General features: G+C 35.1%; 50 protein-coding genes and 2 tRNA genes (1 of these 52 running past the window's edge). 17 read left to right on the top strand and 35 right to left on the bottom strand.

What is annotated here, in order from left to right:
• From RT250_RS11635 to RT250_RS11585, 11 genes are all read right to left on the bottom strand, one after another.
• A protein-coding gene (locus RT250_RS11635) for a glycosyltransferase family 2 protein (protein ID WP_313114912.1) crosses the window boundary here: on the bottom strand, positions 1-500 show its 5' portion. It extends 490 nt beyond the left edge of the window; 500 of the gene's 990 nt are visible here — the first part of the coding sequence; it begins with the start codon at positions 498-500; its stop codon lies beyond the left edge, outside the window.
• Between the two features lie 47 nt (positions 501-547).
• Entirely contained in the window at positions 548-1,516 is a 969-nt protein-coding gene (locus tag RT250_RS11630) for an EpsG family protein (RefSeq protein WP_313114911.1), read from the bottom strand.
• A gap of 147 nt (positions 1,517-1,663) precedes the next feature.
• Complete coding sequence (locus RT250_RS11625) at positions 1,664-2,764, bottom strand: glycosyltransferase family 4 protein (protein ID WP_313114910.1); 1,101 nt, start codon at positions 2,762-2,764, stop codon at positions 1,664-1,666.
• Entirely contained in the window at positions 2,761-3,858 is a 1,098-nt protein-coding gene (locus RT250_RS11620) for a glycosyltransferase family 4 protein (protein ID WP_313114909.1), read from the bottom strand. Before RT250_RS11620 ends, RT250_RS11625 begins: the two co-directional genes overlap by 4 nt.
• A gap of 206 nt (positions 3,859-4,064) precedes the next feature.
• The gene (locus RT250_RS11615; protein WP_313114908.1) at positions 4,065-4,727 is read right to left on the bottom strand and encodes a hypothetical protein; all 663 of its coding nucleotides are present in this window, start codon (positions 4,725-4,727) and stop codon (positions 4,065-4,067) included.
• Between the two features lie 139 nt (positions 4,728-4,866).
• Positions 4,867-6,123 carry a sulfate adenylyltransferase subunit 1 gene (locus RT250_RS11610; RefSeq protein WP_313114907.1) on the bottom strand — a complete coding sequence of 419 codons (1,257 nt, stop codon included), beginning with the start codon at positions 6,121-6,123 and terminating at the stop codon, positions 4,867-4,869.
• 266 nt (positions 6,124-6,389) lie between these two features.
• Complete coding sequence (gene cysD, locus RT250_RS11605; RefSeq protein ID WP_237608780.1) at positions 6,390-7,295, bottom strand: sulfate adenylyltransferase subunit CysD; 906 nt, start codon at positions 7,293-7,295, stop codon at positions 6,390-6,392.
• Between the two features lie 93 nt (positions 7,296-7,388).
• Positions 7,389-7,979, bottom strand: a complete 591-nt coding sequence (gene cysC, locus RT250_RS11600) for an adenylyl-sulfate kinase (protein ID WP_313114906.1) — start codon at positions 7,977-7,979, stop codon at positions 7,389-7,391.
• Positions 7,980-8,196: 217 nt separating this feature from the next.
• Positions 8,197-8,625, bottom strand: coding sequence for a DUF2061 domain-containing protein (locus RT250_RS11595; RefSeq protein WP_313114905.1), 429 nt, complete (start codon positions 8,623-8,625; stop codon positions 8,197-8,199).
• Entirely contained in the window at positions 8,625-9,413 is a 789-nt protein-coding gene (gene cysQ, locus RT250_RS11590; RefSeq protein WP_313114904.1) for a 3'(2'),5'-bisphosphate nucleotidase CysQ, read from the bottom strand. Before cysQ ends, RT250_RS11595 begins: the two co-directional genes overlap by 1 nt.
• 72 nt (positions 9,414-9,485) lie before the next feature.
• The gene (locus tag RT250_RS11585) at positions 9,486-10,685 is read right to left on the bottom strand and encodes an NAD(P)/FAD-dependent oxidoreductase (protein ID WP_313114902.1); all 1,200 of its coding nucleotides are present in this window, start codon (positions 10,683-10,685) and stop codon (positions 9,486-9,488) included.
• Positions 10,686-10,866: 181 nt separating this feature from the next.
• Here RT250_RS11585 and RT250_RS11580 point away from each other — a divergent pair, with 181 nt between their 5' ends.
• Positions 10,867-11,346 (top strand): ferritin-like domain-containing protein, encoded by a 480-nt coding sequence (locus tag RT250_RS11580; protein ID WP_139855635.1) that lies wholly within the window; start codon positions 10,867-10,869, stop codon positions 11,344-11,346.
• 77 nt (positions 11,347-11,423) lie between these two features.
• Here the strand turns inward: RT250_RS11580 and RT250_RS11575 are convergent, their stop codons facing one another.
• The gene (locus tag RT250_RS11575) at positions 11,424-12,809 is read right to left on the bottom strand and encodes an MBL fold metallo-hydrolase (RefSeq protein ID WP_313114901.1); all 1,386 of its coding nucleotides are present in this window, start codon (positions 12,807-12,809) and stop codon (positions 11,424-11,426) included.
• Between the two features lie 137 nt (positions 12,810-12,946).
• On the opposite strand from RT250_RS11575, the gene RT250_RS11570 reads away from it, so the two are divergent.
• Together RT250_RS11570 and RT250_RS11565 are read left to right on the top strand one after the other, a co-directional pair.
• Positions 12,947-13,282, top strand: a complete 336-nt coding sequence (locus RT250_RS11570) for a hypothetical protein (RefSeq protein WP_271393578.1) — start codon at positions 12,947-12,949, stop codon at positions 13,280-13,282.
• A gap of 18 nt (positions 13,283-13,300) precedes the next feature.
• Entirely contained in the window at positions 13,301-14,326 is a 1,026-nt protein-coding gene (locus RT250_RS11565) for a M28 family metallopeptidase (RefSeq protein WP_185099034.1), read from the top strand.
• A 408-nt stretch (positions 14,327-14,734) separates the two neighbouring features.
• Here the strand turns inward: RT250_RS11565 and RT250_RS11560 are convergent.
• From RT250_RS11560 to RT250_RS11550, 3 genes are all read right to left on the bottom strand, one after another.
• A tRNA-His gene (locus tag RT250_RS11560) sits at positions 14,735-14,810 on the bottom strand.
• Positions 14,811-14,921: 111 nt separating this feature from the next.
• The gene (gene bshB1, locus RT250_RS11555; protein WP_139855639.1) at positions 14,922-15,638 is read right to left on the bottom strand and encodes a bacillithiol biosynthesis deacetylase BshB1; all 717 of its coding nucleotides are present in this window, start codon (positions 15,636-15,638) and stop codon (positions 14,922-14,924) included.
• A gap of 5 nt (positions 15,639-15,643) precedes the next feature.
• The gene (locus RT250_RS11550) at positions 15,644-16,798 is read right to left on the bottom strand and encodes a trans-sulfuration enzyme family protein (RefSeq protein WP_313114900.1); all 1,155 of its coding nucleotides are present in this window, start codon (positions 16,796-16,798) and stop codon (positions 15,644-15,646) included.
• Between the two features lie 196 nt (positions 16,799-16,994).
• Between RT250_RS11550 and hutI the strand changes: the two genes are divergently transcribed.
• Together hutI and RT250_RS11540 are read left to right on the top strand one after the other, a co-directional pair.
• Complete coding sequence (gene hutI, locus RT250_RS11545; protein WP_313114899.1) at positions 16,995-18,233, top strand: imidazolonepropionase; 1,239 nt, start codon at positions 16,995-16,997, stop codon at positions 18,231-18,233.
• Positions 18,230-19,231 (top strand): formimidoylglutamase, encoded by a 1,002-nt coding sequence (locus RT250_RS11540; protein ID WP_313114897.1) that lies wholly within the window; start codon positions 18,230-18,232, stop codon positions 19,229-19,231. Before hutI ends, RT250_RS11540 begins: the two co-directional genes overlap by 4 nt.
• Before the next feature lie 86 nt (positions 19,232-19,317).
• On the opposite strand, the gene RT250_RS11535 is transcribed toward RT250_RS11540, so the two are convergent.
• From RT250_RS11535 to RT250_RS11485, 11 genes are all read right to left on the bottom strand, one after another.
• The gene (locus tag RT250_RS11535; RefSeq protein WP_313114896.1) at positions 19,318-19,692 is read right to left on the bottom strand and encodes a hypothetical protein; all 375 of its coding nucleotides are present in this window, start codon (positions 19,690-19,692) and stop codon (positions 19,318-19,320) included.
• A 72-nt stretch (positions 19,693-19,764) separates the two neighbouring features.
• Positions 19,765-21,456, bottom strand: a complete 1,692-nt coding sequence (gene ettA, locus RT250_RS11530; protein WP_313114895.1) for an energy-dependent translational throttle protein EttA — start codon at positions 21,454-21,456, stop codon at positions 19,765-19,767.
• Between the two features lie 125 nt (positions 21,457-21,581).
• Positions 21,582-22,058: a DinB family protein gene (locus tag RT250_RS11525; RefSeq protein ID WP_185098804.1), complete on the bottom strand. Its 477-nt coding sequence runs from the start codon at positions 22,056-22,058 to the stop codon at positions 21,582-21,584.
• A 67-nt stretch (positions 22,059-22,125) separates the two neighbouring features.
• On the bottom strand, positions 22,126-22,308 hold the full coding sequence (locus RT250_RS11520; protein WP_139855646.1) for a CAL67264 family membrane protein: 183 nt from the start codon (positions 22,306-22,308) through the stop codon (positions 22,126-22,128).
• A gap of 265 nt (positions 22,309-22,573) precedes the next feature.
• Positions 22,574-23,455, bottom strand: a complete 882-nt coding sequence (locus RT250_RS11515; protein WP_313114894.1) for a hypothetical protein — start codon at positions 23,453-23,455, stop codon at positions 22,574-22,576.
• A 54-nt stretch (positions 23,456-23,509) separates the two neighbouring features.
• Positions 23,510-24,382 carry a hypothetical protein gene (locus tag RT250_RS11510; RefSeq protein ID WP_313114893.1) on the bottom strand — a complete coding sequence of 291 codons (873 nt, stop codon included), beginning with the start codon at positions 24,380-24,382 and terminating at the stop codon, positions 23,510-23,512.
• 216 nt (positions 24,383-24,598) lie between these two features.
• The gene (locus RT250_RS11505; RefSeq protein ID WP_313114892.1) at positions 24,599-25,792 is read right to left on the bottom strand and encodes a DegT/DnrJ/EryC1/StrS family aminotransferase; all 1,194 of its coding nucleotides are present in this window, start codon (positions 25,790-25,792) and stop codon (positions 24,599-24,601) included.
• A gap of 137 nt (positions 25,793-25,929) precedes the next feature.
• Positions 25,930-26,568 (bottom strand): NAD(P)H-dependent oxidoreductase, encoded by a 639-nt coding sequence (locus tag RT250_RS11500; RefSeq protein WP_313114891.1) that lies wholly within the window; start codon positions 26,566-26,568, stop codon positions 25,930-25,932.
• A 169-nt stretch (positions 26,569-26,737) separates the two neighbouring features.
• On the bottom strand, positions 26,738-27,964 hold the full coding sequence (locus RT250_RS11495) for a hypothetical protein (RefSeq protein ID WP_313114890.1): 1,227 nt from the start codon (positions 27,962-27,964) through the stop codon (positions 26,738-26,740).
• 27 nt (positions 27,965-27,991) lie between these two features.
• Positions 27,992-28,129, bottom strand: a complete 138-nt coding sequence (locus RT250_RS11490) for a hypothetical protein (protein WP_313114889.1) — start codon at positions 28,127-28,129, stop codon at positions 27,992-27,994.
• A gap of 117 nt (positions 28,130-28,246) precedes the next feature.
• On the bottom strand, positions 28,247-32,134 hold the full coding sequence (locus RT250_RS11485; RefSeq protein WP_313114888.1) for a two-component regulator propeller domain-containing protein: 3,888 nt from the start codon (positions 32,132-32,134) through the stop codon (positions 28,247-28,249).
• 215 nt (positions 32,135-32,349) lie between these two features.
• Here RT250_RS11485 and RT250_RS11480 point away from each other — a divergent pair.
• Positions 32,350-32,434 (top strand) — tRNA-Ser (locus RT250_RS11480).
• A 250-nt stretch (positions 32,435-32,684) separates the two neighbouring features.
• Here the strand turns inward: RT250_RS11480 and RT250_RS11475 are convergent.
• The 9 genes from RT250_RS11475 to RT250_RS11435 all read right to left on the bottom strand — a co-directional run bounded on the left by RT250_RS11475 (position 32,685) and on the right by RT250_RS11435 (position 43,312).
• Entirely contained in the window at positions 32,685-34,424 is a 1,740-nt protein-coding gene (locus tag RT250_RS11475; protein WP_313114887.1) for an efflux RND transporter periplasmic adaptor subunit, read from the bottom strand.
• Positions 34,425-34,437: 13 nt separating this feature from the next.
• Positions 34,438-34,920 carry a DUF305 domain-containing protein gene (locus tag RT250_RS11470; protein ID WP_313114886.1) on the bottom strand — a complete coding sequence of 161 codons (483 nt, stop codon included), beginning with the start codon at positions 34,918-34,920 and terminating at the stop codon, positions 34,438-34,440.
• Positions 34,921-34,944: 24 nt separating this feature from the next.
• On the bottom strand, positions 34,945-36,213 hold the full coding sequence (locus tag RT250_RS11465; protein WP_313114885.1) for a TolC family protein: 1,269 nt from the start codon (positions 36,211-36,213) through the stop codon (positions 34,945-34,947).
• The gene (locus RT250_RS11460; RefSeq protein ID WP_313114884.1) at positions 36,206-36,571 is read right to left on the bottom strand and encodes a four helix bundle protein; all 366 of its coding nucleotides are present in this window, start codon (positions 36,569-36,571) and stop codon (positions 36,206-36,208) included. Before RT250_RS11460 ends, RT250_RS11465 begins: the two co-directional genes overlap by 8 nt.
• Before the next feature lie 90 nt (positions 36,572-36,661).
• Positions 36,662-40,474: an efflux RND transporter permease subunit gene (locus RT250_RS11455; RefSeq protein WP_313114883.1), complete on the bottom strand. Its 3,813-nt coding sequence runs from the start codon at positions 40,472-40,474 to the stop codon at positions 36,662-36,664.
• 147 nt (positions 40,475-40,621) lie between these two features.
• A complete protein-coding gene (locus RT250_RS11450; RefSeq protein WP_313114882.1) occupies positions 40,622-41,038 on the bottom strand; it encodes an HYC_CC_PP family protein in 417 nt (138 codons plus the stop codon).
• Between the two features lie 436 nt (positions 41,039-41,474).
• The gene (locus RT250_RS11445) at positions 41,475-41,816 is read right to left on the bottom strand and encodes a hypothetical protein (RefSeq protein ID WP_313114881.1); all 342 of its coding nucleotides are present in this window, start codon (positions 41,814-41,816) and stop codon (positions 41,475-41,477) included.
• Between the two features lie 35 nt (positions 41,817-41,851).
• Positions 41,852-42,127 (bottom strand): hypothetical protein, encoded by a 276-nt coding sequence (locus RT250_RS11440; protein WP_313114880.1) that lies wholly within the window; start codon positions 42,125-42,127, stop codon positions 41,852-41,854.
• A 111-nt stretch (positions 42,128-42,238) separates the two neighbouring features.
• The gene (locus RT250_RS11435) at positions 42,239-43,312 is read right to left on the bottom strand and encodes a saccharopine dehydrogenase C-terminal domain-containing protein (protein ID WP_313114879.1); all 1,074 of its coding nucleotides are present in this window, start codon (positions 43,310-43,312) and stop codon (positions 42,239-42,241) included.
• A gap of 321 nt (positions 43,313-43,633) precedes the next feature.
• Here RT250_RS11435 and RT250_RS11430 point away from each other — a divergent pair, with 321 nt between their 5' ends.
• The 11 genes from RT250_RS11430 to RT250_RS11380 all read left to right on the top strand — a co-directional run bounded on the left by RT250_RS11430 (position 43,634) and on the right by RT250_RS11380 (position 56,962).
• Entirely contained in the window at positions 43,634-44,266 is a 633-nt protein-coding gene (locus RT250_RS11430; RefSeq protein ID WP_313114877.1) for a Crp/Fnr family transcriptional regulator, read from the top strand.
• A 67-nt stretch (positions 44,267-44,333) separates the two neighbouring features.
• On the top strand, positions 44,334-45,143 hold the full coding sequence (locus RT250_RS11425) for a sulfite exporter TauE/SafE family protein (protein ID WP_313114875.1): 810 nt from the start codon (positions 44,334-44,336) through the stop codon (positions 45,141-45,143).
• A gap of 184 nt (positions 45,144-45,327) precedes the next feature.
• Positions 45,328-45,597: a heavy-metal-associated domain-containing protein gene (locus RT250_RS11420; RefSeq protein ID WP_313114873.1), complete on the top strand. Its 270-nt coding sequence runs from the start codon at positions 45,328-45,330 to the stop codon at positions 45,595-45,597.
• Positions 45,598-45,771: 174 nt separating this feature from the next.
• Entirely contained in the window at positions 45,772-46,434 is a 663-nt protein-coding gene (locus RT250_RS11415; protein WP_313114871.1) for a peroxiredoxin, read from the top strand.
• A 106-nt stretch (positions 46,435-46,540) separates the two neighbouring features.
• Complete coding sequence (locus RT250_RS11410; RefSeq protein WP_313114870.1) at positions 46,541-47,884, top strand: MBL fold metallo-hydrolase; 1,344 nt, start codon at positions 46,541-46,543, stop codon at positions 47,882-47,884.
• A 120-nt stretch (positions 47,885-48,004) separates the two neighbouring features.
• Positions 48,005-49,339, top strand: a complete 1,335-nt coding sequence (locus RT250_RS11405) for a cytochrome ubiquinol oxidase subunit I (RefSeq protein WP_313114868.1) — start codon at positions 48,005-48,007, stop codon at positions 49,337-49,339.
• A gap of 2 nt (positions 49,340-49,341) precedes the next feature.
• Positions 49,342-50,418 (top strand): cytochrome d ubiquinol oxidase subunit II, encoded by a 1,077-nt coding sequence (gene cydB, locus RT250_RS11400; protein ID WP_313114867.1) that lies wholly within the window; start codon positions 49,342-49,344, stop codon positions 50,416-50,418.
• A 22-nt stretch (positions 50,419-50,440) separates the two neighbouring features.
• On the top strand, positions 50,441-50,743 hold the full coding sequence (locus tag RT250_RS11395; protein ID WP_313114865.1) for a hypothetical protein: 303 nt from the start codon (positions 50,441-50,443) through the stop codon (positions 50,741-50,743).
• A 164-nt stretch (positions 50,744-50,907) separates the two neighbouring features.
• Entirely contained in the window at positions 50,908-51,306 is a 399-nt protein-coding gene (locus RT250_RS11390) for a hypothetical protein (RefSeq protein ID WP_313114863.1), read from the top strand.
• 146 nt (positions 51,307-51,452) lie between these two features.
• The gene (locus tag RT250_RS11385; RefSeq protein WP_313114862.1) at positions 51,453-55,784 is read left to right on the top strand and encodes a CusA/CzcA family heavy metal efflux RND transporter; all 4,332 of its coding nucleotides are present in this window, start codon (positions 51,453-51,455) and stop codon (positions 55,782-55,784) included.
• An 11-nt stretch (positions 55,785-55,795) separates the two neighbouring features.
• Entirely contained in the window at positions 55,796-56,962 is a 1,167-nt protein-coding gene (locus RT250_RS11380) for an efflux RND transporter periplasmic adaptor subunit (protein ID WP_313114861.1), read from the top strand.
• Positions 56,963-57,671 lie beyond the last annotated feature (709 nt).

Below are 57,671 nucleotides of genomic sequence, written 5' to 3'. Positions count from 1 at the left end.
TTTTTATTATAAACTTTATTACATGCGGAATTTATTGTCTTAACATTTAAAAAATATTCCATTCCGTTGAAAATTTTTTCAAGATGGTCTGGGACGAATTGAGTTTGTATTATATTTTCTTCTGTAACCAGATTACAGGCCATTTCAAATACATCTATATTATTAAATTTTTCATCTCTGATTTTTTTGTATATTTTCAAAAGACAATTTGGCTCTAAATAATCATCGGCATCTAAAAAAATTAAATATGTTCCCATGGATTTCTCTATTCCTGTATTTCTTGCTCCACCCAAACCCTTATTTTCCTGGGAATATATTTTAACATTTGTTTTTCCTTCAGTAATAGTCTCAGCAATTTTTGTACTGTTATCGGGTGAGCCATCATCAATAATTACAACCTCAAAAAGATTATCTTCGATATTCTGATTATAAACAGAATTTAGGCAACGCTCTATATATGAGGCAGCATTATACACAGGGATAATTATAGAAAAGACCATGGAGCTCAAAAATTGATTAAAGAATATGATATCATAAAGTACATATATTATAAATCTAATACAACGTTCATAAAAAAAGTGAATCCAAAATAAGTTGCTAGAATCAATCCAATTTTTTTATGTTGTTTTTCCAAAATGTATTGTTTTAGTAAGGGATATATAATAACCAAGCTAATCATAAACCATGATAAATAAGCAAAACGATTAGAAAAGTTGGCTCGGATAACCAATATCCAAAAGGCATTCGATAAAACATAAGTGTTAAATAGCCAAAAGTAAATTTTATCCTTATAGTTTCTTTTAAAGATGTAAAACCAACCAGCAAAAACAGCAGTAGCTGAATATAGCAAAAAGTCCCAACGAAATCCAGTGCTACTAAAATTATCGTTATTTACATTTCCTTCCGTAAGATAACTCAAGCGTTCATCTGCAAATCCTAAGCTTGCAAAAAAACCTTCAAAAAAGCCACCTCCCACTAAAGACAAGGGGATGCACAAGAGCCATATATAAATAAGTTTTTTAGGTTGATTATAAAAATTAGCCAAAATAAATGCCGCTGTTGGCAGTAACATCGTTTTATGAAAATTGATAGCCAAACAAATCCATACAATTTTCCAAAAAAGTTTTTTCCTAGATATGGCTAATAGAAAAAAAGATCCAGCAATTCCATTTCTTATCCCATTAGTGCCATAAGCCCAAAAAGAAAAAGAGGTTACAAGAAATAAGAAGCCATAAAACCAATATGTTTTAAACCATTTCCTCGATACTGCTATCATTGGCGCTAAATACAAAAAAGCACAAGTTAAAAAATAGGCGTTAGCAGTCATTATTTGGGAACAAAACTTTGTGAAAGTATGGAAAAAAATATCCTTCGTTGAAGTTATGGGAGCTCCATTTGAATATTGAATAAACAACCTATTATAGGTTCCCATATCATCAAAATACCGACCACTAATTGGCCTTAACCCCATATACAAAAGTAAAAAGATAAAATAAAACCCTCCTACAACCTTCATATAACTAAAATTCGTCTTACTATCAAGAGGTTGGCTTTGGGATTGTAAAAATGTTAATAGTACTAAGAACAACATTATATAATAATGTGTTTTCGTATATACATCTAAAGGTATCCAATCGAACATTTATTAAATTTATGTAAAATTTTATAGTTTTGAATTGATTAACTCATTCCAAAGCTTCATTATTGGTGCCCTGGCAAATTTAACACTATTTTTAATAGCCTGTTGACTCATTTTCTTCCTTATATCTGTATTCTCAATTAAATGAGATAACTGGCGTGCAAATTCCTCAATATTTTGATTTGACACGAGCTTACCATCAATTTCAGGATTGATAATATTTCGAGGACCATGAGGACAATCATAGGAAATAATAGGCAAACCAGCATTTTGAGCCTCTAATAAAACCATAGGAAAGCATTCAGTGGACGAGGTCATTGCATATAAGGAAGCTTTTTGCATTTCAGAATGAAGCTGAGCAGTAGGTCCCATCAATTGAATTCTTGGAATCTTATTTTTAACGATATTGTCCTTAAGATTTTTGGAAAGCTGATCATCGCCGTCACCGAATATTTTAACATCCCATTCGGGAAATTTATCCGCAATTAAACTCCAAGCTTTAATTAGATGGTCAAATTGTTTTACAGGAGCAATGCGACCTGCCGCTATAATTGTTTTATTCCTATTAAATTCAAACTCGTTTTCTTTGACCTCAATAAAATTAGGAATTACACTAACATTTTTAAATGGATAGTATTTAACCTCATCTTTATTTAAGACGACTAAATTATCGTATTTAGCAAACAGATTAAAAAGAAATTCTTTAAATCTACCCGAAAGATTTTGTGAATTTTTAAATGTAGCTCCGGATGAATGAAATTCTTTTATTTTAGGTATATGCGTTTCTAAAAATGGAAGAAAATATTGTTCGGGCGTGAAATTCACGGAAACTACAATATCGGGCTGCTCTATCTTTAATAATTGCTTTAATTTCCTAAAGTGCTTTATAGATTTTATTAAGTTTTTTGGATGAAAGTAACTGTTATTGCGATTATAGTTAATTCCTAAATCGATATGCTTTGTATTTTTGTTTAGTGGATAAACAAAATCTTTATTATAATGTTCACTAGTACACAATATTACCTCATAACCATATTCCTCAATAAAATAATTAATTTTTTGACTCAACATTTTTTCAATTCCTCCGTGAAGATAGAATTGATTATTTAGGTAAAGTATTTTCAACGCACTAATTCTTTAAACAATTCATCCCATTTTTTAACAACTACTTCTACGGAATAACGTTTTACACTTTCCTTAGCTCTATTCCCCATTTTAATTCTAAGAGATTCTTCATCAATTAATTTTTTAATTTTTGTTGCTAAATCACGGATGTTACCGTTTTCAATCAGGAATCCATCCACCCCATCTTCAATAATATCGGCAGGACCATTTGGACAGTCAAAACTTACACAAGGAACTCCACACGCCATTGCTTCTATTAGCACCATCCCAAATCCTTCAGAACGTGAAGGAAGCACCATAATTGAGGATTCTAAATACTTATTCTTAATATCCTGTACAGGACTGAAAAAATTAACACTGCATTTTAATCCTATTTCCTCGGCTTGTTTCACAAAAGTTCGGTTGTCGTCTATCTTACCAAAAATATTTAATCTCCAATTAGGATGGGTATTCACCACTAGTTTCCAAGCCATTAATAATAAATCGTAACCCTTATTATAACCGTGGCTACCAACAACAATTACATCCTTATTCCGAAGGGTCGATTTTTTTTCAGGATAAAAAGAAAGTGGATTAGGTATTACTTGTAGGTTACCAGCTTTCCACTCCTTTAAATTCCCATTTGTCAACACCACAAACTTATCAAATTTAGTGGCAGCCCAACGCATTAAAAAGAATGTAAACTTATTTTTTAACTTTTGAAAAAAACCTTTATTTGCCGTATTAAAGTTTAGAGAGACAGATGCGTGCCTTTCATATATAATTGGAGTTTTTACTCTCAATATTTGCGGTAATAAAAAACCCTTTAATCCATCGTCGCAAACAGAAATTATGTCTGGCTTTTTATTCTTAACAACCTCTTTTATCCCTCGCTTATATTTTAAAAAATATGTGAATGGATTACCAGCCACTTCTATACTCACAAATTTTATTTTTGATGAGAATTGATAAAAAGGTTCCTTTAAACCATTTAAAGAAAGTATTGTTATATCGTAATTATAGTGTTCAGCCAAATATGAAGCCTTTATAGACAACACACGCTCCAACCCCCCAGAACCATGAATACCATTAGTTATGTAAAGCAATTTTACCATAGTTGGGGTAGAAATATGTTAAATAAAATATTCATATTAAAAATTTAACATTGAAAATAAGGCAAATACGTACGAAACTAATTAAAAAACAATTAAATCATACCATAAAAAAATGGTCTTTTTTGAGTTTCAAAAAAGACCATTTTAATTCATATTTTATATAAGATTGAGGCTATGCAATTAGATTTTAGAAGATAAATCACACATTAGTAATACCAGTCTGCGTGCTCTTCTCTATTTCCAAAGCTGACACTTAGACCTAAACTTAAATTCACTAAACCACCTGTTTCGTGCTTATAACCAAGGTCGAAAAGCTCACCTCCATAAGAGTAATGCTGCTTAATGTTAGCCATATAAGATACATCAGCAAATAAAGCAAAGTTATCGGTAATTCTAAATTGAGGCGTAAATCCAACAATAATATTTCCTATGTGATCTGTTCCGGTAACAGTACTCGGGTTAGCAAAAGTAACTCCAGCACCTAAATGAAATAAAAGACCGATATTTTCTTTAAATTCACCTTCAACTTTAGCAACTTTCCACACATTAGCAACACCTTCAAGGGCTACTCTATTATATTTCACCCCACCACCTTGTACTTCAGGGTTTTCAAAATTTAAGAATGAATAATGTGCTCTTACACCATATGTATCTGTTATCATATAACGCACACCAGCTTGAAATTGCTTAAATGCCCCGTCATAATCTCCTAATTCTACAAATTTATTTGGAGCTAAAGGAACGTGATATCCTGTTTGGGCTTCTATAGACCAATTGTTGTATTGTCTATCACCTTTTTGTGCTGTTGCTGTTATGCCAATCAATAAGAATGCGGCAATTGAAAGAAACTTGATATTCACTAACTTCATGTTGATTAGTTTAAAAGTATTATAATTTTATTTTATAAATATTCGAATTATTAAGTGGCAAAAATAGGATAAATTTTATTGAATACTAATCTTATTAACACTAAATTATATTCTATTTTTTTGATTATAAAAGCTCAGGCTAAACAATCATCCCCGCTGCCACCGTCTCATGTGTTGAATCTTCAATTAAGATAAAACTTCCTGTAATTCGGTTGTCGCGGTATTCGTCTACCATTAAAGGGCGTGTAGTGCGGATAGTAATTCGGGCAATATCATTCATGTTTAAGGTATTATCCTTCTCTTGACGGGCATAGGTGTTGACATCTATTTTGTAAATTACATCTTTTATCATTGCCTTTTGTTCGTTTGAAGTATGAACTATAGTGTATTTCGCTCTAGGTTTGGCTGCAGAAGTATTAAACCAACACAGCATGGCGTCAAATTCCTGCAAGGCTTTAGGTTGGTTGTTTTGCTTCACAATCATATCACCACGACTAATATCGATATCATCCTCTAAAGTAATAGAAACACTCATAGGTGCAAATACTTCATCCATAGCCCCTTCCATAGTATCGATGCTCTTAATTTTCGAACTAAACCCAGATGGCATAACAACTACTTCATCTCCCTTTCTAAAAATTCCACTAGCAACTCTACCTGCATATCCTCTATAATCTATAAAACCTTTTCGTTGCGGACGTAAAACCGTTTGCACCGGAAAACGAGCGTCAATTTTATTGATATCACTCCCAATATGCATAGTTTCTAAGGCATGTAATAAAGGTGGGCCTTGATACCAATCCATATTTGTTGAACGATTTACTACATTATCACCATTTAATGCACTTATAGGAAGAAATTGAATGTCCTTAACAATAAGTTTCGAAGAAAACCCTTCAAACTGACTAACGATATTCTCATAAACCTCCTCTGAATAATCCACTAAATCCATTTTATTGATACAAACAATAATGTGAGGGATATGCAGAAGTGAAGCTATAAATGCGTGACGTTTAGTTTGTTCTATTACCCCGTGTCGCGCATCAATTAAAATTAATGCAGCATTTGCTGTGGAAGCTCCCGTAACCATATTTCGGGTGTATTGTATGTGCCCTGGAGTATCGGCAATGATAAACTTACGCTTGGGAGTTGTAAAATATCTGTAAGCAACATCTATAGTAATCCCCTGCTCACGCTCATCGCGTAAACCATCTGTAAACAATGCAAGATCAATTCCTTCGTGTCCTTTTTTACGGCTTGTATTTTCTACCGATTCCAACTGATCTTCAAAAATAGCTTTGCTATCGTACAGTAGTCTTCCTATTAAAGTACTCTTCCCATCATCTACACTCCCCGCAGTCGTGAATCTCAATAACTGATTCTTATCTATTTCCATTATAAATGCTTATCACAGTTTATATTATATTGAATATTTTCTAATAGTGTTCTTCTCCCAAAACCCTTCATTAATCATAAGCAAGATTCAAAAAACAAGACGAAAGAAGCAAAACTTTTGTCTCATGAATTTGAAACTACCATCCAAGATCCTGTATCACGATTTCGTCCGAACTCATAACTCACAACTCCGAACTCATAACTCTTAACTCTTAACTTTTAATTTCAGGAAAGTAAATTCATAATTCTGAATTCTTAATTCTTAATTTAAAAATACCCCTCTCTTTTCCTGTCCTCCATTGCTGTATCGCTCCTTTTATCATCGGTACGATTGCCCCGTTCAGTTTGTTTCATAGCTGCTACTTCTAGAACAATCTTATCTAAGGTATCAGCATCCGATTCAATGCCACCTGTAATAGTGATATCACCAAGGGTTCTAAAACGAACTTTCTTAGTGTGAATCTTTTCGTTTTCCTCTAGTTTTAAGTATTCAGAAACTGGAATCCAAGAATCACTTCGCCATACTACTTCACGATTATGGGCTTTATATAAGGAAGGGATTTCAATTTGCTCTCTTTTGATGTAATTCCAAACATCCATCTCGGTCCAATTGCTTATTGGGAAGGCACGAAAATGTTCCCCTTCAAAATGTTTTCCATTAAGAATATTCCAAAGCTCTGGACGTTGGTTTTTTGGGTCCCATTGTCCAAAATCGTCTCTGTGTGAAAAAAAACGTTCTTTTGCTCGAGCTTTTTCTTCATCGCGTCTGCCGCCACCAATAGCACAATCAATTTTATTGCTTTCAATAGCGTCCAATAAAGTTGTTATTTGCAAGGCATTACGAGTAGCGTGCTTTCCTCTCTCTTCAGCAACACGCCCAGCATCAATAGATTCCTGTACAGAACCTACTAACAACTGTACTCCTAAATTCTTCACTAAATTATCTCTAAACTGAATGGTTTCAGGGAAGTTATGCCCCGTATCGATATGCAGTAAAGGGAAAGGTATCTTACAAGGGTAAAATGCTTTTTTTGCTAAATGGGTTACAAGAATAGAATCTTTTCCTCCAGAAAACAGTATTACAGGATTCTGAAACTGCGCATAAACCTCCCGAAGAATATAAATAGCTTCAGATTCTAATTCATCTAAATAATTTAAATAATATTTACTCATTTGCATTTTATTTATCCGAGGCATACCTCTTTACTCTCTGTTCTCTTTTCTCTGCTCTATTTTCTATATTCCCTGCTCTCTTTTATCCCCCCTTTACTTTGCTCTATCATCAATTTCATTCAAAATTAATGAAACCGCATCTTCCACCGAAATCTGAGAAGTGTCTATTTCAATATCTGCTGCCATAGGGGGCTCGTAAGGTGCATCTACACCGGTAAAGTTTTTAATTTCTCCTGCTCGAGCTTTAGCGTATAAACCCTTAACATCTCTGCTTTCACATATCTCAATTGGAGTGTTTACATATACTTCTATAAAGTTTTTATACCCTACAATTCGCTTTACCATTTCTCGATCCTCTCTATAAGGCGAAATAAATGAAGCCAAAACTATCAAACCCGCATCCAGCATTAAATTGGCTACTTCGGCTATACGTCTGATATTTTCCGTTCTATCCTCAGGTGAAAATGTCAAGTTGTTATTTAACCCACCTCTAACGTTATCACCATCTAAAAGATAGGTGTGCATATTGCGTTGAAAAAGAGCGCGCTCCAAAGCATCTGCAACGGTAGACTTTCCAGACCCCGATAGCCCTGTAAACCAAAGCAAGATTGGCTTCTGCTCTTTTAAATCACTCCTTTCATTTTGAGAAACACTAAAATTATGTGGAATAATATTTTCTTTCATTATTAAAACAGATATTTCGTTTATTCTTTTTTCAACTTAACCAATAGCTGTATTTTTTTACAACTAAAATCTCCTCTACCCTTTTTCCTATCTAATGCCATTAATCTATATATAAAGAAGATTCATAATTCATAATTCTACATTCTGAATTCATAATTATCTCAAATCTCAGGAATAACGTCTCAAGTCTCACGTCTCAAGACTCACATCTCAAACCTCACATCTCCACTCTATCAACCAAACCATAATCGATTCTATACCAAATTCGTTCGTGAATATAGTATAAAATCATTTTGGTTAAAAGTTCAGCTAGACCTATTTTAACTCCAGTTAAAGGGTTACCGGTTAAAAGCCAAGCTAAAACCATAGTATCTGCTGTTCCTACCATTCGCCAAGTAACGGTTTTTGCAAGATGTCGCATTTTGTTTTCGCGAACCAATCCACTTTTAGAAAGATTGATATTAAACCAAACTCGTTCGTGTAAGTAATACAGTACCATTTTCGTTATTACCTCGGCGAAACCTATTTTTAACCCCGTCATAGGGTTTCCTGTAATTAACCATGATAGAAACACGGTATCTACAGACCCAACTATTCTCCAGGTTAAGGCTTTTGCAATATGTCGTTTTCTAGAAGGATCCTTCATCAAACTTCTGCAACAAAATAGTTGTTTAATAAATTAGGCTTGTTATAAATCATTTCGTTGCCAGTTGTTTGGTCAATAACACTTATACCAACTGCTTTGCAAATTGCATGACCTGCGGCTGTATCCCATTCCATAGTAGGGGCATATCGCGGATATAGATGCGCCAAACCTTCAGCTAACAAACAAAATTTTAATGAACTTCCCTTAGAAACTATTTCAACCTTATGTTTCTTTTTTACTTCGGAAATAAAGTCTTCTGTCTCCTTATTTAAATGCGATCGACTTCCAACTATTTTTACTTCTGAAGTTATAGCCGAAGGTTTTATCGCTTCTGCTTTTGCGAAAATTTCTTCAACCGAATCATCTTCAGAAGAAATAATTACTTTTTTTGACTCCTTTCCTGTTTCCGACGTATAATAAAGCTCTTTTGAAACTGGAACGTAAATCACACCTAAGTTAGGAGCGCCATTTTCAACTAATGCAATATTTACAGTGAATTCACCGTTTCGTTTTATAAATTCTTTTGTACCATCTAGCGGATCTACAATCCAACAACGTTTCCAGTCTTTTCGTTCTTCATAATCTAACTGACGGTTTTCTTCGCTTATAATTGGAATATCAGTATTGAGCAAATACTTCATTATAGCAGTATTTGCATTTTTATCGGCCTGAGTTAAAGGGGACGCGTCATCTTTAGTTTCAACATTAAAATCGGTTTCGTAAATTTTTAAAATTTCAACACCTGCAACTAAGGCTGCTTTAATTGCTATTGTTAAAAGTGATTTCATACTCCCTTTGTTTAGGGGCTACAAAATACAATTTAATGAATAACAACAAAAAGTTATTAGCATCAACAATTATCACCTATCGAACTTGTAATATTCTAAATAAGGATGCGGGGTTTTGTTGATAGAATTAATCACAGCGTCCATTCCCATTACACTAAATGTTATCCCATTGCCACCAAACCCCAATACATAATGTTCGTTTTTATTAGAATCTGTTTTTCCAAAATAAGGCAAACTATCTTTTGTTTCTCCAAAAGTTCCTGCCCAAGCGTAATCTGCAATAAATGGAATTTCAGGAAAACACTTTTTAAAACTCTTAGTTAAGGCTTTTTCTTTTTTTGAAAGCAATGCATCCCGTTTCGCTGCATTTTTAAAGTCTCTGTCACCACCACCCATTACTATTCGTCCGTCATCAGTGCTTCTAAAGTATAAATAGGGTTCATCGGTATTCCAATAAATTCTATCTTTAAATGCTTTTGGAACGGTTTTAAATGCTTCAGACGCTAGAGCATATGTACTTTTTAAATCAACTATTTCCTCCTTTACAGTTTCTACACTTTCATATCCTGTACAGTGAACTATGTCATTTACTTCAATAGTAAAATCATGATTTACTGTAGCAATAATCTTTTCATCTTTAAATTTCACATTATTCAACGCTGTTTTATCATAAATTTGCAACCCTTTTTTGGTGCAATACTTCAACAAATCGTGGGCAAATCGATAAACATCCATCACCGCGCCCGCTTCCGACTCGATGGCAGCATAAGCATTTAATCCTAATTCACTTAATTCTTCTTTTGACAACCACTTCACCTTAAACCCGTGTTGTTGACGGGCTTCAAATTCTTCTTTAAGAAAAGTAACATCCTTTTTAGTGGAAGTAAAATAGACGCTCTTCTTTTTCGTAAACCCACATTTACTTTTAATTTTTTTCACAATTAGTTCGAGGTCCGAAATAGATTTTTCACAATTTTGATAGCTTGATACCGCAATGGTGACCCCCACAAGGTCGATTAATTTATGTAGCGGTTCATCGATTTCATATTGCAACATCGAAGTACTAGCAGCTGTGCTTCCGTTACAAATATCACGTTTGTCCACCATGACCACTTTTTTACCTTCTTCTAAAAGTTTATAGGCAACTAGTGCTCCTGTTATCCCTGCTCCAACTATTAGAATTTCTGAAGAGATAGATTCCCGAAGTGATGGATAACTCTGAGGGAATTCATTTTTTATTAACCAAAAAGGCTCGTTTGATTTTAAGTCCATAGTTTTTAATTGAAAGATAGAAAATTAACTTGAATCCATATTTAAACGTAAAAACAATATTCTTAAAATATGAATTGCATAAATCTTAACAACATTTGTTAAACACTTCTCAATTAAGAAAACTGTAAGATACTCAAGTAGATACTTCAAGTATCTTTATATCAACCAAAAAAAGAAAACTATGAAAACTACAAATGAAAAAGCAAGAGAAGACAACCACGATAACTTGGTTAACAATTTACAAGAGCTTCTAGAAAAGAATTACGATGCTGAAAAAGGGTTTACAAAAGCAATGACTGATGCAAAAACGCCTCAATTAAAATCATTTTTAAAACAACAAGCCGTTCAAAGAAGTCGTTTTGCAACCGAGCTTACTAATGAAATTATCAATTTAAATGAAGAACCTAAGGAAAAGGGAAGTTTTGCTGGAGATCTTCACCGAACTTGGATAGATGTTAAAAGTGCATTTACAGGGCACGACGATGAAGCAATCTTAGAAGAATGTATAAGAGGTGAAAAAGCGAGTTGGGATGAATACGAAGACAAACTAAAGCACGAAAATTTTCCACCTAAAATTGCTGAAGTAGTTCAAAAACAGGCTACCGAAATTTACGGTACATTAAAGAAAGTGAGAACGCTTGAAGATATTGCCGACCATTAGAATGTTGCATAAATAAATAGAAAACCCCGAGTCAAAAACGATTCGGGGTTTTCTATTTAAATCTTAATAGTATTAAATTAAGCTTCCACTGGAATTCCAGCTTCTTTAATAGCTTTAAATCCTCCAGCAACATCTACTACATTATGAATTCCTCGACTTTTTAAAATAGAGGCTGCAATTACTGAACGATATCCGCCTGCACAGTGCAAGTAAAAAGTTTCATTTTCTGGCAAACCATCTAAATAATCGTTTAAGAAACCAAGAGGAGCATGTTGGGCTTGTGGAATATGAGCCGTATTATATTCACCATCATTACGAACATCCACAATAGGAACATTAGATTGCATTTTTTCTTTTAACGTTTCCGCTGAAACTGAAGTTAAAGTGTCGATTTCCTTACCTGCTTTTTCCCAAGCAGCTACGCCACCTTCTAAGTAACCTAAAGTTTTATCGAAACCAACTCTAGATAAACGTGTAACAGCTTCTTCTTCTCTACCCGGAGCAACTACTAACAGTATTTTTTGTTCTACATCGGCAAGCAAAGCGCCCACCCAAGGAGCAAATCCACCATCTAACCCTATAAATATAGAACGTGGAATATGACCTGAAATAAAGTCATTTTGATGACGAACGTCCAATACTATCGCATTTGTTTCATTAGCAATTCTTTCAAAAGTTTCTGGATCTAATGCTTTCGTTCCTTCAGCAAGTACTTCATTAAAGTCTGAATAACCTTCGCGATTCATCTTTACGTTCATCGGGAAATACAAAGGAGGCGGAGCTAAACCGTCGGTAACTTCTTTTATAAACTCTTTACGCGTCATATCTGCACGTAAAGCGTAGTTCATTTGTTTTTGATTTCCTAAAGTGTCAACCGTTTCTTTCATCATATTTTTCCCGCACGCAGAACCAGCCCCGTGAGCAGGGTAAACAATAACATCATCGGCTAAAGGCATAATTTTGTTTCGAAGACTATCAAACAATATTCCGGCTAAGTCTTCTTGAGTAACTTCATTGGCTTTCTGTGCAAGATCTGGACGTCCTACATCACCTAAAAACAAAGTATCTCCACTAAAAATAGCGTAATCTTTTCCATTTTCGTCTTTCAGCAAATACGTTGTGCTTTCCATAGTGTGTCCTGGAGTATGGATTGCAGTTATAGTTACATCACCTAATTTAAATACCTCATTGTCTTTTGCCACAATTGCTTCAAAAGTAGGATTGGCTAATGGGCCATATACAATTGGCGCTCCTGTTTGCTGCGAAAGCGTTATATGCCCACTAACAAAATCGGCGTGGAAATGAGTTTCAAAAATATATTTGATTTTAGCGTTGTCTTTTTCAGCACGCTCAAGATATGGCTTTGTTTCTCTTAATGGGTCGATAATTGCTACTTCACCCTGACTTTCAATATAGTATGCTCCTTGTGAAAGGCAGCCTGTATATATTTGTTCTACTTTCATAATTACAAAATTTCTGCAAATATAAGAAATGCTACTACTATAAGTCGTTTCTAAAGTTTTGTCTGGTCTTTTTCACAAAACTTTTACATTAAGACTTACAACTTATTTTATCTTTACCAATTAACCTAAAATGTAAAATGATGAAAAAACTTGCATTTATCTTATTATCGTTAATAATAGTATCCTGTGCTACTGAAAGCGACAGAAAAGCTGTTATTCGTGAATTGGCAAAAAAAGATGCCATTGAAAAACTAGATTTACCTGAAGGAACAAAATTCAATAATGAAAATATTGAAGTCACAGAAACCGACGTTGAAGACGGGACAATTGGAGTGAATTATTTGGTAAAAATCACAATCAAATCACAAGATCGCGATGGTAACGAAATAGTAAAAGTCCACACTTTTAAATACAACAAAGCTGATGGTGATGGTAGTTCACCAAACCATTACGAACTTATTTCCCACGAATAAATTAAATTAATACAACCTATGAAACTATTACTTCTGACAGTTTTTTCTTCGTTAATTCTATCATGCAACGCTACTCAGAAACAAACTAAAACCGATTCTACAGAAAACAACTTAAAATACGCAAATACAATAACCGCTAAAGAACTAAAAGAACACCTATACATTTATGCTAGCGACGAAATGGAAGGTAGAATGACAGGTTCTAAGGGGCAAAAAATGGCTTCGGAATACATTCGCGATTTTTATGTTAAACACGGAATAAAGTCTCCTATTGAGAAAGACAATTATTACCAAGTTGTTCCTGCTAGTTATTTTCAAGGAAGAGGCGACGCAAAAGCTTCTGAAAATGTTATAGCATATATAAAAGGTTCAGAAAAACCAGAAGAAGTAATTGTTATCTCAGCCCACTTAGATCACGTAGGGATGGATAAAGAAGGAAATGTATTTAACGGTGCCGATGATGATGGTAGTGGAACTGTAGCAATAATGATGATTGCAAAGGCTTTTCAACAAGCAGTAAAAGATGGATACAGACCTAAGCGCTCTGTGGTTTTCCTTCATGTTACCGGAGAAGAAATTGGACTTTATGGCTCTCGCTACTATTCCGAAAATCCAATTTTCCCATTAGAAAACACTGTGAGCAATCTGAATATTGATATGATTGGAAGAATAGATCCTGATAAAAAAGACAACCCTGATTATCTTTATTTAATAGGAAGTAATAAACTTAGTCAAGAATTACAAGATGTTTCTGAAGAGGTAAATGAAAAGTATATCAACATGGAACTGGACTATAAATATGACGATCCTAACGACCCTAATCGCTTTTACTACCGAAGCGACCACTACAACTTTGCAAAAAATAATGTTCCAGTAATATTTTACTTTAACGGAGTTCACGAAGATTATCACAAAATATCTGACACTCCTGACAAAATTGAATACGACTTGTTAGAAAGACGCACCAAACTTATCTTCTTAACAGCTTGGGAACTTGCAAATAGAGAAGAAAGAATTAAGCTAAACGACACTAGTAAGTCGTAAATTACAGATAAACAATCAATTACAAAAGCCCTCCTTGAATTTTTGGAGGGTTTTTATTTACTCTAAAATTTACCACTACAGTAATACTTTGAAAGCCATAGCACGCGATAAAATCGCGCGGCAGCGATACAGATGTCCGTTCGAGCGCAGTCGAGAACTTTAAGTGACTGACTTAAATTAGGTCTCGACTGCACTTCCACTCCGCTCAGGGTAAACTTCTCAACCTAAATCGTACCCACAAAAACTCTTAAAACAAAAAAAGTCCTCCTTTTAAGGAAGACTTTGTCTTTTGGGTGGAAGACCGGTTTCCCTTCGACTTCGCTCAGGGTAAACTTCTCAACCTAAATCATACCCACAAAAACTCTTAAAACAAAAAAAGTCTTCCCGTTAAGGAAGACTTTGTCTTTTGGGTGGAAGACCGGTTTCGAACCGGCGACCTCTTGAACCACAATCAAGCGCTCTAACCAGCTGAGCTACAACCACCATTTTATGTGCTTTAAAACACAACGCCGTTAAGCGGATGCAAATATAAATCAATTCTTGTTGTTGTACAACATCAAAACATAAAAATTTGAAATCTTCTTTAAATAAAAGATTAAATCAAATCAAAAATAGAATCAACAGCGGGAAATCTTTCTACCGTAAAGCCCTCAGCGTGCTCAGTTCCAATAAGTCGCCCTAAATCTTGAGCTCTGTAGGTTATACTATCCCTAAAATTTGTAGAAGTTATTGGGGTTTCAGGTTCGTTAGCACCTTCTTGGTGAAACTGACTTTTGTAAGCAAAAACTGTTTCTAGTTTCTTATCCAAGAATCCAGTTACATCTACTACAAAATCAGGTTCAATATTTTTCCATTGAATGTAGTGATAAACAAACTTTGGTCGCCAAGCTTTTTGAACCTGCCCTTCATAAATAGTTTCGATTTTCTGTAAACCACTTAAAAAGCATGCATCACTAGCCAACTTACTACCCTTTCCGTGATCTATATGTCTATCGTCAATTGCATTACACAAAACCACTTCTGGTTGATACTTCCTAATTATTTTTATAATCTCCAACTGTGATGCCTTATCATTTACAAAAAAACCATCAGCAAGTCCTAAGTTATGCCTAAACTCCGCTCCTAAAATTTTGGCAGCATCTGCAGCCTCTTGATCCCGAATTTCTGCCGTTCCACGAGTTCCTAATTCGCCTCGTGTTAAATCTAACAAACCTACCTTTTTCCCTTTGTGTATTTCTTTAGCCAAGGTCGCCGAGCACCCCAATTCTACATCATCAGGATGTGCGCCTATAGCAAGGATATCAATCTTCATATAAATTAATTTTTAATTTTATTAAAAGCACTTTCTATATCGTTTTTTAAATCTGCTACTTCCTCTATTCCTACCGAGAAACGCAGTAAACCATCACTTATCCCCTGCTTTTTTCTAGCTTCAGGAGACAACAAACCGTGTGAAGTTTTAGCTGGCGAAAGAATTGTAGATTCCACTCCTGCTAGACTCATAGATGGTTTTATTAACCTTAAACTCTTTAAAAACTCATTTACATTTAAAGATTCATTAATTTCAAAAGAAAGCATACCAGTATAACCTCTCATCTGCTTTTTAGCAAGCGTATAATCTGGATGCGTTTTTAGACCTGGATAATAAACTTTATCAACTAGAGGGTGTTTCTCAAGCCACTTAGCCATTTTTTTAGCGTTTTTATTTTGCGCTTTTACGCGTAATCCCATGGTTTTCATACTGCGCTCCAAAAGCCAAACAGTATAATCGCTAAGGCTACCACCTAAGTTTTTACCGAGATTCCAAATTACTTTTATATGCTCTTCGCTTGCTGCTACTGCACCGGCACATATATCACTGTGACCACCCATATATTTTGTGGCACTGTGTATCATAATGTCAATTCCGAAATCGGCTGGAGTTTGATTTACTGGGGAAGCAAAAGTGTTGTCTATCATAGAAATAATTCCGTGCTTTTTAGCTAGTTTCGAAATCATTTCTAAATCGGTTATCCGCATCAATGGGTTGGATGGCGTTTCAACAAATATCACTTTTGTATTCATCTGAATTTTCTCTGAAAAATCCTTTTCCGAAAACCCTTCAGTAAATGAATATTCTATTCCAAATTTATGAAACTCTTCAACTACAAAATTATAAGTCCCTCCATATAAAGTTTGAGGTAGCACTACATGGTCGCCTTTGTGAAGAAACGCCAACATTGTTGTGCTAACTGCTGCCATTCCACTTCCGAAGATAAGGGCTGCTTCACATTTTTCCAACATCGCAATTTTCTTGCAAAGCGCCTCTTGATTAGGTGTATTAAAATATCGCGGATATCGCTTTACCTCAACGTCTTCAAAAGCATAGCTACTCGACATGTACAGTGGCGAAATAGCTCCTTTAAACTGTTTATCCTCTAATTCACCTACATGCGTACAAATGGAGTTGAGCCCTAGTTTTTTAGATTTCATAGTTTAGTAATTCAGAAGCTTTAAAGATATAAATTACAAAGAAGAAATTTCAGAATATCAAAACCTATTTCCAAGGCTCGATATATTCTTAAATATCATTTCTGCTCGGTTAACTTCAATTTATATATTTGCCTCTTCTCTTATAGAATTTACTTTCTTTATCTTTATAAAAAATTACAAGAATTAATAAAAGACAATGAAATTACTACTCACTAACATAAAAGAATTACTCCAAGTACGTGAAAACTCTCCTTTAAAATTAAGTGGAAAAGAGATGAAAGATCTCCCTACACTTAAAAATGCTTGGGTGTTTTTAAACAATGGGAAGATTGAAGACTACGGTACTATGGACAATCTGAAAGAATATGAAGGTTTTAAACCCCTAGACTGTTCAGGTAAAATGGTGCTTCCGGCTTGGTGCGACAGTCATAGCCATTTGGTTTATGCTGGAAATAGAGAACAAGAATTTGTAGATAGAATAAACGGTCTTACGTATCAAGAAATAGCCGAAAAAGGAGGTGGGATTGTAAATAGTGCGAAAAAACTTCAAGAAACTTCTGAAGAAGAATTATACAATCAATCGGCAACTCGTTTAGAGGAAATAATGAGTTTAGGTACTGGCGCTTTAGAAATTAAAAGTGGGTACGGACTTACTACAGAAGCTGAAATGAAAATGCTTCGTGTAGCTAAAAAACTTTCTGAGAATTATCCAATAACTATCAAAACTACATTCTTAGGTGCGCATGCAATTCCTACAGAATACAAGGGAAACAAAGATGGATATATGGATTTATTGTGTAACGAAATGCTTCCAAAAGTAGCTGAAAAAGGTCTTGCCGAATATGTAGATATCTTTTGTGAGGAAGGTTATTTCTCAGTTGCAGATATGGAGCGTTTACTCGAAGAAGGAAAAAAATACAACCTAATTCCAAAAGTACACGTTAATCAATTTAATAGTATTGGCGGAATTGAATCGGCAGTAAAACACAAAGCATTAAGTGTAGATCATTTAGAAGTAATGACGGATGAAGATATAGACGCTTTAAAAAACAGTGATACCATGCCAGTGGCGCTTCCTTCTTGTTCATATTTTTTAAGTATCCCGTATGCACCTGGAAGAAAAATGATTGACGCAGGGCTTCCTTTAGCGCTTGCAACCGATTACAACCCTGGTTCTACGCCAAGTGGAAACATGAATTTTGTGGTGGCAACCGCTTGTATTAAAATGCGACTAACTCCAGAGGAAGCTATTAATGCTGCTACTATCAATGGAGCATATGCAATGGGCTTAAGTGATACTCATGGAAGTATTACAAAAGGAAAAGCGGCAAACCTCATCATTACAAAGCCAATTCCATCGTATGGTTATTTGCCTTATGCATTCGGAAGCAATATGATTGATGCTGTTATAATTAATGGTAAGGAAGTAAAATGAATTTAATTAAAATTTACTCCGAAAAAGATGCCGCTCCTTATATCAATAAGCGCGCTGGTGAAACTAAATTTGGTGAAAAAGTTGGTTTCGTTGATTCTCTTGAAAGCTTAAAGAATCATTCGTCTAATTACGTTTTACTAGGTATCCCTGAGGATATTGGCGTTCGTGCAAATTATGGGAATCCAGGAACTTCAAAGGCTTGGAACACTGCATTAGGGAGTATTTTAAATATTCAGCACAATCACTTAACAAATGCTGAGAATGTTATTCTTTTAGGGGAAATAGACTGCGACACTCAGATGAAGCAGGTAGAAAATATTTCAAAAGCAGATAAACATTATGCCGAAAAACTTGGTGAACTTGTATTTCAAATAGACCATAAAGTAGCCGAAGTTATAAAAGCAATAGTTGCAGCTGGAAAATTCCCGATAATTATAGGTGGAGGCCACAATAATAGTTACGGAAATATAAAAGGAACTTCTGAAGGATTAAAAAAACCTATAAACTGTATAAATTTTGATGCACATACAGATTTTCGTGCCTTAGAACACCGCCACAGTGGCAACGGATTTTCTTATGCTTTTGAAGAAGGGTTTTTAAGCAAGTATTTTATATTCGGGCTTCATAGAAACTACACTTCTGAAGTCGTATTTGCTTCGATGAAAAACAATCCTGAGAAAGTGAAATTTAATCTTTTTGAGGATATAGCAATTAATCAAAACAAAAGCTTTTCTGAAGCATTAGCCGAAAGTGAAAGCTTTTGTAGTAAGGATAACTTTGGGATTGAATTGGATATGGATGCTATTGAAATAATGGGAAGTAGTGCAATTACACCAAGTGGTTTTTCAGTAACGCAAGCGCGACAATTCGTCTCCTATTTCGCTAAAAACAAAAACGCGAGCTATGTTCATCTTTGCGAAGGTGCTCCTTCTGCTGGGGTTGCACCAAACCAAGTTGGAAAGGCTATCGCTTATTTAGTAAGCGATGTGATTTCTTAATCCGTTTTAAAAGATAATACAATAAAAAAGTCTGTTAGAACGAATACTTTGCAAATGCTTGTATTTTAGTTCTAACAGACAATAATTTATTTTTTCTCACAAACTACACCCCAAATTGGCAAGGCGGGTTTTGAGGAGTTTATCTTTACTTTATCGTTGCTTATTACGGTAAAGTGTGAAGCATCACCGTACTGAGCGTCAAAAATTGCAGCTAGCGAAAACTTTGGTTTTACAAAATTTAAAGTCTTCCAACTTCCATCAGATGTGTAAGTTCCTTTTTCAGAAATTACCACAGGTTTGTCGTTTGAACCAGGCTGCGGAATACTTTTAAAGTCGAATAAAAAGGTGTTGTTCTCATAGAGTTTTAAAGATACTGAAGCCACGCCGTTACCTAAACTTTTGTAAGATACAACTTCACTTTTCCCTAATACAATTTCCTTAGCGGCCTTAGACGATTTCATAGCGGTATTTTTAGATCCACAGGATGAAATCGTTACTATTAAACCAAGCGCAATAAAATATTTCCACATAATTTATCTAATTAGTTTTTTGTATTTAATACGTTTCGGCATCAAGTCGCCGCCTAAGCGTTTCTTTTTATTCTCTTCATATTCACTAAAGCCTCCTTCGAAATAATACACTTCACTATTACCTTCAAAAGCTAAAATGTGAGTACAAATTCTATCTAAAAACCAACGGTCGTGGCTAATTACTACAGCACAGCCAGCAAAGTTTTCTAAACCTTCCTCTAACGCTCGTAAGGTGTTAACATCTAAGTCGTTTGTTGGCTCATCAAGCAGGAGAACGTTTCCTTCTTCTTTTAACGTCATAGCTAAATGAAGTCGGTTTCTTTCTCCACCAGAAAGCATAGATACTTTTTTGTTTTGCTCGCTACCACTGAAGTTAAAACGACTTAAATAAGCTCTAGAGTTTACTTGTCGGCCACCCATCATAATAAGCTCTTGACCATCGCTGAAGTTCTCCCAAATGGTTTTTTCAGGATCTATATTAGAGTGTGTTTGATCTACGTAAGCAATTTTAGCAGTTTCACCCACTTCAAAAGTTCCTTTGTCTGGGGTTTCTTCCCCCATAATCATCTTAAAAATGGTTGTTTTACCTGCTCCGTTAGGACCGATAATACCTACAATACCTGCCTGTGGTAATTTAAAGTTTAAGTTTTCATAAAGCAGCTTATCGCCAAATGCCTTGGAAACATCATTCGCTTCAATAACATTTGTTCCCAGTCTTGGTCCATTAGGGATGTAGATTTCTAACTTCTCATCCAATTGCTTTTGATCTTGACTTAAAAGCTTGTCGTAATTCTGTAAACGTGCCTTTTGTTTTGTTTGGCGACCTTTAGCTCCTTGACGAACCCACTCCAACTCACGTTCAAGCGTTTTTTGACGTTTTCCAGCTTGCTTTTGCTCTAGTGCTAATCGCTTCGATTTTTGATCTAACCAAGATGAGTAATTTCCTTTCCAAGGAATACCTTCACCTCTATCTAGTTCTAAAATCCAACCAGCAACGTTATCTAGGAAGTAACGGTCGTGAGTAACGGCAATTACAGTTCCTTTATATTCTGCTAAATGATGCTCTAACCAATGAACACTCTCTGCATCCAAGTGGTTGGTAGGCTCATCCAGCAATAGTACATCTGGTTCTCTAAGAAGCAACCTACACAATGCTACACGACGTCTTTCACCTCCTGATAGTACACTAATAAGCTTATCTGGCTCTGGAGTACGAAGCGCATCCATTGCTATTTCTAATTTGGTATCGAGTTCCCAAGCGTTAGTCGCGTCAATTTTATCCTGAAGCTTTGCTTGTTTATTCATCAACTCCTCCATCTTATCAGGATTCTCATACACTTCAGGAAGCCCGAACATGTCGTTAATCTTATTGTACTCATCAAGCACGTCAACAACTTCTTGCACTCCTTCCTTTACAACTTCAAGCACAGTTTTAGATTCGTCTAGTTTTGGCTCTTGTTCTAAGTACCCTACTGTATATCCAGGAGCGAAAACCACATCGCCTTGGTAGTTTTTTTCTTCTCCTGCAATAATGCGAAGCAATGTAGATTTACCACTTCCGTTTAAACCAAGAATACCAATTTTGGCACCGTAGAAGAAACTTAGATATATATTTTTAAGTACAGGAGTCTGGGCACTTTGATAGGTTTTTGTTAACCCAGACATCGAGAAGATTACTTTTTTATCGTCAGACATAATTATTGATTGTAATTTATTATTTATTGTTGAGATTACTCTCTATTATTTTTTGTCGCAAGCGTTATAAATGTGATTTTTAAGCACTGAAATTGATTCATTTTAAACTAGAAACTAATAACCATTTAATGAAGATTAAGAAGTCTTAATACAATTAGCATTTGTCCAGTGTGATACGCAGTGTGTTCAATTACGAGGAGCAATTCGCGTAGCAGTGTTTGTTCTCCTTTTCCATTTTTGACTGCTTTGGTTAGTTGATTTTTCTCATCTAAAAGGAAGTTTTTTAAACGTTCGCGGTCTGTAATATATTCAGCTTTTAGGGTTTCCCATTCTTCAGCATTCTTACATATTTTTTCTTTGGGCCAATAAAAATCTGGCCATTTTGGTGTGATGTAGTCATCAGAACAGGTGAACTTTACAATGTCTTTTTGAGTAAAAACAATATGAAAAAACAATTCATAAAAAGAGTAAGGCAAATTGGCTGGACGAGTATTGATATCTTCAAAAGAAATTTTATCCAACATTTCCATCACGGGCATAAAGGCCTCTCCACCGTAAAGATGCTTTGAAAGTCTTTCTCGTATTAGTTTTTCTTCAGACATAATATTAAACCGAAAACAATAAAAAATTTATATAAATTAAACTTTTTACTGATTACAAATTGCTTTTTTAAACTCTCCCTTTTAATGCGTTAAAAACCCAAGCAATAGCAAAAAAGCCAATACCTACTGAAGCGAAGCCCCAACCAGCAATATCATCGTACCGAAAGGCACCTAAGCCAATAAGAACTAAACCTACTACAATCATTATAAATGTTGCCCATGCCAATACAGTGTTTTTGTTCATTCCCATAGTTTGTTAATTAGAGTTTTTAAATTTTGGGTAAAAACAAATATCGGGAATATTCCATAGATAATCGTTAACAAAATGTTGTAAGTTGAATAGAGAAAATTGAGAAGTTTACATTCCTCCCCTATTTTGAAGTATTAGAAGCTGAAAATCTACGAGTTAATACGAGTTAATACGAGTTAAAGCGTATCAATAATTTGGAGTTTTTATCCGCACCTTGCAATGCTGTACAACTGAAGATGTTATATTCAATAAAAACAGAATTTAATTAATATGAATTTTTTCTGAAGAAATATTCGGCTTCTAGAGGTTTATTAGGGATTGTAGTATGTTCGTGTTTTTTGAACCAAGATACATCCAAGCCTCTTTCGTGTTCTAGATTGTATCTACCCATTACTTCAGTTTTTACATAATTCCAACCTGGTTTAAAATTTAAATTGTAAACAACAGTTGTTTCTGCATCAATAGTATTTGTACCATCTCTTCTCGCTTTTACAGTAGTAGTTTCATTTCCTTTCATCGCAGCTTTTTCATCAACATAAACCAAGTAAACAAGGTATCCCTCATCCCCTTGTGTTAAATTGCTTTGATTCGTTAGATTATAAGTAGTTCGCACCGAATTACCCATAGTTAAATTACCTATAGCATTGCCATTCTTGAGAACCTGAAATGATGTATTTGAGAAATAACCAGTATTTCCATTTTCATAATTAAAATTTGAAATATCAGTAATGTCGAAAAAAACAAGGTTTCCCAGATTATCTAATTTTCGTTCTGTTTTTAATTCTGAGGGTAAATTAATATTAACTTCTCCTGAAGCATTGATAGTCCCCACTTTTATGGTTCTAGGATGCATATCATTTCCTTTGATTTTGAATAACATAACTAATTCTACCGCTCCTTCTTGCCAATTATTGAAGGAGTTGTTTTTACTCATAATAGTATTTTTCCAATACCAATCTTCTTGAGATTCTTTAATTTTCGAATCCCTTTTATTTTCGTTATCCTGAGTTTTATTGTTACTGTTTATTGCTTTCTCAGTGTTTGTATGGGTATCGTGATTTACACTTGTATTAATATCAGAACTTTTACTGTCTTTACAGCTAGTGAGATATATTAAAGCGAGAAATATTATTGCGATTGATTTCATAATATTAATTTCAATGATTAACTATTTGTCCTGATTTTAACTTTACAAGTTGTTTTACAATCCGCGATATTCGTTTCTATTAATAGTAAATTGATGTTTTTCTATAGCAGTACACAGTAAATGTATATCATCTCTGTTTTTTGAGTTTGAAGTAAACTCCATCTCCATAATCGTTGAGTTCTCATCAAATGGAATGTCTATAGTATTTTTGTCGTCACCTATGGCATTAACACTAGCTAGCATTCCTAAAAAACCAATTGGAGCTTCATTTGTAATATAAATCTTACTTGTACCCTCCTCCTGTTTTACCAAATATCCTTTACATTTATACCCTAAAAGGGTCTTGCCTTCAATTGGGATATACTTCATGCCATCAACTCTACTATTACTGCCTTTTTGATTAATCATTTCTTGCATTTCTTCTTGTAAGGGCATATTCATCTTCATTGCCATTTTTTGTCCATTACTATTCATAAAAGTTATCATAGCTTGATTTTCTATATCGTAAACAATAACACTATTGTTTTGACCTGCTACTCCAGTTCCGAAATAACTCGCATTAGGTGCAGCAAAATATTTTAAATTAGAAGTATTTCCGTCTGAGGTTATTTTCATATCTAATGAATACTGAAAGTTATAACTATCAGGAATTCCATCCATATTACCTCCGATTATATTCGGATTTCTGGTTTTCTTTTTAGTTTTGGATTTCTTAGGAGTCTTCTTCGTATTTTTTTCTTTATCACCTTCAATTACCCCATCAATGGTTTTATTTGTTTGTTTTGAAACCTCTCTATCTGTTCTATTTAGCACCGTTCGCTCTACACTGCGTTCAGCCCTTTTAGTTATTTTATCTAATATTTGAGCTTGAATATTGGTTCCTATTAAAAGGAAGACAAATGCTATAAGTATGTTTTTAGTTTTCATAAGTAATGTTTAAATCATTCTACATCACTAAGCTAAAGACGTACATGTTAAGTCATTATCACACATGTTTCAAAAGTTGAAAGAAATGTTTCATTTTCCGAAAACACCTGAAGTAAAAGCAAATTGTGGCTTTCTCAATGGTAATTAGAAGTATTTAAAAACAAAAAGGTCGTCTAAAACAACATTAGACGACTTTTAATAAATAGTGACGAAAATCTATAAAACTGAGATAATCGCTTGTTTCATTGCTTCGGCTCTTTTTTGAACCTCTTTTTCAGTCCAGCCAATTTTAATTAATGAAGAAATTGTACGGCTCATCACTGCATGACTTTTGGAAAAATCGGTATTGTTTAAGTCTTGCATTTGGTTTTTCACTTCCGAAGAAAGGTTGCCTAAGCTCTTTTGATTTCTTAGGTGTTCCCAACCATTTATGTAATGCCAATTATTGGTATACCAATAAAAACAAGCATCGACACCAGCATCAGAAAGTGCTTTATGGGCTTTTTTCGTTAAATCTTCGTTTGGCAGGAAAAAACTCAAAAAAGAATAATTTTCTTCTCCACCCTCAGGCACTTTTCTAAAAGTCACGCCTTCAATAGACTCTAAAGCTTCGCGAAGTATTGTGTAGTTTTCCTTCTGAGTATTTAATATTCCATCTAATTTTTCGAGCTGTGCCAAACCGACTGCGGCATTCAATTCGGATATTCTAAAATTGTATCCTAGAAAGGGATGCGATTCTGCTCCGCGATCGTTTCCAACATGATCGTGTCCGTGATCTTGATAGTGATCTGCGTTTTTTGCGTATTCTTTATTATTTGTAATAATGGCACCGCCTTCCCCACAGGTAATCGTTTTTACATAATCGAAAGAAAAGCATCCTAAGTCGCCATAGCTACCTAGGGGTTTTCCTTCATACGTACCACCTAAAGCTTGGCAGGCATCTTCGAGGAGAATTAAATTGTGTTTATCGCAAATCGCTTTTAAGGTTCTTAAGTCTGCCATAGAACCGCACATATGCACAGGCATAACGCACTTTGTTTTTTCAGTAATTGCAGCCTCTACAGCTTTGGGATCAAGCGTTAAAGTTTCATCGATATCTACCAAAATAGGAACAGCGCCCAGCGCTAAAATAGATTCAAAACTTGCTACAAAAGTAAATGTTGGCATGATAACCTCATCCCCAGCCCCAATTCCAGCAGAGGCTAAGGCTAGAGTTAAAGCTGCTGTACCACTAGAAACTAATTGGCAGTATTCCGCGTCCATTCTTTTAGCGAAAAGCGATTCAAATTCTTTGGCTTTCCAATGATTGTTTCGCATTCCGTCAAAACCATAGCGCATTAAAACACCTGTTTCCAACACATCATTTACTTGTTTGCGCTCTTCAGCGCCAAAAATTTCAAATCCTGGCATGTTTTATATTTATAATAATTAATATTTTTTGAAAAGGTTTAAAGGGATAATTGACTTAGTATTTCAACTATAAACTTACACTTCATATTCTATTTCGTCATAGTTTCCCGAACCCTTTGACTTTATTCAAGCTAAATTTATTTGAACTCTATGGTTAATTCATCAACTCCACGACGTACTTTTTTAAGATTTATAAAAAAATCTGACTCATCGCGATATCCAACTGGCAATACAATAACAGATTCTAATCCTTTTTTGTCAAGACCAAGTAAAGCATCGTATTTTTTCGGTTCAAATCCTTCCATTGGGCAGGCGTCTATTTTCTCGACAGCACACACCGTTAGAAGTGCTCCAAGGGTTAAATAGAGTTGGTTAATCATCCAATCTTTTATTTCTGAACTATCTTTTTCTGTAAACGAATCGATTAGATTTTTTTCAAAAGGTTCCAGAATAGTTCGTGGAGTCTTTCGCAAGCCTTCTACTCTTTTAAAATGGTCTATAATAAATTCTTCATTGATACTTTTTTCAATGCATAAAATTAAAACGTGAGACGCATCTCGTACTTGAGGCTGATTATACGTAATCGGCATTAACTGCTGTTTAATTTCGGAGTTACTAACAACTACTAACTTTAAAGGTTGCAAGCCAAAAGAAGTTGCTGTGAGGTTAAATGCTTCTTTTAAAACATTTAACTTTTCCGATGAAAGCTTCTTAGAAGGATCAAATTTTTTTGTTGCGTAACGCCACTGCAATTTTTCAATAGTAGTAGAAGTCATTTAAAAAATGAATTAATATTAAATGCAAAAATAGCGATAAAAATTTTGAACTTTTATCGCTATTCCATTACTGCTAAATAAACAATTGAAAAATTATTTAATGAGTTAATATGTAATGTAATTTATTTAATTTATTACACCTTATAATATTTAACCCTAAGATTTGTGTTTACTGAACTGTTGTTACTTTAAATTTATACGGTGTATCCCAATGATCAGGAATACTTTCATTATTCCATTGGTTGATAACTGTTTTTCTCGAACCTGCTACCTCTACTTTTAAAATATAAATTCCAGGCTCTAGCACTTGAGTTGTAGTAGTGTAAAACTTACCGCCATCTTCATTAACATCGCCAGAAATAACATCATAATTTACCCCTAAAACCACTCCATCGGACTTTAACATATTAACACGTAATTTTATTGATGTAGGTACTTGAAGAAGTTCCATTTGTAATTTTGCTGGTTCAAAAACTTGCACTTTATAATAATCATGAGTTTGTGGAGAACCTGAATCATTGTAGTTAAATTTATATCCAGTAATTGCATAAGCTTCAATACTTTCATTTTTAGGAATTGCTTTTGCATCCTCTATAAAATCATTTGGCTCGTAACAATCCATTCTGCCTGTAAAGGTATATTCAATAGTATAATTAACAGGATGATCTACATTTATGTAAGACGAATAGATAGCATCTACATCATAACTTACTCCTGGGTGCACCAAAAAGCTCGTTTTTCTTTCCGTGGGAGTCTGGCTTCCTATTGCCGTACCACTCGAAATTGAACCATAAGGATCATCTGATGATCTTATTGTCATCCAAGGAACAACCCCGCTATCATTTGTCAACAAAACAGTGTAGTATCCTCCTCCCGCGTCAGAAACGGCAGTCAGCAAACCAGGGTAATTGTGCTCGTCATTCACTTCTAACCAAGTCCCATTTTTAGTTGCTGTATAATCCCCAACTTCATAAGGACTACAGTCATTTAATTCTGATAATTGTCGTACCCATTTCTGTACATTACCCGACCCGCTATTCCCTACAGAAATTCGAAGCGTATCATCAACGTCTAATTTCATAGTAGCATCATAATAATCGTTATCACTTCCCAATTCCTTATGATCGTATGTGTTATTTTGCTTTGCTACTATTGTTTTCCATTTTATATCTCCTGCGTTAAAAGTCGAATTAGCTGGATTTATAACGGTACCTGTGTTATCTACAACATTTACCAACATTCCGTTATATTCAGGATTATTGCCTCCTACTCTATACCAATCTCCTTGAATGTTATCTAAGGTAAATTGTGGCGGTGCTGTATCTTCATTATCAGAGGAGCAACTCACTAAAAGTGACAGAAACAGCAAATAGATAATTTTAATTGAATTTTTCATAATTTTTTGATTTAGTTAATGGTGGTTTTAGATTTTTTGAAATTTGATAGTTTTAATTACTTTGTTTTTATAGAGAATTTTTAACACATAATTCCCCACTTTTAGATGGTCAATACTCATATATACTTCATCAACTTTATTATCATCTTGAATGGGAGTTTTCATATAATGTGCTTTTCTTAACCAAAGCTAAAGTGAATTAAAAGCGTAACATAGAAGATATGTGCCAAAACATTATACGTATGTTTCAACAGTAAGAATTACACGGTTAAGTATTAGTTATTAGATACTTGAGAGATACTCGTTCGGTGTGCAGTTATAAATTTCTCTAAAACACTTACTGAAATAAGAAGGGGTATTAAATCCAACCTGATAAGCAATTTCTGAAATAGTCGCATCGGACTCTTTAAGGAGACCAACGGCCAACTTTAATCGTTGCGAGCGAATAAATTCACTTGCAGACATTCCTGTTAAAGCTTTAAGTTTTCGATGAAGCTGGGTGCGACTCATAAGCATAAGTTCAGCAAACTGATTGCTAGTAAATTCAGGGTTAGTAATTTGATCGTCAAGAACTGTTTTTAAACGGTTTAAGAAATCACTTTCGGCCGAGGTAATAGCCAATTTTGGATTTATACTCAAGGTTTTACTGAAGTGTTTTTGAAGCTGCTTTCTGTTTTCAATGAGCTTTTCAACTCTTAATTTTAGTTTCTCACTGTTGAATGGCTTAGTAACGTAGGCATCGGCCCCAGTTTTTATACCCTTAATTTCGCTTTCTTCGCCTACTTTGGCTGTGAGAAGTATTATTGGGATATGACTAGTAAGCTCATTTGTTTTAAGAGAATTGCAAAGTTCTATCCCATCAACTTCAGGCATCATAATATCGCTAATAATTAGATCTGGAACTTGTGATAACGCCTTTTCTATTCCTAACTGTCCGTTTTCAGCTTCAACAATGCGATAGTCATGTTTAAAAATGGAAATTATAAATGCGCGAATATCCTCTTCGTCTTCCACAATTAGCAATAACGGTTTATCTTTTTCTGAAACTTTTATCGAAGGTTTTAAAGGAGTTTTGCTGCTTACTATTTCTTCTGTCAAAATAATTTCATCGTCGCTAAAAGATTCTTTATTAATAGGAAGAGATACGGTAAATTGAATCTTATCATCGGCTATGTTATTAGCTATAATACTTCCTTTTGACAGTGCAACCAATTCTCTAACCAGTGCAAGACCTACCCCCACTCCTTCCGAAAGTTTATTGTCTTGATAAAAGCGGCGAAAGAGTTTGCTTAAGTCTGTTTTTCCAACAGATTCACTTTTATTAATTATAGATAGCACCAAACTTTTATCCTGCCTACTTGCCTCAAACAATATCTTACTTTCCTGAGGCGCGTATTTTATAGCGTTAGAAAGCAAGTTGGATACAATTTTTTCTATCACATCCTTATCAAACCACACACGCTCCAAACTTTGAATTTTACTAGAAATAGTAATGTTCTTTTCTGAAGCTTTATATTGAAAAGCACTGATTAATTGTTTTAACACTATCGAAAGATTTCCTTGCTTTACTGCTAGTTTCCGTTGCCCAGAGTCTATCATCGACAAATCGAGCATCTGTTCTACCAAACTTAACAGTCTATCGGCATTCTGCTTTACAAGTGAAAGCTCCTTTTTATCAGTTTTAGAAATTTTAGGTTTCGAAAGTTGGTTTTCTATCGGCCCAGAGATAAGAGTTAATGGCGTTCGGAACTCGTGAGAAATGTTTGTGTAAAGTTTTGTCCTAAATTCCTCAAGCTTTTTCAAACGCTTGGTTTCCTCGTGTTCTAATCGCAACTGGTTTTTTATTTCCCATCGCCATTTTAAATATCTGTATAGGTAAAATCCAAAAAGCAAAAACAACAATATATAGATGGCTTTTGCCAAAATAGTTCCGTACCACGGTTTTAAAATTGTAAAAGAGTACGTTTTTGGGGTAGTATTCCAAACTCCATCATAGTTACTCGAAATAACTTGAAATTCGTAATCATTAGGCGGCAAATTGGTGTAATGCGCTATATTGCTATTACCCGAAAATATCCAATCTTCATCGTTGTTTAAAAGTCGGTACTTAAACTGATTGCGCTCAGGTTGTGAAAAATGAAGTGACGAAAATGTAAATGTAACCGTGTTTTCACTGTGTTTTAAATTCAAATCTGGTGAAAGTGCTCGGTTTTTATTAAACACTTGAATACCTGTAATTACAGTTTTTGGCTTAATTGGGTTTAAGGTTAGCTGATTCGGATTAAACCAATTTAATCCTTGCAAACCTCCGAAATACAAGATTCCATTTTCATCTCTATAATAGGCGCCTGTATTAAATTCAAATGCCTGTAAGCCATCATAATTACTGTAGTTTTCAATTACTGAAATTGTGTTATCATTAAATTTCAACTTTGAAATTCCTTTATTACTACTCACCCATAAATACCCTTCGTCATCGGGAAGAATACCATAAACTACATTATTTGGAAGTCCTTCTTTAGTTGTGAGTTTTAAAATGGTTTCATCTTCAGGATGATAAATTTTTAAACCGTCGCCATTGGTACCAACAAAAAGGTAAGTTCCATCAAAATAAAGCGACTTTATATTACTGTTAAAAGATTCAATTTTCGTTAACTCTTTTGTTACTCTATTCAACCTAAACAGACCGTCATCTTCGGTGCCAATCCAAAGATATTTGTCCCCTCCACTTTCCACGGTTCGAATATTGTTTGAAGTGATGTATGAATTGTCAATTGTATATTGATTGAGAATTCCAAAATTTTTATCGAACTTAATAAGTCCGTGATCGCGTGTTGCAAGCCAAATAGCTCCATAATCATCTTTGTATATTTTCCATATCGTATATGATGAGGTATCCTTAAAGGATGTAAAATTTCCATCGGAATCTAACAATTGTAGCCCTTCCGATTGATGACCTATCCACAAGGAATCATCGTCATATAAAAGACTCATGATTCTATCACTTAAAAGTTCAGAATCATTAGATCTGTAAGTGAAATAATCTTGCTTATCAATACTTAATCGAGTTAAGCCCTTTCCTGAAGTACCTACCCAAAGGTTATTCGTTTTATCTTTTGCTATAGACCTGATTACATCAACATTTACGTTAAGCGGAATCTGATCATTAGTAAGCACGTTAAACTTCACCAAAAACTCATCATAATAACTTAAACCTGAACCATCTGTACCTATCCATATTGTGCCTGTATTGTCTTCATACAAACACAAAACATCATTGTAGTGCAATGCATAAGGATTGTTCTTGTTTTCGGTAAAATTTTGAATAGTCTCATTTTCAAAATTTACCAAATAGGCACCTTGGCCATAAGTAGCGATCCACAACTGATTTTTATTGTCTATTAAAAGATCTTGAATGATTAAGTTTTCTGGAAGTTTGGCATCCTTAAACCCTAGAAATCTTGTTGGTGATTCGTTTTGTTGTTCTTTTATAAATAGTCCATTTCCATAGCTCCCTATATAAATCGTATTATTAGTGGATTGGGCAAGCGCACTAAAGTTTGTAGCAGGAAAAATTTGGTGGTACTCATATGTATCATTTTGTATTTTGAAATAACCATTTTCGGTAGTAGCCAGGATGGTTTGATGATCAGTTTGTAGAAAATCGTAAATAGTTTGTCGAGCATCTTTTGAATTTAAAAATTGAATAGTGTCTTTTGTTTGGCTATTAATTTTATAAATACCATTTTCAAAAGTTCCTAAGTAGTAGTTATCTGATGAGTTTTGTATAAGTGTACTTATATTTTCGAGATTTGAAATAATTTTAAAACTATTAGTCTCCGAATTATACTTTTCTAAATTTCCAGAATTGGAAGTTATCCAAATATCTCCGTTTCTCGATACGTATATTTTCCCCAATTTGCTATAGGTTGCACGCGTAACATCTTCAAATTGAATATCGTAATGCGTAAAATCGCGTCCATCGTATTTGTTGAGTCCGTCTTGAGTGGCAAACCACATATATCCAGTACTATCTTGTGCTATACTTACCACACTATTTTGCGATAAACCTTGTTCTACGGTAAGTTCTCTAAAGGCCACCTGTTTTTTACTTTGCGAAAAGACAAAGTTTGCCAAGGATAATGTGACAATTAACGTAAAAAGCTTCATTTGGTATAATTAGTTCTTTAAAGTTAATGAAAAAATTACTGTACTGTTGTTTATGCAATATTCTTATTTTCAAATTGTTGCAAAGCCTTTTATTTCGGTGCATTAGCCAACTAAAATTTTAACAAATAAAAACTTTAAAAAATGAATAGGATATTTAAAAAAGCTTTTTATATTTGCAGTCTCGTAAGCAAAACGCTTATGAAACGCATACCACAGGAGAAATGGCAGAGTGGTCGAATGCGGCAGTCTTGAAAACTGTTGAGGGTCACACCTCCGGGGGTTCGAATCCCTCTTTCTCCGCAAAAGGAAACCCACAACTTTTTTGTTGTGGGTTTTTTGTTTAGTGAAACGACTCAAGCCCCTTCGGCTTGAAAGGAGTGGAACTAAATAAAAAACTCAGCATCGCCTTTTTCTGGCGATGTGTGGGTTTCTATGCTTGTACTGGATTTCTTGTTGGGATCAATTTATTAATCCCTCTTTCTCCGCAAAAGGAAACCCACAACTTTTTTGTTGTGGGTTTTTTTATTTGTTTGAATGAAAGCTATCGGCCTTAATCTATTTCATCGGTTACTTCACCACATTTTAACATCGAGGCCCCATAATACGGGTTTAAAATACCTTCTTCAGTACTTAACCAAAATGCCCCTTTATCGCTATTTACCATCGGACAAAAATCAACGTACACCTTTTGATTTATCCCAAAGGTTTTTACGGCGTTTATTAAATAGTTCGATAAGTTTTCAAAATTATCTCTTTGCTCTTTAATATCTGAAGTTTTAGAGATTGCTTGTGCTGCATTTTGAAGTTCCTTTTCCAATTGCATCCAATGGCTGTGACCTGGCTCCTCTTTTAAAAGTTTCATGTCAACTTTTTGTATACTTTTCAGTAAGTTTGAAGCCGCTGCCTGAGGTTTTTCTGAATCATCATTTACCAACGCTTTTTCAATTACCATATAGTCATCAAAAACTGCTTTTAACTGTTTTTGAAATTCTGAAGGTACTCTTTGTCTTCCTATATCGGCTAATTTCGTAGAAGTATCATTCTGAGTGTGATCTTGTGAATTCATCATACTCTTTTTCCCTTGAAGTTGTGCTGCGGCATCTACCGTAAATGTACCATTAACAACTACTTCTTCTCCATTGGAAAGGCCATCTGTAATTATATAGTTTTCACCAGTTTTCACGCCCAAGCTCACTTCGCGCATTTCGAATATTGGTTCGTTAGGATTTGTTTTTACATAAACCAAAGATCTATTTCCCGTCCATAGTACCGCTGTAGCAGGAACGCTAATAGTCGGTTCATTCCCGGTATTTTTAGGAAGATTTACTTTAGAAGTAACAAACATTCCAGGTTTAAACAACCCTTCTTTATTATTTAATGTAGCTCTTACAGCAACAGTTCTAGATTGAGTGTTTAAAATTGGATCTATAAAAGATACCGTGGCTTCAAACTCCTTGTTTGGATAGGCATTTGTAGTAACTGTAATTTTCTGACCTTCTTTTAATTGAGAAATCTGGTTTTCATAGGCGTCAAACATAGCCCAAACTGTTCCTAAATCACTTACTCTTACAATTGGTTGCCCCTGTTTAACATAATCGCCTTCTTCTGCCAATTTTTCTGAAACTGTTCCAGAAACCGTTGCGTAAATGGGGAACTTCTCTCTAACCTTTCCTGTGGTTTCAATCTGATTGATTTGAGCTTCTGAGAGCTTCCACAGTTTTAATTTATTTCGAACTGCCTTATACAATATAGGTTGCGATTCTTTCATTGAGGCTGCTGTTAATAGTTCTTGCTGAGCAGCAACTAAGGATGGAGCGTAAATTGTCGCCAGCAACTGACCTCTATTCACTTTCTCACTTGTAAAATTTACATTTAATCGCTCTATTCTTCCTTCAAAATAGCTTGCCTGTACTGCGTTAGCTTCTTCATTAGGCATAATTTTACCGGAAAGAGACATACTATTTTCGTCTTCATCCACAGCATTCCCAACTATTACAGTCTGAATATTTGCCAATGCCATAGCATTATTAGTCATTCTTATTTCGTTTAAGGCAAGTCCTTCAGCTCCCGATTCTGCGGGAATTAAATCCATCCCACATATCGGGCAATTTCCCGGTTCGGGTTGCATAATTTGAGGATGCATAGAGCAAGTCCACATTTCATTAGCTATCGATTCTCCTGAATGCTCGTGACCAGCTGTTGTGGTTTTAGCATCTCCGCCAAATAATAGAAAGCCACCCAAAAGCCCAACAATTAGAGCTATTGCTATATAGATAATATTTTTATTCATCTTATTTTCTATTTTACTTATTGTTTTCTAATCGTTTAATCATAGCCTTCATTTCGGCTATTTCTTTTTCTTGTGCTTTAATAATGTCGTTTGCGAGTTTTTTCACCTCTGGATCTTTAATATCAGCTCTTTCACTAGTTAAAATTGCTATTGAATGATGCGGTATCATTGCTCTCATCCATAATACATCGCCAACAATAGGACTCTGAGCTCTAACCAACCCAAGAGCGGATACAAACAGAACCAAACTCCCCAATAGTATTGCAATGTTCTTTTTCTTGTTTTGATACATTTTTCGCATAAAAAACCACATAATCACCGCCATAGTTGAAATACCTAAACAAGACATATAAAATCTTGTAAGACTAAAATACACGTGGTCTATCTGGTATGTATTTAAATACATAGTGATGTACATCGCCACAAATGAAGCAGCGAGCATCAAAATAAATTTTGTGTATACATTTTTAGTTGAATGTTGTTCTGAAGTTTTCATATCGATATTTTTTAAAAAATTAAATTATTGGTTTGAAATATAATATTTTACAATACTGGACTGCCTAAAATACTCAGCAACAGCCTCTATGCGCTTCAATTGAAACTGAAGTTGTAGTTCCTGTACATCTAGAACTTCATTAAAATTGATAGTGCCCGTTTCGTAATTTTTTAATAGAATTTCATTTGCGTTTTCTGCTTGTTTTAAGTTTTTATCTTGAGTTTCAAGTCGGATTCGCGCCGAATTTCTATTTCTAAGAGCGGTTTGCAGTTGAGATACTAAAGTGTTTTGTGAAGCTTCTTTTTGAATATCTAGCTCCTCAAATCTCAATCTATTTTGTCGCGCAACGGACTTGTATTTTTTATTAAAAATAGGAATAGATAGCGTCGCCATTGGCATAACCATATTCGGGGCTTCATTAAAAAGCATATATTCTACTCCTATTCCGAAATTCGGTGCGCTTTCTTTTTTATTCAGAGCATCGGCTTGGGAAACTACTTTGTTTAACTCTTCAAATTTTGTCAATTCGGGGTGGAAATTTAATTTTTCAAAATCAATTTCTACCTCTTTTTCTGGAATAATTAAGCTATCAACAATAGGAATATCAACAACTTCTTTTCGGTTTATAATTTTATTAAAGACAATTTGCTCTGAAGCAAAATCCTGTGCCAATACCGCTTTCCTTTCGGCTAAATCATTTCGCCTCATTTGAAGTCGCAATACAGAAACTGCAGACGCTTGTCCTACTTCCACAGAAGTTAAAGCTATCTGCTCATAAACCTTTAAAAGTTCAATATTAGCATCTAATACCTGTTGTTTTTTTGCTGTTTCATACAAACGATAATAGGATTGCGACAAGGCCAAGGCAATTTTTCTTTTAGCGATTTCAATCTCAACTAAATCGGCGTCAGCCATAGCATTTGCATATTTTTCACGTGCTGCAATAGTTCCAAACCAAGGCAGCATTTGCATAACCGAAAACTCTGCTTGTTGCATCATCGGCATATTTCCTTCTCCAAACATATACCCTCCTGAAAACTGAGTATCGGGTAAGGCATTAACCTCAGCTATTTTTTCAGTTGCAATTGCATGTTGCTTTTCCACCGCTTGAATATTTGGGTTGTTTTCTAGGGCTTCTTCAATATAGGTTTGCAAATTTTGTGAATAACCAAAACCACTAATCAACATTATAAATAATGTAGATAGAAGCTGGATGCTGGATGCTGGACGCCTGGAATGCAGCATTAACATATGTATATTCTCTTTTACTTTTATGAAATTTATTTTATTCATAGCTTTTCCAGTTTTGATATAATTTGGTCAACATTTTTCCTATTTGTTCATTACGTTTAGTAAGTGCGCAATGCTCTTCTTTTTCTATATAATTACAAGCCAAGGCATAGTCTAGCCAATCTTGGGTTTCGGAATTCGAACCTAATGCATTTATAAGCTGCTGTTTAAAAACTGCCTCGTATTGTCGTTTTCCCCAACCTTCACTAATGTTAGCTGAAACAGAACGCGAGGAGCGCACGATTTGTGAAGTGAGTGAATATATTTCTTCCCGCGGAAATTTTCTTGTTCGCCAAAATATATCCATGGCCAACGAAAACGCTTCCTTATGTACCTGTAAATCCTTGTACGATTTTATCATAACTTCTGATTTTTTTTTAAGAACATTTAAAATCCCTATATCTAATATCTAAATTCCATTCTCCAACTTCCAACCTCCAACTTCCAATCTCTAGTTTTCGTTAATAGTATTTAAACGTTTTTTCAATTTTGCTTCTCGTCTCCAGCTGAATAAAACCGGAACTACAAATAGGGTAATTAGTGCAATTAACATCCCACCAAAACTTGGAATAGCCATTGGAATCATAATATCGCTTCCCCTACCTGTAGCGGTTAAAATTGGTAACAACGCAAGAATAGTAGTAGCCGTAGTCATCAAACACGGACGGATACGTTTTAACCCTGCTTCTAACACAGACGCTCGGATTTCCTTTACGCTTTCCGGTTCATTTTTATCAAAAGTTTGCGTTAGATAAGTTGCCATTACCACACCATCATCAGTGGCAATACCAAAGAGGGCTATAAATCCTACCCAAACGGCAACACTTAAATTGATAGTATCCATCTGAAACATTTGCCTTAGGTTTTCACCAAAGAAACTAAAGTTCAAAAACCAATCTTGTCCGTAAAACCAAATCATTAAAAATCCTCCAGAGAAAGCCACTGCAATTCCAGTGAACACCATTAAGGAAGTAGATACCGACCTAAATTGGAAATAAAGGATTAAAAAAATAATTGCCAACGCTAAGGGAACAATAACTGAAAGTGTTTTCTCAGCTCTAATTTGATTTTCATAAGTTCCCGTAAACTGATAACTGATACCCTTAGGAACTGAAAGCGCTCCACTGTCTATTTTTTCTTGAATTAATGCCTGAGCGTTTTCAACTACATCAACTTCCGCAAAATCGTTTAGCTTATCAAAAAGGACATAGCCTACCAAAAAGGTGTCTTCACTTTTAATAACCTGCGGCCCTTGCTTGTAACGTATATCCACTAATTCTCCTAATGGTACGGGATTTCCTTTTCCAACCGGCACATAGATGTTTTGAAGATCCTGTGGGTCGGCTCTTAGCTCTCTTGGGTAACGCACGCGTACTCCATATCGCTCACGACCTTCAACCGTTTGCGTTAAAGGCATCCCTCCTACGGCTACTTGGAGTATTTGCTGAACCTCTTCAATAGAAACTCCATAGCGGGCGAGACGATCCCTTTTAATGTCTATTAATAAATAAGGCTTCCCAACAATACGATCGGCAAAAACCGCTTCTACATTTACACCTTCGGCGTGTTTTATAATTTCTTCAAGTTCAAGTCCGAAAGCCTCAATCTCTCGTAAATCTTGACCTTTCACTTTAATCCCCATAGGCGCACGCATTCCTGTCTGCAGCATCACTAACCTAGTCTCAATTGGCTGCAATTTTGGTGCAGAGGTTACGCCAGGTATTTTTGTTACCCTCACAATTTCATTCCAAATATCTTCGGGCGATTTTATTTCAGGTCTCCAATTTCTATAAAACTCCCCGCCGTTATCGGGTATTAGGTCTTCTGACGTCACGTTGAACGCAGGGGATATGTCTCTTCCGGTTTCTAAAGCCTTCTCGACTGCGCTCGAACGGACATCTCTATTGGGATTTTCGACAAGGCCACCTTTCTTCAACTCGAAAAGTCCATCCTTATTCACTTTAAACCTCTGTCGTTTTCCTTCGTCGTTTAATGCGTATTCGGACTTGTATAAAATAATATTTTCATACATCGATAAGGGCGCAGGATCCAATGCCGATTCAGTTCTTCCAGCTTTTCCTACAACGGTTTTAATTTCAGGTATGTTTGCCACGGCCATATCTAATTGCTGTAAGACGCGCTTGTTCTCTTCTACTCCTGAATGAGGCATTGAAGTTGGCATCAGCAAGAAGGAACCTTCATTAAGCGAAGGCATAAACTCTTTTCCTGTGTTCTGCCAGATGAGAACTCCGAAAACAACAATTAACGTTGGTACAGAAAGGAAAACCATTTTATTGCCTAGTGCCCAAGTTAGAATTCGAGCATAGTATTTCTGGAATACCCAAAACACCCCTAGAAGCCCAAAACAGATAAATCCTACAAATAAAAGGTTCCAAAATATACTTTTATCTACACCAAGTGGACGCCAGAATTCAGCCAATAAAAAGACAACTGCTAGTGCTGATATAAAGATGTTTATAATATTGGCGCGTTGGTCTGTAAGCCAGATTTTATCAGAAATTTTTAATGCTATTTTTTCATCTTTTAAAAGTCCTGTAATTCCAAAACCGATTAAAATAAGGCCTAACCAATAGCCAAAAACAATGGCGGCAATCCCAAGAATTATTAGAATTCCGTTTATTAAATTAAAAGTGACTATTTTTATGTTTTTTCTTCGAAATAGATACGCTGCAAATGGAGGAGTTAAAAATAACGCAACCATAAATGCCGCTACTAATGCCGCTGTTTTTGTAAAAGCAAGTGGGCGAAATAATTTCCCTTCTGCGCCTATCATCGTAAATACAGGTATAAAACTGATGATTGTTGTAAGTACCGCCGTTAATATAGCACCTGATACTTCCGCACTCGCATTATAAACAATCGAGTTAATTGATTGCTTTACACCAGTCTCTAAAGCCCGCTGTTTTTCTTCTTCCAAATGCCTAATTATATTTTCAGAAAGTATTACTCCAATATCCACCATAGTTCCGATAGCAATGGCGATACCAGATAAGGCTACAATATTTGCATCTACGTTAAAGAACTTCATCGCGATAAACACCATTAACACCGCAACAGGTAATAAGCCCGAAATAAGTATTGACGCTCGAAGGTTAAACACCATTACAATAATTACGAAAATTGTAATAAGAATTTCTAAACTTAAAGCTTCATCTAGCGTGTCTAATGTTTCCTGAATAAGTTCCGATCTATCATAAAAAGGAACTACGGTAAGTTGCGAAATAGTTCCATCCGAAAGTTCTTTTGAAGGCAATCCTGCTTTAAGCTCTTCCAACTTATCTTTTACATTATTAATAACTTCCATAGGGTTAGCACCATAACGCGCAGTAACCACCCCACCAACAACCTCAGCACCTTCCTTATCCAAAATTCCTCTTCGTGGTGCAGGGCCTAAACTAACATTGGCAATATCCTTAATTCGGATAGAAGTATAATTTTCAGAAGTAACTACGGCATCTTCAATATCGGCTACAGTCTTTATATATCCTAAACCACGCACTAAGTATTCAGCTTGATTAATTTCCATGGTTTGCGCACCAATGTCTTTATTACTTTGCTGTACAGCTTTTACAATTTGAGATAGACTAATGTTGTATTGCCTCATCAACTCTGGCTTAACATCAATTTGGTATTCTTGAATATACCCTCCAATCGAAGCAACTTCTGAAACTCCACTAGCCGATGAGAGTGCGTATTTCACATAGTAATCCTGAATACTTCGCAACTCGTGTAAGTCCCAACCTCCGGTAACATTGCCATCTTTATCTCTACCCTCAAGCGTGTACCAGTAAACCTGCCCTAAGCCTGTTGCGTCTGGTCCTAAAGATGGATTTACATTTTCTGGGAGTAAGCCAGCAGGTAAAGAGTTTAGCTTTTCTAGTATTCTACTACGGCTCCAATAGAATTCTACATCTTCTTCAAAAATGATGTAAATGCTCGAAAAGCCGAACATAGAAGAACTTCTAATGGTCTTAACTCCAGGAATTCCTAATAACGAAGTTGTAAGCGGGTAGCTTATTTGGTCCTCAATATCTTGGGGAGAACGCCCTTCCCATTGGGTGTAAACTATTTGTTGGTTTTCGCCAATATCAGGAATGGCATCCACGGCTACAGGATTACTAGGCAACATACCCGTATCCCAACTAAAAGGTGCATTTACCACACCCATACCTACAAAAAGTGCGAGTAACAATACTGCAACCAGTTTATTCTCTATGAGAAATTTTATGCTTTTATTTAGCATTTGAATTGAATATTAAACAGTTAAACTTTGAATAAAATCCTGAGAACTCAGGAAAATAAAATCAAGAATCCTGTCCTAAAATGGTAAAACCATCGGACAGACTTATCCTAACCCACGATAACTATCGGAGTTGGAAACTGTTTAAAATCAAATTAAGTAAGTCTCGTGAAGCTTCTGTATGTCCCGTATGAGAAAGGGAGGATTATAATTCCTAAACGGAACTATATTAGAATCCAGATCTTCAAAAAGATTTATATATGAATAGAAAAATGAAGCAACGAATGTCTGTTGCTCTAAGCTTAATGTATCAAAAGAATGCTTTAATTCATCCTGTCCTTCTACTAGTACTTGCGTATCTGTACAGCAAGAATCTTCGGGTATTTCATTATCGCAATCGCTAGTAGGTATCTCCATATCCATACCACATGAGTGAGCGTTTTGGGTTAGCGAATAATCCACTAGCGTTTCTCCACAAAAGTGCATATCTATGGTAAACGACATAGTGGTAAACATCACTAGTATCGCCATAAACACAGCTGTTATTTTATGAAGAATTGAAATCATTGGTTGCAAAGGTAACGTAATTAAGGCAATAAATTGCAAATAATGCTATCCTAAGTAATTTATGCACCCACTTGAATATTTTTTAATTGGTCTAATCTACTTTCTTTTTTGCATCGCCCAAAAAAGAAACAAAAAAGTCTAGGCTTACGAAACTTTTTCTAAATTTATCATTCAGCAGCTAAATTTTAGGAACTCGCTTTGCTATTATTTACTAAATATAAAAGTATTTATCGCTCAAACAGCCTAAAATTTTTTACGCTGCTCTCATTTCAAATTTTACGATAAATTTTCGGTAGGCCGATTTGACATTAAACACCCACCCATTAAATATTAAATCTGAGGAAATATTTATTAATAAGACACAATCTAATGGGATTAGAAAAAATGTTTAGGACTATATTAATTTGTATTTATAAGAAATATCTAAAAGCACAATTTAAGAAATACTTCTATTTTCCATTTTCTGAAGTATATAAAACACAAATCCTCCTAACGCATAACATACCACATCCCAAATATCTCCGGTATATCGATATGATTGTTTTGGAAGATAATATTCAAAAACAACCGAATACAGAACTACTAAACTTACAATTGTAAATAAATCTATCCGAATACTTTTATCTTTCTTAATAAACCAAGCTGTATGCAACCCAAGTGTTGCGACCATTGGTATTACAAGAAAATCATTGAGGTGATTAAATATCCAATTGGGTGCTACTATTTCGAAGTATTTTAATACTTGAACGCATAAAAACGCAACTATGGAAAAGAGCACATAACTATGTAATATTTTTAGCGGAAGGTTGCGCATTAAATAAACAATAACGCTATTAACCAAGCTATAAAGCCACCAACAACCATTATCACCATCCAGATTGAATGCAATAGATAGTAAGTGCCGCGAATTAGCAGAAAACGATTATTTTTCCACTTTTCGATAAATGAATCCTCCTCCGCTACTTCTGGTTCTGAAACAATAGCAGGTTCAATTTCGTTTTCATTATTTGTAGACGGTATTTCCGACTCTTGCCTATCTGTATTAGCATTCTCAAGTTCGGTAATTTCGTCATTTTCTTTTTTCGGCATAGCAATCAAAGTTCAACCTTCAAAAATACGAACTATTTTATTTGTAAAAGAATGATCTAGTTCTTTTGAAGTTTTTAGGACTTTTGCATTTCTATTTTAAGTCAAAAAAAATTATTTAGGATCCTTATATTTCTCATACATCGACCCGAAATGTGAATTTATAAAAAGATCGTATGGAATTTCTTCTTGCTTAATAAAACCTTTATGTTTCAGCTTCCCTTCTGAAACTAAATCTACCACTGCAGAAATACTACAAGCCGTAGTCCAACTTATGGCGCGCCATTCCTTATTATCCAAAGTAATCCTGCGATAAGATTCTGAAAATTCTTTTCTTCTTAACTTCCCATCAATCATTCCTTCAACCGCAGCATAAACAAGAACTATGTCTTCATCTACCAACGGCAGTGCATTGTTTAAAATATCTTTAGCAAGTTTTCGGTCGTCTTTTAAAAGCAAATCGTAAAGCAATAATTTCATTCCATCTCTATGTCCTGGATATCGAATGGTTTTATAGTTTAGCGCATCGACTTTTCCATCCATAGTTTCACACATAGTTCCCAATCCACCAGAGGTTAAAAACGCTTCGTATAGACGGCCATTGATATTAATAATCTCTAAATCGTTTAAGGAGCTCAGCATTTTACGTTCGCCGTTATGAATCACCTCAGCATCGTTTAAGTATTCGTTAATCACCCCTTCTGCACTCCAAGTAAAACTATACCCCAATTGTCCCATTGGATGCAATGGCAAGGCTCCTACTCTTAGCTTAACCGATCTAACCTCAGAAAACTTGCTGTATAATCCTGCTCCTAAAATTCCGATAAAACCTGGAGCTAAACCACATTGTGGTGCCAGAACCGATTTACTGTTTTCAGACATTTTTAGGATAGCATTTAAGGTAGGCACATCTTCGGTTAAATCAAAGTAATGAACGCCCATATCAACAGCTGTTTCAGCTATTTTAATATTTAGAAAGTAAGGCAAACAAGAAACAACAGCGTCTTTGTCTTGTAGAAATTCGCGTATAATTTTATCGTCGGAAATATCTCCTGTAACTATTTCAAAAGTAAATTTATCCTTAACTTCATATTGATCTATTCCTTCTACATGAAATTTTGAACTTAATAAGGTAGCCACTAAACTTCCTACTTTCCCTAGACCTAAAACACCTATATTTTCTATCATTTTGTAAATTGTTAGACTTTGAAAATTAACTTATTATCTGTAAGAATCCAAAAAAATTAAACAGTGTAATTCCTTAAGAATCTTTTATAAAATAAGATCTAAACCTCCCTTATTAGGGTTGTTCTAATGAAAATAATCAATACCAATGCATAAATTAATAGTTTGGGCACTAAAAATACGACTATAGAAACTGAATATCTATAACCAATTCCCTCCCAAAACTTAAATTATAAAATGTATTTTTGAATTATAAGATAGAGTGTTTATTCTATTTTATTTTTATTTCTCAACTCTTAATCTCATAAAATTTTAACTTGAATCATGATTGAAGACCTAAAACAAAGTTACGGACATCTTTTTGAAGATAATTTACTCAATGAAATTATGGAGGTTGGGGCTATTAAGGAAGTTCCCGAAGGTTTTAAAATGATGGATATAGGCGAGTATGTAAAATCTATGCCGCTGCTTGTTTCTGGAGCAATCAAAATTTTAAGAGAAAATAATGAAGGCGACGAGCTCCTACTCTATTATTTAGAGAAAGGGGAAACTTGTTCCATGACAATGACATGTTGTCTTGGACAAAAAAAAAGTGAAATTCGAGCCATAGCCGAAACGGATGCAAAACTAATAATGGTTCCTGTTCAAAAAATGGAAGAGTGGACTTCTAAATACAAGTCGTGGCGAAATTTTGTTTTTGAGAGCTATCACAACAGAATTAATGAACTGTTAGCTACCTTAGATAGTATTGCTTTTCAACAAATGGATGAAAGGCTGGAACAGTATTTACGCGAAAAAGTAAGAATAAATAAAAGTGACATTATAAAAAATACTCATCAAGAAATTGCTTACGACCTGAATACTTCTCGAGTTGTAATTTCGAGATTGCTTAAAAAAATGGAGCAAATGGAAAAAATTGAACTCGGTCGAAATTATCTGAAAATTTTAAACTTATAATCAATGTGTAACACTGGTTACAACAGAGGCTATTTTAAAATATTACTTTTGGCGTAAGTTTAAAGTTATGGAATTAATAGAAGTTTTTGGATATATAAGTGCGTTAGCAATAGGAATTTCTTTAGGTATTATTGGCGGTGGTGGTTCTATATTAGCCGTTCCCGTTTTGGCATATTTATTCTCTATAGACGAAAAAGCGGCAACCGCCTACTCCCTATTTATTGTTGGGGCTAGTGCTTTTGTTGGTGGTATTAAACAACATTTAAAAGGTTTTGTAGATTGGCGAACTGCTATCGTATTCGGGATTCCTTCTATAGCTGGGGTGTCGCTAGTACGGTATTTTATAATCCCTATTCTCCCTGAAGTTTTGTTTAACATTGGCAACTTTGAACTTACAAGAAGAATGGGAATGTTTGGCTTTTTTGCCCTACTTATGATACCCGCTGCTTTCTCAATGCTAAAGCCTAAGAAAAATATTACTTCCAACAAAAAAACTAAAGTTAAATACAACTACCCCATGATCCTTCTTGAGGGATTGCTAGTAGGTGGGATTACAGGTTTAATTGGCGCTGGTGGTGGGTTTTTAATTATCCCAGCCTTGGTAATTTTAGCAAAAGTTGAAATGAAAGTCGCTGTAGGAACTTCTTTAATTATCATCGCTTTTAAATCACTACTCGGTTTCTTTTTAGGAGATGCGCTAACAATGAATATCGATTGGCTTTTCTTAATGCTTTTCACGGGTATATCTTTTGTAGGTATTTTTATCGGAAGCTATTTAAGTAATTTTATCGACGGGAAAAAACTTAAAAAAGCCTTCGGATACTTCATATTTGCTATGGCTTTCTTCATTTTCTATATGGAGTTTGTTGTGAAGTGAGACGTGGGGAGGTTGACGTAGGACGGTAGGACTTAGGACGGTAGGACTTAGGACGTAGGACTGTAGGACTGTAGGACTTGGGACAGAGTTCTTATTTGTAACCTAGGTTACTGCCCCACATAAATTTCAGTCATATTTTTGAATATAATTAAATCCTAAAAGGTTTACTTTAAATATTATAAATATGAAAAACTCAATTACAGTACAGAATTTAAAATGCGGTGGATGTGCAAATACTATCACAAATAACCTATCTAAATTTAAAAACATAAGTGATGTTCAGGTTGATGTAACGTCCAGCACAATCTCTTTTGATTCTGAAAGTGCCGATGCAATAATAAAGATAAAAGAAAAACTAAAAAGTTTGGGCTACCCTTTAGTAGAAGATTCTAATTCAATTACGTCCAAAGCCAAATCGTTTGTAAGTTGTGCGACTGGGAAAATGTCTAGCTAAATTTTAACGGAATTACAACTAGTTGTTGGGGGTTGATTATCTTGAAGATAAACTACTGTTTTTTTAAAATAACTTCGACTTCCGTTCGGCTGTGTAACCTGAGTTACTGTAGCTTATCGTTAAAAACCTTATCTTTAATAAAAATATGATTTTAACATAAAAAAGATAATTACTATGGAAAAAAATTTAGAATTAGAAGAAATTAATGCGATGCCTAGGATAGGTGATGCTGCGCCAGATTTTGAGGCTGTAACTACCACAGGGAAGATAAAATTTTCAGATTTTGCTAAGGACAAGTGGGTAGTAATGTTTTCTCACCCTGCAGATTTCACTCCTGTATGTACTACAGAAATGAGTGGATTCGCACAACGAAAAAGTGAGTTTGATGCTTTAAACACTGAACTTTTAGGGCTGAGCATTGACAGTATTCATTCACATCTAGGATGGGTTCAGAATGTAAGGGAAAACACTGGAGTTTACTTTGATTTTCCAATTATTGCTGATATTGATATGAAGGTGTCCAAACTATACGGAATGCTTCAGCCGAATGAAAGTGAAACAGCAGCAGTTCGTGCGGTTTTCTTTATAGATCCGAGCAAGAAAATACGTTTAATTATGTATTATCCTTTAAATGTTGGAAGAAATATGGACGAGATTCTACGTTCTTTAGAAGCGCTTCAAGTTTCTGACGAACACAAGGTTGCCTTGCCATTAGACTGGAAAAAAGGCGATAAAGTTATCGTTGGGCCACCAAAAACACTAGATGAGCTTAATGAAAGATTAGCAGACGATTCACTCGATAAAACTGATTGGTATTTGGCTAAGAAGAATCTATAGTTTTAAATTAAATGATAAATAACTATTTAGTAGAAAGGTAATAAACTATTAGATAGTAAGATTTAACGTACTACTTTTTAAAATTAAAAAAACACTATTACAGATTATGAAAATAAAACAATTTGAATACGAGCCACTTTCGCATTTTTCGTATGCTATTATTAGCGATGGAAAAATGGCTTTAGTGGATCCTGAAAGAAATCCGCAACAGTATTATAAATACGCCGAAGAAAACAATGCTGAAATAGTTGCTGTTTTTGAAACGCACCCTCACGCCGATTTTGTTAGTTCGCATCTTCAGATTCATAATGAAGCTGGAGCAACCTTATATTGCAGCCAAAAAACTGGGGCCGATTATCCACATCAAGCTTTTGACGATGGGGATGAAGTTAAAATTGGAAACACTACTTTTAAAGCTATCAATACTCCCGGGCATTCCCCAGATAGTGTAACATTTGTAGCTACGGAAGGCGACAAAACAGCGTTGTTTACAGGTGATACACTTTTTGTAGGAGATGTAGGTCGTCCCGATTTACGTGAAAACGCAGGGCACGTAAAAGCTAAGCGTGAAGAATTGGCGAAAATGATGTATGACACAATTCAGAACAAATTTACACACCTACCAGATAACGCATATGTGTACCCGGCTCACGGGGCAGGTTCATTATGCGGGAAAGGAATGAGTGAAGACGCAACTTCTAGCACTTTGGGAAATGAGCGTATGGGCAACTGGGCTTTTAAAAAACAAACAGAAGAACAGTTTGTAAACCATTTATTAGACGCTCAACCTTTTATCCCACACTATTTTGGGTATAATGTTGATGTAAATAAAAACGGTGCAAAAAACCTTAGAACTTCTCTAGGTGAAATCGATCTTAAATTAAATGTTACTGAGTTAGATAACGATTTATTAATCGTTGACATTAGAGATGAAAAGGATTTTAAAAAGCACCATATTGCTGGAAGTATAAACATAATGGCTACTTCTGAAACTTCCAAATTTGAAACCTGGTTGGGCTCTATTATTCGTCCGGATGAAAAATTTCAAATTGTAGTTGATTCTATTGAGAGTGTTGAAAAAGTTCTTCAACGCACTGCTAAAATTGGATACGAAGCGAATGTAGTTTCTATAAATACACTGGCGGATAAAGGTTTAAAAAAATCGGATAGATTAAATCTTGGTGAATTTAAGGAGAATCTGGACGATTATACTATTGTTGATATTCGTAATGAAAGTGAATTTTCAGAAGGGAAGTTTTTTGATGATGCTATTACCATTCCGCTACACCAATTACGTGAAAAAGCAGGTAAGATACCTACCGACAAACCTATAGTGGTACACTGTGCTGGAGGTTACCGAAGCGCGGCTGGCTCAAGTATTCTTGAAAAAGAATTAAATGCAAAAGACATTTTTGATCTTAGCGATGATGTAAACGACTTTAAAAATTAAGATTAACTGTTTATAATTTTGAGAGGACGTTTTTAACGTCCTTTCTTCTTTTTATTTTTATTTACAACAAAATCATTACAGTCGATTTTATAAATTTGAGTAACCAACTCACAATTAATTATGGAGGACATGATTTTTTACGATAGGATGCAGTTTGCATTTACTATCACTTTTCACTATTTATTTCCACAATTAACCATGGGGCTATCCTTAATGATAGTCTATTTTAAATGGAAATTCCTAAGAACTAAAATTGACAAGTACAACGATGCTGCCAAATTTTGGATGAAGATATTCGCTCTTAATTTTGCTATGGGCGTGGTAACAGGAATCCCAATGGAGTTTCAATTTGGAACCAATTGGGCTAAATTTTCAGAGCTTACGGGAGGAATTATTGGGCAAACCCTGGCTATGGAAGGGATGTTTTCTTTTTTTCTCGAATCTTCATTTCTAGGATTGTTTCTTTTTGGAGAAAAGTTACTAGGGCAAAAACTTCATTTTTTAACTGGCTTCTTGGTTTTTCTTGGTTCTTGGGCCAGCGGCTATTTAATTATTGCAACCCATTCGTGGATGCAACACCCAGTAGGTTATGAAATTTTAGAAAATGGAAAGTTTGTTCTCAATAATTTTGGAGCCTTGTTTTCCAACCCTTGGCTGCTACCTTCATTCTTACACAATCAAATGGGGTCCTTAATCACCTCTTCTTTTGTTGTTGCAGGAGTTGGTGCATTTTATATCTTAAACAATAAACACAGTGAATTTGGGAAACTCTTTGTAAAGACTGGAGTTATTTTTGGTTTAGTTGCTAGCTTATTAGTCGCTTTTCCTACAGGAGATTGGGCAGCAAAAAACGTTGTAAAATACCAGCCAGTAACTTTTGCAGCTATGGAAGGAATTTTTGAAACTGAAGAAGGTGGTTCTGAAATTATCTTAATCGGTCAACCGGATGTGGAAAACAAAAAACTAGACAACAAGATTGCAGTACCGAATATATTGAGCTTTTTAACCTATCAAAAATGGGATGCTGAGATTAAAGGTCTTAATGAATTCGACGAAAGTGTTTATCCTACAAATATCCCTGGACTGTACTATTCGTACCACATCATGGTTGGTTTGGGAACTATTTTTATAGGATTATTGCTCTTAGCAGCCGTTCAGTTATTCAGAAAGAAACTTTATAAAACTAAATGGATTCTCTGGTCGTTGATGTTTATGATTCCTTTTCCATATATCGCAAATACTGCAGGTTGGTACACGGCGGAATTGGGAAGGCAGCCATGGTTGGTTTACAATTTATTAAGAACCGTCGATGGAATTTCCCCAACTGTATCATCAGGAAATACATTATTTACTTTACTCGGATTTATTGGACTTTATTTATTGTTAGGATTATTATTTTTAATGCTCGCTGGAAAAATTATCAATAAAGGTCCTGAAACCACTAAACCCAACTAATTATGGAATTATTCTGGTATATCGTTTTAATGGCTATGCTTACCATTTATGTAATTTTAGATGGTTATGATTTTGGAGCAGGTATCATTCATCTTTTTTATGCGAAAAAAGAAAAAGACAAAAAAGCTATTAGAAATGCTATTGGCCCATTTTGGGATGCTAATGAGGTGTGGCTTATAGCCGTAGGAGGTGTTTTATTTTTTGCTTTTCCAACCCTGTATGCTTCTTCGTTTAGCGGATTTTATTTGCCATTAATAATGATATTATGGTTACTTATTTTTCGAGCTATAGGTTTAGAACTTAGAGGGCAGATCCACAACAAAATATGGGAAGCAATTTGGGATAAAGCCTTTGGAATAGCAAGCCTACTCCTAGCCTTGTTTTTTGGGATAGCCTTAGGAAACATAGTAAGAGGTGTAAATTTAGGGATGGTTACCGACGGCGTGTCTGCGCACGAGCCTCATTTTTTCTTTTTACCACTTTGGAATCCAACCTTTAGTCCGCACGCAGAACACTTAGGTATAATAGATTGGTTTACCTTGTTATTGGGGATAATTGGAGTGATTGCCTTAGCTATTCACGGGGCAAATTGGATAATTTTTAAAACCAACTCCGATTTAAACCAAAAGCTTAAGCAAGTAGTTTTTAACTTGAATATTGTATTGCTAATTCTCGTTATTATATCGCTATTTTCTTGGCACATAATCGATCCTAGACCATTTCATAATTTTGTAAAATATCCTTGGCTTTGGATTTTCCCAATCATCACATTTTGTGGACTTTTTGGCTTATTTAAAATTAAAAGTTTTAAAAAGGATGGATTTGGATTTATGTTTTCAACCTTATTTCTATTTGGCGGATTAGCTACAACTGTATCTTCTATATTCCCCAACTTATTACCATCTACAAATAACGTAAACCCTTCCCTAACCGTTTATAACGCAGCCGCACACGAGTATGGTTTATCGGTTGGTGTTTATTGGTTTGTAATTGCCGCAGTGTTAGTAGCCATTTATATGGTTATTCAATATCGCGTTTTTAAAGGAAAGATGGACGATGTAGGGTATGGCGAACATTAGTAAGTTTTAGTATTACTCCATTATGACAGATACACTAATTGCTATAATCAGTATTTTTATTGGAATCCTTGGTGCATTGCTTTTAAGTGTAATTAAGAAGAAATATTCAATGGGGTTCACAGGAAATACAATCGCTGGAATATTCGGGAGTATATTTTTTATTAAAATCTTCGGAAGGCTTGGCTTCGACCCTATTTCCATAATGAAAACAGGAGAAGTTAACTATGTACTTTTCACCATAAATTTAGCCATTTCTCTGTTAGGAGGCGCAATTGGCTTATTGGTCACTAAGTTGCTTGTAGTTAAGATGAATCAAAAGAAATAAAGCATTTTTTCTTATGTAACATAAGTCACTGTACAATTCCATTTAAATTTCAATCTTCGAAGCAACATTTACGTGTAAAAGTATATATCTGAATCAATAATCATTTGATTTAACTGCTTTCCGAAATATTCAATTCAGAAAAAATGTTTAATTTTGATTCCTAAGTGAAAACTATATTCGCCATATCATTTTCTTTTCTTATCGCTTTTCAAAGTGTAGGAGTTGGCATTCAAGATATTTTACTAATTGAAAAATTAGTGGAACATGCCGAATATCATATTGAAAATCACGGGGATGATTTTTTCACTTTTATGCAAAAACACTACGGTTCCTTACAGGCTGAACATGAGGAAGAGCAAAAAGAGGACAAACACGAACATGAAAAGTTACCCTTTCAACATATCTCTTGCCATCATGTTTTAACCGATGTACTATTGGTGTCATTAGATTTTGAAATCCCAAAGGTGGAAATTAAAATTCCGCAATCGCATGAATTTCATTACCAAAATTTATATTCTTCTTTGGAAAAGGTCTCAATTTTCCAACCCCCACAATTAGCATAACAAATAAGACCAGATTAGGAACACTTTTGTTCCGAATTATTTTATGGTCAGCTTATGCGGTTCCATAGTATGGAACGGCTTCCACCCTATTCTATTGTTTCATACTTCAACATTTTAACGGTTGAAAGTCATAGATAAATTTAGTTATGTTATCAAAAATTATTCATTTCAGTATAAAAAATAAACTGATCGTTGGGTTGTTCACCTTGGCCCTCATTATTTTCGGAGTATTTTCACTCACCCGAATTTCAATTGGTGCTGTTCCCGATATTACCAATAATCAAGTTCAAGTAATTACTACCTCCAGAAATCTTTCTACGCAAGATATGGAGCAATTTATTACGTATCCTGTCGAGTTAGAAATGGCAAACCTTCCGGGAGTTGTCGAAATACGGTCCACTTCAAAATTTGGTCTTTCAGTAGTAACAATTGTATTTGAAGAAGCCATGGGAATGTATCTTCCGCGACAACTTATAGCCGAAAAAATACAATCTGCAGCCGAAAATATCCCAGAGGGATTTGGCACTCCGGAGATGGGGCCAATTACAACAGGTTTGGGCGAAATCTATCAATATATTTTAGATGTAGACCCTGAATACAAGGACAAATATAGTTTAACCGAACTCAGGACAATTCAAGATTGGATTATTAAAAGACAACTTTCAGGAATTCCCGGAGTGGTTGAAGTAAATTCTTGGGGCGGAAATTTAAAACAATATGAGGTCGCAATTAACACCAATAAGCTAAATGCTATGGGTATAACTGCAGGCGAAATCTATACGGCCTTAGAAAAAAATAACAGTATATCCGGCGGTGGATATATTGAAAAAAGTAATCAAGCCTACTTTATCCGAGGCGAAGGCTTAATTACCTCTCTAGATGATATTAAAAATATTGTTGTTAAAGCCCAGGGTGACTTCCCTATTTATATAAAAGACGTAGCGAAAGTACAATTTGGGAGCGCTATGCGTTTTGGGGCTATTACCGGTAATGGTGAAGGCGAAAAGGTTCTCGGCCAAGTAATGATGATTAAAGGAGGAGATTCTGATAAAGTAATTAGAGCTATTCAAAAACGTGTAGCCGAAATTTCCTCAGCATTACCAGAGGGCGTACACATCAATCCTTTTTTAGATAGAAGTGAATTGATTGGAAAAACCACCTATACCATTGCCGAAAACCTCATTCTCGGAATTCTAATTGTAATTTTTGTAGTAGTTCTGCTATTAGGAAATTTACGTTCAGGCCTAGTGGTGGCTTCGGTGATTCCGCTTTCCTTATTGTTCACGCTTTCCATGATGTATTTATTTAATATGGATGCCAATCTAATGAGCATGGGTGCAATAGATTTTGGAATTATCGTTGATGGTGCAGTAATTATTGTAGAATATGTAGCCTTCCAGATCAATAAGAATGTGCTAAAATTTAAAGCACTTACACCCGCTGAAAGACAAGTCGCCAAAGATGATATTACAGAAAAAGGTTCCTCAAAAATGATGAATGCAGCAGTTTTTGGGCAGCTGATTATTTTGATAGTTTTCATCCCAATACTGTCTTTAAGTGGTGTTGAAGGAAAAATGTTTCAGCCAATGGCGCTTACCTTTAGTTTTGCAATGATTGGAACGATGTTATTGTGTTTCACCTACGTACCCGTGGCGGCTTCAATCTTTCTTAAGCCTAAGGAAGTTTCGCCTAAAAACATTTCGGTCCGGATAATGAATTTCCTTAATCGTTTATATGAACCAATGATTGAATGGGCCTTGGGTGCAAAGAAATTGGTTATCGCTATTGCTTTATTAATGTTAGGTGTTACTGCCTATATTTTTACAACAATGGGAAGCGAATTTATCCCAACTTTGGATGAAGGGGATTTTGTAATTCAACCTGTTCTTAAAACGGGAACCTCACTGAGTAATACAATTGATATTACTACTCAAATTGAACAAATATTAATAAATAATTTTCCAGAAGTAGACCAAATAGTTAGTCGAATTGGTGCTGCTGAAGTTCCAACAGACCCAATGTCTATGGAAGCAAGTGATGTTATTATCACCCTAAAACCAAAAAGCGAATGGGTTTCGGCCAGTTCTAAAAACGAATTAGCAGATAAGTTTAGTGAGGCCCTTGCAATTATTCCAGGGATGGAGGTTGAATTTACTCAACCTATTGAAATGCGGTTTAATGAATTGATTACTGGGGTTCGTGCCGATATAGCTATTAAAATTTTTGGCGAAGATTTAGCTGTTTTAGACAAAAAAGGTCAAGAAATTAAAAACTTAATTGAAGGTGTAGCAGGTGCGCACGATATTATTGTTGAAAAAGTTGTTGGTCTTCCTGAAATGAACGTGAAATTTGATAGGGCAAAGATTGCTCGTTATGGTCTAAATATAGAAGACTTGAACCAAATGATTTCGATGGGGTTTGCGGGTAGCGCAGCTGGAAGTGTTTTTGAAGGAGAAAAGCGTTTTGATCTTGTAATGCGATTGGATGAAGACCATCGAAATGATATTTCCAATCTTGAAAACCTCTACGTAGACACACCTTCTGGAGATAAAATACCATTGAGAGAATTGGCTGCGATTACCTATTCCAAAGGGGCGGCACAAATTTCCAGAGACGATACAAAAAGACGAATAGTAGTAGGCGTAAACGTGCGAAATCGCGATTTACAAAGCGTTGTTGATGATGTTCAAAAGTTGATAAACGAGAACGTAAAACTCCCAGTGGGGTACACTATAGATTATGGCGGACAGTTTGAAAATTTAGAAAGTGCAAAACAACGACTGTATATAGCGGTACCAGTGGCTTTAGTATTGATATTTATAATGCTGTATTTCGCTTTTAATTCGGTGCGAGAAGCATTAATGATTTACTCCGCAATTCCATTGGCGGCCGTAGGAGGCGTATTGCTTTTATGGGTCCGGGATATGCCCTTTAGTATTTCAGCAGGGGTTGGGTTTATAGCGCTTTTCGGAGTTGCAGTATTGAATGGAATTATTTTGATAGAACACTTTAAAGAACTTAAAAAGGAAGGAATGAAAGACAAGAATAAACTAATTATTCAAGGCTCCAAAGATAGATTACGGGCGGTTTTACTAACGGCTTCTTCGACAGCTTTAGGTTTTTTACCAATGGCAATCTCTACTGGGGCCGGAGCAGAAGTTCAAAGACCTTTGGCAACTGTTGTTATTGGAGGAATGATTACAGCATTTATATTAACTCTAATTGTTTTACCAGTACTGTATTCAATTTTTGATTCCGATAAAAAGAGGAAGTCTAAAAAGAAATTAGGAAAGTCCATACCAATAACCATTTTCGTATTCCTTCTAAGTTATACAGGAATGGCGCAGCAGAATCCCAAAACACTTCAAGATTTAAAACAAATAGCTTTAGAAAACAACGCCGGTCTTAAAGCTTCATCACTTCAAATGGATGAAGCCAATGCCCTAATTGGAAGTGCTTTCAATTTTGAAAAAACTACTGTTTTTTATGAGTTTAATGAGAATGATATGGGACCCAATAATCAACCTCTTGATGTTTTTGGAATTGAGCAGGAATTTTTATTCCCTACGGTTTATTTCGCTAAAAAAGCTGTTAACCAACGTCAGTTTGAAATGCAAAGTAATCAATATAATCTCGAAAAACGAAAGACGGAAGGAAGGGTCGAAGCAGCGTATTATCAATATCAATTTGAAAAAAGTAGAGCAAATGTATATGAAAAATTAGACAGCCTATACCAAAATTTCGCCCACGCAGCACAACGTCGTTTTGAACTTGGTGAAACAAATTACCTCGAAAAAATTACCGCTCGTGCTAAACAACGACAGTTAGAAACCGATTTTAATCAGACTAAAGAGGATATGTTAATAGCCTTGCAACAGTTAATAACTGTAGTTCAGTCCCAAGATAGTTTGCTTATTGTTGAGCAGCCCCTTGAAAAACTGGAACTTTCACTTGCACCTTCAGAACAACATCCTGCTTTAGATTATTATGAAAGTAGAAATAGCTTTTTTCTGGCTAAAAGCGGTCTCGAAAAGCAGAACCTACTGCCAGACATCAGCCTTTCCTATTCGTTGGGTAGCAATTCCGGATTGAGTCAGAACCTCTATGCTTACCAAATCGGACTTAAAATCCCGTTGCTTTATGGCGGAAATGCTTCAAAAATAAAAGCATCAAAGATTGCCGCAGCTGTAAGTCAGCAGCAAGCTGAAGATTATAAAATTCACTTGAATTCACGAAAAATGCAGTTGCTAAATGAAGTTTCAAAGTATGAAGATGCGCTTCAGTATTATGAAACCGAAGGAAAATCACTTTCAGAAGAAATTTTAAAGACAGCCAATATCAGTTTCAAAAATGGAGAAATAGACTTTTTTCAATACATCCAAAGTCTTGAAAACGCCTACGAAATTGAATTACAACATTTGGAAAACCTTAATAAATACAACCAAGCAGTTATCGCTATCAACTATTTAACGCTTTAAAAAATTTAATTATGCAGTATATAAAATCAATTTTGTTGCTATTAGCCTTCGTTTTGGCATCGTGTAACAATTCAGAAAAAGAAGTGGAGTCTACTGATTCTACTTCAGAAGAAATTGCTGACGGAAATATTCATCTTTCAAAAGCACAGTTTGAAAACGCTAAAATGGAAATTGGCCAACTCACCGAAAAACAATTTGCTCAAACTGTACAAACCAATGGCGTAATTGATGTGCCACCACAAAGTCGAGCGGTGGTTAGCGCATTTGCTGGAGGTTATATAAAAAACACACCGCTATTAGTTGGAAGCAAAGTTTCTAAAGGGCAACGCTTGGTTACTATCGAAAATCCAGAGTTTATAACAATGCAACAGAATTATATGGAAACTGTGGCGCAGCTTTCATACCTAAACTCCGAATACGAGCGACAAAAAACGATGCTTGAAGAAAAAATCACTTCTCAGAAAAGCTATTTAAAAGCTGAAAGTGAATACAAAACAGCATTGGCGCGTAGTAATAGTTTAAAGAAAAACCTTCAGATGCTGAATATAAATCCGGCTTCTGTGGCAGCGGGAAATATAGTTTCACAAGTAAATATTTACAGCCCAATTGATGGAAATGTAACTCAGGTTTTTGTGAATTCGGGTACCTATGTTTCTCCAGCCGATAAGATTATGGAAATAATGAACACCGACCATATTCACTTGGAATTAAAAGTTTTTGAGAAGGATTTGTTACAACTTAAAAAAGATCAGGAAATACTGTTTTCTGTACCAGAAGCGTCAAAAGAAACCTTTAAAGGCGACGTGTATTTGGTTGGAACATCTATCGATCCTAATTCAAGAATTGCGATGGTTCACGGTCATATTCCTGAAAAAGATGAAAAAAATTTCACCGCAGGAATGTTTGTAGACGCCCAAATAGTAACGGGAACTAAAACCCATTTGGCACTTCCTGAAGACGCCATAGTAGCGTTAGATGGAGAATTTTATGTATTGCTTATAGAAACCGAAAATAACGACGAATACCAATTACATGCTGCAAACGTAAAGATTGGCGCGACCTATCAAGGTTACACAATTATCGAAAACGCTTCAGAATTTGAACAAGATAGTCGTTTTTTAACCAAAGGTGGATTTGCATTGCTGCAGGAAGAAGGTGGCGGTGGGCATAGCCATTGATGAAATCGAAATCGAAATCGAAATAAAAATAGAAGTTGATCCCGATAGTTATCGGGAGAAGATGAAGATGAAGATGAAATCGAAATCGAAATCGAAATTGAAAAAGAAAGGACATTATCTGATGTAATACAATTACAAGCTCCTTCCCCTTTGAAATATTTTAAATAACTGTACTAGTAGTGTTAAGGGGAAGGTGGCTGCTGGGAAATAGGTTGATTAACAGCTAAATTTGAAATCCAGCTGGCGGAAGGGGTTGAAGTTGAAGATGATCCCGATAATTATCGGGAGAAGATGAAGATGAAGTTCAAGATGAAGATGAAGTTGAAATCGAAATCGAAATCGAAATTGAAATTGAAGTGAAAAAGGAAATACATTACCTAATTCAGTAAAGTCTAGCGTTCCTTCCCCTACCAAATATTTTAAAAAACTGTACTAGTAGTGTTAAGGGGAAGGTGGCAGCTGGGAAATAGGTTGATTAACAGCCAAATTCATAATCCAGCTGGCGGAAGGGGTTGAAGTTGAAGATGAAGATGAAGGTGAAGATGAAATCAAAATTGAAATTGAAGTAAAAAAGGAAATACATTAACTAATTCAGTAAAGTTTAGCGTTCCTTACCCTTCGAAATATTTTAAATAACTGTACTAGTAGTGTTAAGGGGAAGGTGGCTGCTGGGAAATAGGTTGATTAACAGCTAAATTCATAATCCAGC

Origin of the sequence: Aequorivita sediminis (assembly GCF_032080575.2) — a bacterium.
Lineage (GTDB): Bacteria > Bacteroidota > Bacteroidia > Flavobacteriales > Flavobacteriaceae > Aequorivita > Aequorivita sediminis.
This window is presented reverse-complemented; position numbering and strand designations above follow the sequence as displayed.

Excerpts from the sequence above, each read along its gene's own strand:
- RT250_RS11630 (WP_313114911.1), bottom strand. The coding sequence starts at position 1,516 with ATGAAGGTTGTAGGAGGGTTTTATTTTATCTTTTTACTTTTGTATATG.
- RT250_RS11620 (WP_313114909.1), bottom strand. The coding sequence starts at position 3,858 with ATGGTAAAATTGCTTTACATAACTAATGGTATTCATGGTTCTGGGGGG.
- RT250_RS11615 (WP_313114908.1), bottom strand. The coding sequence starts at position 4,727 with ATGAAGTTAGTGAATATCAAGTTTCTTTCAATTGCCGCATTCTTATTG.
- RT250_RS11610 (WP_313114907.1), bottom strand. The coding sequence starts at position 6,123 with ATGGAAATAGATAAGAATCAGTTATTGAGATTCACGACTGCGGGGAGT.
- cysD (WP_237608780.1), bottom strand. The coding sequence starts at position 7,295 with ATGAGTAAATATTATTTAAATTATTTAGATGAATTAGAATCTGAAGCT.
- cysC (WP_313114906.1), bottom strand. The coding sequence starts at position 7,979 with ATGAAAGAAAATATTATTCCACATAATTTTAGTGTTTCTCAAAATGAA.
- RT250_RS11595 (WP_313114905.1), bottom strand. The coding sequence starts at position 8,625 with ATGAAGGATCCTTCTAGAAAACGACATATTGCAAAAGCCTTAACCTGG.
- cysQ (WP_313114904.1), bottom strand. The coding sequence starts at position 9,413 with ATGAAATCACTTTTAACAATAGCAATTAAAGCAGCCTTAGTTGCAGGT.
- RT250_RS11585 (WP_313114902.1), bottom strand. The coding sequence starts at position 10,685 with ATGGACTTAAAATCAAACGAGCCTTTTTGGTTAATAAAAAATGAATTC.
- RT250_RS11580 (WP_139855635.1), top strand. The coding sequence starts at position 10,867 with ATGAAAACTACAAATGAAAAAGCAAGAGAAGACAACCACGATAACTTG.
- RT250_RS11575 (WP_313114901.1), bottom strand. The coding sequence starts at position 12,809 with ATGAAAGTAGAACAAATATATACAGGCTGCCTTTCACAAGGAGCATAC.
- RT250_RS11570 (WP_271393578.1), top strand. The coding sequence starts at position 12,947 with ATGATGAAAAAACTTGCATTTATCTTATTATCGTTAATAATAGTATCC.
- RT250_RS11565 (WP_185099034.1), top strand. The coding sequence starts at position 13,301 with ATGAAACTATTACTTCTGACAGTTTTTTCTTCGTTAATTCTATCATGC.
- bshB1 (WP_139855639.1), bottom strand. The coding sequence starts at position 15,638 with ATGAAGATTGATATCCTTGCTATAGGCGCACATCCTGATGATGTAGAA.
- RT250_RS11550 (WP_313114900.1), bottom strand. The coding sequence starts at position 16,798 with ATGAAATCTAAAAAACTAGGGCTCAACTCCATTTGTACGCATGTAGGT.
- hutI (WP_313114899.1), top strand. The coding sequence starts at position 16,995 with ATGAAATTACTACTCACTAACATAAAAGAATTACTCCAAGTACGTGAA.
- RT250_RS11540 (WP_313114897.1), top strand. The coding sequence starts at position 18,230 with ATGAATTTAATTAAAATTTACTCCGAAAAAGATGCCGCTCCTTATATC.
- RT250_RS11535 (WP_313114896.1), bottom strand. The coding sequence starts at position 19,692 with ATGAAATCGTCTAAGGCCGCTAAGGAAATTGTATTAGGGAAAAGTGAA.
- ettA (WP_313114895.1), bottom strand. The coding sequence starts at position 21,456 with ATGTCTGACGATAAAAAAGTAATCTTCTCGATGTCTGGGTTAACAAAA.
- RT250_RS11525 (WP_185098804.1), bottom strand. The coding sequence starts at position 22,058 with ATGTCTGAAGAAAAACTAATACGAGAAAGACTTTCAAAGCATCTTTAC.
- RT250_RS11520 (WP_139855646.1), bottom strand. The coding sequence starts at position 22,308 with ATGGGAATGAACAAAAACACTGTATTGGCATGGGCAACATTTATAATG.
- RT250_RS11515 (WP_313114894.1), bottom strand. The coding sequence starts at position 23,455 with ATGAAATCAATCGCAATAATATTTCTCGCTTTAATATATCTCACTAGC.
- RT250_RS11510 (WP_313114893.1), bottom strand. The coding sequence starts at position 24,382 with ATGAAAACTAAAAACATACTTATAGCATTTGTCTTCCTTTTAATAGGA.
- RT250_RS11505 (WP_313114892.1), bottom strand. The coding sequence starts at position 25,792 with ATGCCAGGATTTGAAATTTTTGGCGCTGAAGAGCGCAAACAAGTAAAT.
- RT250_RS11500 (WP_313114891.1), bottom strand. The coding sequence starts at position 26,568 with ATGACTTCTACTACTATTGAAAAATTGCAGTGGCGTTACGCAACAAAA.
- RT250_RS11495 (WP_313114890.1), bottom strand. The coding sequence starts at position 27,964 with ATGAAAAATTCAATTAAAATTATCTATTTGCTGTTTCTGTCACTTTTA.
- RT250_RS11490 (WP_313114889.1), bottom strand. The coding sequence starts at position 28,129 with ATGAAAACTCCCATTCAAGATGATAATAAAGTTGATGAAGTATATATG.
- RT250_RS11485 (WP_313114888.1), bottom strand. The coding sequence starts at position 32,134 with ATGAAGCTTTTTACGTTAATTGTCACATTATCCTTGGCAAACTTTGTC.
- RT250_RS11475 (WP_313114887.1), bottom strand. The coding sequence starts at position 34,424 with ATGAATAAAAATATTATCTATATAGCAATAGCTCTAATTGTTGGGCTT.
- RT250_RS11470 (WP_313114886.1), bottom strand. The coding sequence starts at position 34,920 with ATGAAAACTTCAGAACAACATTCAACTAAAAATGTATACACAAAATTT.
- RT250_RS11465 (WP_313114885.1), bottom strand. The coding sequence starts at position 36,213 with ATGAATAAAATAAATTTCATAAAAGTAAAAGAGAATATACATATGTTA.
- RT250_RS11460 (WP_313114884.1), bottom strand. The coding sequence starts at position 36,571 with ATGATAAAATCGTACAAGGATTTACAGGTACATAAGGAAGCGTTTTCG.
- RT250_RS11455 (WP_313114883.1), bottom strand. The coding sequence starts at position 40,474 with ATGCTAAATAAAAGCATAAAATTTCTCATAGAGAATAAACTGGTTGCA.
- RT250_RS11450 (WP_313114882.1), bottom strand. The coding sequence starts at position 41,038 with ATGATTTCAATTCTTCATAAAATAACAGCTGTGTTTATGGCGATACTA.
- RT250_RS11440 (WP_313114880.1), bottom strand. The coding sequence starts at position 42,127 with ATGCCGAAAAAAGAAAATGACGAAATTACCGAACTTGAGAATGCTAAT.
- RT250_RS11435 (WP_313114879.1), bottom strand. The coding sequence starts at position 43,312 with ATGATAGAAAATATAGGTGTTTTAGGTCTAGGGAAAGTAGGAAGTTTA.
- RT250_RS11430 (WP_313114877.1), top strand. The coding sequence starts at position 43,634 with ATGATTGAAGACCTAAAACAAAGTTACGGACATCTTTTTGAAGATAAT.
- RT250_RS11425 (WP_313114875.1), top strand. The coding sequence starts at position 44,334 with ATGGAATTAATAGAAGTTTTTGGATATATAAGTGCGTTAGCAATAGGA.
- RT250_RS11420 (WP_313114873.1), top strand. The coding sequence starts at position 45,328 with ATGAAAAACTCAATTACAGTACAGAATTTAAAATGCGGTGGATGTGCA.
- RT250_RS11415 (WP_313114871.1), top strand. The coding sequence starts at position 45,772 with ATGGAAAAAAATTTAGAATTAGAAGAAATTAATGCGATGCCTAGGATA.
- RT250_RS11410 (WP_313114870.1), top strand. The coding sequence starts at position 46,541 with ATGAAAATAAAACAATTTGAATACGAGCCACTTTCGCATTTTTCGTAT.
- RT250_RS11405 (WP_313114868.1), top strand. The coding sequence starts at position 48,005 with ATGGAGGACATGATTTTTTACGATAGGATGCAGTTTGCATTTACTATC.
- cydB (WP_313114867.1), top strand. The coding sequence starts at position 49,342 with ATGGAATTATTCTGGTATATCGTTTTAATGGCTATGCTTACCATTTAT.
- RT250_RS11395 (WP_313114865.1), top strand. The coding sequence starts at position 50,441 with ATGACAGATACACTAATTGCTATAATCAGTATTTTTATTGGAATCCTT.
- RT250_RS11385 (WP_313114862.1), top strand. The coding sequence starts at position 51,453 with ATGTTATCAAAAATTATTCATTTCAGTATAAAAAATAAACTGATCGTT.
- RT250_RS11380 (WP_313114861.1), top strand. The coding sequence starts at position 55,796 with ATGCAGTATATAAAATCAATTTTGTTGCTATTAGCCTTCGTTTTGGCA.